Annotated in this window: 49 protein-coding genes, 7 tRNA genes and 1 pseudogene (1 of these 57 only partly in view); 39 read left to right on the forward strand and 18 right to left on the reverse strand. The window is 36.4% G+C overall.

Going from position 1 to position 57671, the window contains the following annotated elements:
- The first annotated feature begins 440 nt into the window (after positions 1–440).
- From ACFIMW_RS04005 to ACFIMW_RS04015, 3 genes are all read left to right on the forward strand, one after another.
- Positions 441–517, forward strand: a tRNA-Pro gene (locus tag ACFIMW_RS04005).
- 89 nt (positions 518–606) lie between these two features.
- On the forward strand, positions 607–912 hold the full coding sequence (locus tag ACFIMW_RS04010) for an ETC complex I subunit (RefSeq protein ID WP_375606624.1): 306 nt from the start codon (positions 607–609) through the stop codon (positions 910–912).
- 39 nt (positions 913–951) lie between these two features.
- Positions 952–1028: transfer RNA gene (locus ACFIMW_RS04015), tRNA-Arg, on the forward strand.
- A 1784-nt stretch (positions 1029–2812) separates the two neighbouring features.
- On the opposite strand, the gene ACFIMW_RS04020 is transcribed toward ACFIMW_RS04015, so the two are convergent.
- The 3 genes from ACFIMW_RS04020 to ACFIMW_RS04030 form a co-directional block, all read right to left on the reverse strand.
- Positions 2813–2887, reverse strand: a tRNA-Val gene (locus ACFIMW_RS04020).
- A gap of 97 nt (positions 2888–2984) precedes the next feature.
- A complete protein-coding gene (gene cpdR, locus ACFIMW_RS04025; protein WP_005773448.1) occupies positions 2985–3347 on the reverse strand; it encodes a cell cycle two-component system response regulator CpdR in 363 nt (120 codons plus the stop codon).
- 832 nt (positions 3348–4179) lie between these two features.
- On the reverse strand, positions 4180–5097 hold the full coding sequence (locus tag ACFIMW_RS04030) for a serine aminopeptidase domain-containing protein (RefSeq protein ID WP_375608308.1): 918 nt from the start codon (positions 5095–5097) through the stop codon (positions 4180–4182).
- Between the two features lie 258 nt (positions 5098–5355).
- On the opposite strand from ACFIMW_RS04030, the gene ACFIMW_RS04035 reads away from it, so the two are divergent.
- Positions 5356–5823 carry an Hsp20 family protein gene (locus ACFIMW_RS04035; protein WP_375607095.1) on the forward strand — a complete coding sequence of 156 codons (468 nt, stop codon included), beginning with the start codon at positions 5356–5358 and terminating at the stop codon, positions 5821–5823.
- A 252-nt stretch (positions 5824–6075) separates the two neighbouring features.
- Here the strand turns inward: ACFIMW_RS04035 and ACFIMW_RS04040 are convergent.
- Positions 6076–6152, reverse strand: a tRNA-Pro gene (locus ACFIMW_RS04040).
- 605 nt (positions 6153–6757) lie between these two features.
- On the opposite strand from ACFIMW_RS04040, the gene ACFIMW_RS04045 reads away from it, so the two are divergent.
- On the forward strand, positions 6758–7123 hold the full coding sequence (locus ACFIMW_RS04045) for an iron-sulfur cluster assembly accessory protein (RefSeq protein WP_375607096.1): 366 nt from the start codon (positions 6758–6760) through the stop codon (positions 7121–7123).
- Between the two features lie 70 nt (positions 7124–7193).
- Here the strand turns inward: ACFIMW_RS04045 and mazG are convergent, their stop codons facing one another.
- The 8 genes from mazG to ACFIMW_RS04085 all read right to left on the reverse strand — a co-directional run bounded on the left by mazG (position 7194) and on the right by ACFIMW_RS04085 (position 20962).
- Complete coding sequence (gene mazG, locus ACFIMW_RS04050; protein WP_375607097.1) at positions 7194–8009, reverse strand: nucleoside triphosphate pyrophosphohydrolase; 816 nt, start codon at positions 8007–8009, stop codon at positions 7194–7196.
- A 33-nt stretch (positions 8010–8042) separates the two neighbouring features.
- Positions 8043–8972 (reverse strand): lipid A biosynthesis lauroyl acyltransferase, encoded by a 930-nt coding sequence (locus ACFIMW_RS04055; protein ID WP_375608336.1) that lies wholly within the window; start codon positions 8970–8972, stop codon positions 8043–8045.
- Positions 8973–8978: 6 nt separating this feature from the next.
- The gene (locus ACFIMW_RS04060; protein ID WP_375608307.1) at positions 8979–10007 is read right to left on the reverse strand and encodes a zinc-binding dehydrogenase; all 1029 of its coding nucleotides are present in this window, start codon (positions 10005–10007) and stop codon (positions 8979–8981) included.
- A 61-nt stretch (positions 10008–10068) separates the two neighbouring features.
- Positions 10069–11343 carry a beta-ketoacyl-ACP synthase gene (locus tag ACFIMW_RS04065; protein WP_375607099.1) on the reverse strand — a complete coding sequence of 425 codons (1275 nt, stop codon included), beginning with the start codon at positions 11341–11343 and terminating at the stop codon, positions 10069–10071.
- 15 nt (positions 11344–11358) lie between these two features.
- Positions 11359–12534 carry a beta-ketoacyl-ACP synthase gene (locus tag ACFIMW_RS04070; RefSeq protein ID WP_375608306.1) on the reverse strand — a complete coding sequence of 392 codons (1176 nt, stop codon included), beginning with the start codon at positions 12532–12534 and terminating at the stop codon, positions 11359–11361.
- 11 nt (positions 12535–12545) lie between these two features.
- Positions 12546–12830: an acyl carrier protein gene (locus tag ACFIMW_RS04075; RefSeq protein WP_005773457.1), complete on the reverse strand. Its 285-nt coding sequence runs from the start codon at positions 12828–12830 to the stop codon at positions 12546–12548.
- 188 nt (positions 12831–13018) lie between these two features.
- Entirely contained in the window at positions 13019–15337 is a 2319-nt protein-coding gene (locus ACFIMW_RS04080) for an NADP-dependent malic enzyme (RefSeq protein WP_375608305.1), read from the reverse strand.
- A gap of 1065 nt (positions 15338–16402) precedes the next feature.
- Positions 16403–20962 carry a hypothetical protein gene (locus ACFIMW_RS04085; RefSeq protein WP_375608304.1) on the reverse strand — a complete coding sequence of 1520 codons (4560 nt, stop codon included), beginning with the start codon at positions 20960–20962 and terminating at the stop codon, positions 16403–16405.
- Between the two features lie 653 nt (positions 20963–21615).
- Here ACFIMW_RS04085 and hfq point away from each other — a divergent pair.
- The 4 genes from hfq (at position 21616) to ACFIMW_RS04105 (ending at position 26444) form a co-directional block, all read left to right on the forward strand.
- On the forward strand, positions 21616–21855 hold the full coding sequence (gene hfq / locus ACFIMW_RS04090; RefSeq protein WP_005773461.1) for an RNA chaperone Hfq: 240 nt from the start codon (positions 21616–21618) through the stop codon (positions 21853–21855).
- 54 nt (positions 21856–21909) lie between these two features.
- The gene (gene hflX, locus ACFIMW_RS04095) at positions 21910–23253 is read left to right on the forward strand and encodes a GTPase HflX (protein WP_375608303.1); all 1344 of its coding nucleotides are present in this window, start codon (positions 21910–21912) and stop codon (positions 23251–23253) included.
- Between the two features lie 144 nt (positions 23254–23397).
- Complete coding sequence (locus ACFIMW_RS04100; RefSeq protein WP_375608302.1) at positions 23398–25221, forward strand: hypothetical protein; 1824 nt, start codon at positions 23398–23400, stop codon at positions 25219–25221.
- A 131-nt stretch (positions 25222–25352) separates the two neighbouring features.
- Positions 25353–26444, forward strand: coding sequence for a COX15/CtaA family protein (locus tag ACFIMW_RS04105; RefSeq protein ID WP_375607105.1), 1092 nt, complete (start codon positions 25353–25355; stop codon positions 26442–26444).
- Between the two features lie 20 nt (positions 26445–26464).
- Here ACFIMW_RS04105 and argC read toward each other — a convergent pair whose 3' ends face one another.
- Complete coding sequence (gene argC / locus ACFIMW_RS04110; protein ID WP_375608301.1) at positions 26465–27397, reverse strand: N-acetyl-gamma-glutamyl-phosphate reductase; 933 nt, start codon at positions 27395–27397, stop codon at positions 26465–26467.
- A gap of 326 nt (positions 27398–27723) precedes the next feature.
- Here argC and glyA point away from each other — a divergent pair, with 326 nt between their 5' ends.
- From glyA to nusB, 6 genes are all read left to right on the forward strand, one after another.
- Entirely contained in the window at positions 27724–29037 is a 1314-nt protein-coding gene (gene glyA / locus ACFIMW_RS04115) for a serine hydroxymethyltransferase (RefSeq protein ID WP_375607107.1), read from the forward strand.
- Between the two features lie 13 nt (positions 29038–29050).
- Positions 29051–29533 (forward strand): transcriptional regulator NrdR, encoded by a 483-nt coding sequence (gene nrdR, locus ACFIMW_RS04120; RefSeq protein WP_375607108.1) that lies wholly within the window; start codon positions 29051–29053, stop codon positions 29531–29533.
- Positions 29526–30653, forward strand: a complete 1128-nt coding sequence (ribD, locus tag ACFIMW_RS04125; protein ID WP_375607109.1) for a bifunctional diaminohydroxyphosphoribosylaminopyrimidine deaminase/5-amino-6-(5-phosphoribosylamino)uracil reductase RibD — start codon at positions 29526–29528, stop codon at positions 30651–30653. The genes nrdR and ribD overlap by 8 nt, the downstream gene beginning before the upstream one ends.
- Entirely contained in the window at positions 30635–31252 is a 618-nt protein-coding gene (locus tag ACFIMW_RS04130) for a riboflavin synthase (protein ID WP_375607110.1), read from the forward strand. Before ribD ends, ACFIMW_RS04130 begins: the two co-directional genes overlap by 19 nt.
- A gap of 81 nt (positions 31253–31333) precedes the next feature.
- Positions 31334–31789 (forward strand): 6,7-dimethyl-8-ribityllumazine synthase, encoded by a 456-nt coding sequence (locus tag ACFIMW_RS04135; protein ID WP_375608300.1) that lies wholly within the window; start codon positions 31334–31336, stop codon positions 31787–31789.
- Positions 31790–31791: 2 nt separating this feature from the next.
- Entirely contained in the window at positions 31792–32262 is a 471-nt protein-coding gene (nusB, locus tag ACFIMW_RS04140; protein ID WP_375607112.1) for a transcription antitermination factor NusB, read from the forward strand.
- 76 nt (positions 32263–32338) lie between these two features.
- Here the strand turns inward: nusB and ACFIMW_RS04145 are convergent, their stop codons facing one another.
- The gene (locus ACFIMW_RS04145) at positions 32339–32818 is read right to left on the reverse strand and encodes an outer membrane protein assembly factor BamE (protein ID WP_375608335.1); all 480 of its coding nucleotides are present in this window, start codon (positions 32816–32818) and stop codon (positions 32339–32341) included.
- Positions 32819–33039: 221 nt separating this feature from the next.
- Between ACFIMW_RS04145 and ACFIMW_RS04150 the strand changes: the two genes are divergently transcribed.
- From ACFIMW_RS04150 to ACFIMW_RS04170, 5 genes are all read left to right on the forward strand, one after another.
- The gene (locus ACFIMW_RS04150) at positions 33040–33597 is read left to right on the forward strand and encodes a DUF177 domain-containing protein (protein WP_375608299.1); all 558 of its coding nucleotides are present in this window, start codon (positions 33040–33042) and stop codon (positions 33595–33597) included.
- 155 nt (positions 33598–33752) lie between these two features.
- Positions 33753–34823 (forward strand): phosphate acyltransferase PlsX, encoded by a 1071-nt coding sequence (gene plsX / locus ACFIMW_RS04155; protein WP_375608298.1) that lies wholly within the window; start codon positions 33753–33755, stop codon positions 34821–34823.
- A gap of 48 nt (positions 34824–34871) precedes the next feature.
- Positions 34872–35846, forward strand: coding sequence for a beta-ketoacyl-ACP synthase III (locus ACFIMW_RS04160; protein ID WP_375608297.1), 975 nt, complete (start codon positions 34872–34874; stop codon positions 35844–35846).
- A 77-nt stretch (positions 35847–35923) separates the two neighbouring features.
- The gene (locus ACFIMW_RS04165; protein WP_375608296.1) at positions 35924–36247 is read left to right on the forward strand and encodes an integration host factor subunit alpha; all 324 of its coding nucleotides are present in this window, start codon (positions 35924–35926) and stop codon (positions 36245–36247) included.
- Positions 36248–36437: 190 nt separating this feature from the next.
- Complete coding sequence (locus ACFIMW_RS04170) at positions 36438–36941, forward strand: MerR family transcriptional regulator (protein WP_375608295.1); 504 nt, start codon at positions 36438–36440, stop codon at positions 36939–36941.
- Between the two features lie 1086 nt (positions 36942–38027).
- Here the strand turns inward: ACFIMW_RS04170 and thrS are convergent.
- From thrS to ACFIMW_RS04185, 3 genes are all read right to left on the reverse strand, one after another.
- Entirely contained in the window at positions 38028–40004 is a 1977-nt protein-coding gene (thrS, locus tag ACFIMW_RS04175) for a threonine--tRNA ligase (RefSeq protein WP_375608294.1), read from the reverse strand.
- Positions 40005–40118: 114 nt separating this feature from the next.
- Complete coding sequence (gene yidD / locus ACFIMW_RS04180; RefSeq protein WP_375608293.1) at positions 40119–40469, reverse strand: membrane protein insertion efficiency factor YidD; 351 nt, start codon at positions 40467–40469, stop codon at positions 40119–40121.
- On the reverse strand, positions 40470–40898 hold the full coding sequence (locus ACFIMW_RS04185) for an iron-sulfur cluster assembly scaffold protein (protein WP_375608292.1): 429 nt from the start codon (positions 40896–40898) through the stop codon (positions 40470–40472).
- A 125-nt stretch (positions 40899–41023) separates the two neighbouring features.
- Between ACFIMW_RS04185 and folE the strand changes: the two genes are divergently transcribed.
- The 5 genes and pseudogenes from folE to ACFIMW_RS04210 form a co-directional block, all read left to right on the forward strand.
- The gene (folE, locus tag ACFIMW_RS04190; RefSeq protein ID WP_375608291.1) at positions 41024–41644 is read left to right on the forward strand and encodes a GTP cyclohydrolase I FolE; all 621 of its coding nucleotides are present in this window, start codon (positions 41024–41026) and stop codon (positions 41642–41644) included.
- A 139-nt stretch (positions 41645–41783) separates the two neighbouring features.
- A tRNA-Leu gene (locus tag ACFIMW_RS04195) sits at positions 41784–41868 on the forward strand.
- Positions 41869–42056: 188 nt separating this feature from the next.
- Positions 42057–43241 carry an alpha/beta hydrolase gene (locus ACFIMW_RS04200; protein ID WP_375608290.1) on the forward strand — a complete coding sequence of 395 codons (1185 nt, stop codon included), beginning with the start codon at positions 42057–42059 and terminating at the stop codon, positions 43239–43241.
- A gap of 136 nt (positions 43242–43377) precedes the next feature.
- Positions 43378–43884: a hypothetical protein gene (locus ACFIMW_RS04205; protein ID WP_375608289.1), complete on the forward strand. Its 507-nt coding sequence runs from the start codon at positions 43378–43380 to the stop codon at positions 43882–43884.
- A gap of 677 nt (positions 43885–44561) precedes the next feature.
- Positions 44562–44855: pseudogene (locus tag ACFIMW_RS04210) on the forward strand (XRE family transcriptional regulator); the annotation flags it as partial.
- A gap of 99 nt (positions 44856–44954) precedes the next feature.
- Here the strand turns inward: ACFIMW_RS04210 and ACFIMW_RS04215 are convergent.
- Positions 44955–45030, reverse strand: a tRNA-Val gene (locus ACFIMW_RS04215).
- A 174-nt stretch (positions 45031–45204) separates the two neighbouring features.
- Here ACFIMW_RS04215 and ACFIMW_RS04220 point away from each other — a divergent pair.
- From ACFIMW_RS04220 to ACFIMW_RS04285, 14 genes are all read left to right on the forward strand, one after another.
- A tRNA-Asp gene (locus ACFIMW_RS04220) sits at positions 45205–45281 on the forward strand.
- A 299-nt stretch (positions 45282–45580) separates the two neighbouring features.
- Complete coding sequence (locus ACFIMW_RS04225) at positions 45581–45946, forward strand: NADH-quinone oxidoreductase subunit A (RefSeq protein WP_375608288.1); 366 nt, start codon at positions 45581–45583, stop codon at positions 45944–45946.
- On the forward strand, positions 45937–46518 hold the full coding sequence (locus ACFIMW_RS04230; RefSeq protein ID WP_375608287.1) for a NuoB/complex I 20 kDa subunit family protein: 582 nt from the start codon (positions 45937–45939) through the stop codon (positions 46516–46518). The genes ACFIMW_RS04225 and ACFIMW_RS04230 overlap by 10 nt, the downstream gene beginning before the upstream one ends.
- A 17-nt stretch (positions 46519–46535) precedes the next feature.
- Positions 46536–47144: an NADH-quinone oxidoreductase subunit C gene (locus tag ACFIMW_RS04235; protein WP_375608334.1), complete on the forward strand. Its 609-nt coding sequence runs from the start codon at positions 46536–46538 to the stop codon at positions 47142–47144.
- A 119-nt stretch (positions 47145–47263) separates the two neighbouring features.
- A complete protein-coding gene (locus ACFIMW_RS04240) occupies positions 47264–48454 on the forward strand; it encodes an NADH-quinone oxidoreductase subunit D (RefSeq protein WP_375608286.1) in 1191 nt (396 codons plus the stop codon).
- Positions 48454–49125, forward strand: coding sequence for an NADH-quinone oxidoreductase subunit NuoE (gene nuoE, locus ACFIMW_RS04245; protein ID WP_375606833.1), 672 nt, complete (start codon positions 48454–48456; stop codon positions 49123–49125). The genes ACFIMW_RS04240 and nuoE overlap by 1 nt, the downstream gene beginning before the upstream one ends.
- A gap of 143 nt (positions 49126–49268) precedes the next feature.
- Positions 49269–50576 (forward strand): NADH-quinone oxidoreductase subunit NuoF, encoded by a 1308-nt coding sequence (nuoF, locus tag ACFIMW_RS04250; RefSeq protein WP_375606834.1) that lies wholly within the window; start codon positions 49269–49271, stop codon positions 50574–50576.
- Positions 50577–50639: 63 nt separating this feature from the next.
- On the forward strand, positions 50640–52709 hold the full coding sequence (nuoG, locus tag ACFIMW_RS04255) for an NADH-quinone oxidoreductase subunit NuoG (RefSeq protein WP_375606835.1): 2070 nt from the start codon (positions 50640–50642) through the stop codon (positions 52707–52709).
- Positions 52710–52731: 22 nt separating this feature from the next.
- Positions 52732–53778, forward strand: a complete 1047-nt coding sequence (gene nuoH / locus ACFIMW_RS04260) for an NADH-quinone oxidoreductase subunit NuoH (RefSeq protein WP_375606922.1) — start codon at positions 52732–52734, stop codon at positions 53776–53778.
- A gap of 14 nt (positions 53779–53792) precedes the next feature.
- On the forward strand, positions 53793–54284 hold the full coding sequence (gene nuoI, locus ACFIMW_RS04265) for an NADH-quinone oxidoreductase subunit NuoI (protein ID WP_375606836.1): 492 nt from the start codon (positions 53793–53795) through the stop codon (positions 54282–54284).
- Positions 54285–54378: 94 nt separating this feature from the next.
- A complete protein-coding gene (locus ACFIMW_RS04270; protein ID WP_375608285.1) occupies positions 54379–54999 on the forward strand; it encodes an NADH-quinone oxidoreductase subunit J in 621 nt (206 codons plus the stop codon).
- Between the two features lie 14 nt (positions 55000–55013).
- On the forward strand, positions 55014–55322 hold the full coding sequence (nuoK, locus tag ACFIMW_RS04275; RefSeq protein ID WP_015856359.1) for an NADH-quinone oxidoreductase subunit NuoK: 309 nt from the start codon (positions 55014–55016) through the stop codon (positions 55320–55322).
- Positions 55323–55328: 6 nt separating this feature from the next.
- Entirely contained in the window at positions 55329–57293 is a 1965-nt protein-coding gene (gene nuoL / locus ACFIMW_RS04280) for an NADH-quinone oxidoreductase subunit L (RefSeq protein WP_375608333.1), read from the forward strand.
- Positions 57293–57671, forward strand: partial view of an NADH-quinone oxidoreductase subunit M gene (locus ACFIMW_RS04285; RefSeq protein WP_375606838.1) — the beginning only. It continues 1091 nt past the right edge of the window; the window shows 379 of its 1470 coding nt (coding positions 1–379); it begins with the start codon at positions 57293–57295; its stop codon lies off the right edge, out of view. The genes nuoL and ACFIMW_RS04285 overlap by 1 nt, the downstream gene beginning before the upstream one ends.

The following is a 57671-nucleotide window of genomic DNA, read 5'->3' on the forward strand; positions in this document are numbered from 1 at the left end:
TTATGAATATGAATTGTCGCAGATTCTAGAGTTTTTAATAAAAGAGTCCTTGGGAAGATAGAAAAAGAGGAGAAAAAAGCTTAATACAGCTGAATTCTTTGGCTTATGTTCTCTTTGGGAAAATTTTTCTATGATATTTAAGTTGTTTTTTTCTAAAACTGTATCTGTGAAATGCGTTTTGATACAGTGAGAGCTTGCTTAAAACAGGATAAAAATTATGAAGTCTTTATAGAGAAATTCATTCTTTTTTAATATAGATTGGATTTTTTACGGAGGTTATTTTCTACTATTTGTCAATAAATTTGTTATTGAGTAGGGGAAAAAATTAAAAAATGTGCTTTTTTGTAAAGAAATGCAACAAAATTTAAAAAAAGTGTGTTTTTCTCTTGCACTTCTGTTGTGAAAATTTTAGGAAATGTGCATCAAGTAAATGTAAATGGCGGAGCGTAGCGCAGCCTGGTAGCGCACCTGATTTGGGATCAGGGGGTCGTAGGTTCGAATCCTATCGCTCCGACCATATTTGATTGAGTGTGTGAAAATGACCAAATTGGGTACGTGTGATGAGAAACTATCATTCAAGCGTTGTTTAATCTGAAGGAAAAAGACATGATCGCACGTATTTATAGTCCTGCTAAGACAGCTATGCAGTCAGGTAAGGGGAATACAAGTTTTTGGGTTCTAGAGTATGAGCCGATGAAAGAAAAAATGCTTGAACCTCTTATGGGATACACGGCAACGTCTGATATGAATAATCAGGTAAGGATCCGATTTAATAGGAAAGAAGAAGCGATTGCTTTTGCACGTAAGAATGCTATCTCTTACCGTGTAGAAAAGAAACATACATCGATTCGACGTGCTATTTCTTATTCTGATAATTTTCGCAGTGATCGGCAGCAACCTTGGACACATTGAATTAAAAATGCTATTTTGAATTGAGAAAATAATCAGTTGGGTCCCGTAGCTCAGCTGGATAGAGCAACGGCCTTCTAAGCCGTGGGTCACAGGTTCGAATCCTGTCGGGATCACCATGTTTAAATAATATCAATAGGCTATAAAGAGAGTTTTCCTCTTATTGTATTAGCTTATTTTTCTGTATAATCCCGAACCTTTTTGATGTTTTTTGGTTGATTTTGTTGCTAAACGTTTTTCTATTGACTGTTTTAGTATAAAATAATGCTGTTTTACCTTTTTTCAGTAAAAATTCTTTTTTAAGAGCTTCTTTTCATCTTTCTGAAAATGAATATTTTATTTCTTAGATTAGATTTAAGCATTGCTGCTAATGCTGGTGAAATTGCAAAAAAAAACATCTATTGTAATTTTTTTATTTTTTATGAATAATATTATTATATTTTTCAGCATGACCTTTAGTAAGATCGACTTTGATTATATACAAGGCATGATGGATGTGATTTAGAACAGTTTATGAAACATTGAAGAATAAAAACGATATCTGTTTATGATGAGAATTTACAGGCGGCACAAGAGGTGGAGAATATCTTCTTGTCTTGGAAGCAGTGGATTCATAACGAATTGCTTTTTTATAGTTTTTTCGTATAAGAAGATGTTATATGTGCCGCCCAGATAAGATATTGTTTTTTTCAATGAGAGGCATTTGCGGACAATTTGATTTAACGTGATTATCACTGTTTCTCAGGTATGGTTATAGATATTCATCAATATTTAGGTTTTCTTAGTCTTATCGGTTTAAGAATATATGCTGTGTATTTATATGAATGGAGATAGATTGTATCTCAGAATTAAGTTTTTAGATTTCATATTTAAATTTTCAAATGTTTTTTCTTATTTCTTTATAGTTTGTACATCATATTAGAGGTATTTTAATATTGGATAACAATCACATTAAAATGTTATGCAGATGAGATCTGAAGATCTAAATTCACACGATTCAAGGTGATCATTATTTCAATAGAAATACAGTGTGAGGAGAATGCCATTTTATGCGCTTGTTTTAAGAGATATCTCTTAAAGCTCACTTCACGCTAGCGCTCGTGAATAGTACAATGATAAATCCATTGAGCTCCATCATCTTTACACTTATGAAGAAATAAGCTGACACTATCATACACTTTGCCTATTTTTTAGCCCCCGATGTTGCGATAAATCTTAGCATTTGAGGTAGTTATCGGCATTTTTGTGCTTTTTTATACAATTTTTACTTAATATTAATTCCTCTTATGACGTGTAAAAGAGACGGTTTTGATTAATTCAATATAAATAGGTTTGAAATGAGAAAACATTACGATATCTAGATTTCTCATTTAACATGGCAAACAATAAAACATGATTATGAATCAATATATTTTTAGAATGAAAAAATTTGCTTTTATCGTATTTTTTTACTCTTTTTAATATTTTATTATAATCTGTAATTGGTAAATTCAAAATACAGCTCTAAGGCTAAGTGTTTTATATCTATCGAAGTGACTGTTGTTATATCTAACTGTTTGGACAACAAGTGTATACCAATAGACATGAAAGAATTAAGAAAAACAGGGGATAGATCAGGAAATAAACAATGTTTTTTTGAACAGAAGTCTATGCTTGTGGAAAGAGTTTTAAAATCAAACTTTTAATCTGTTGCAAAATGAGGCTGTTATTACGTTTTTGATATTTTTTAGATGGCTTCCCCAAAGAGGCGCTATCAGAACGTAAAAAAATATTAGAAACACTCTGTAAAGTATGTCCTTTGTAGAGGCATGTTGCAAAATCTTATTTCCGAATCTTTATTTACGCATCCCGTACCTTGGAAGAATACGATAATTCAATAATTTATTTATACTATAAAATTGAATGGTGGGCGTGACAGGGATTGAACCTGTGACCCCTACGATGTCAACGTAGTGCTCTCCCGCTGAGCTACACGCCCATTCATTGATGTTGCATACACCATATAGAATGCCAAACGTCAATGCCTAATTTTATTTTCTCTTTCAACAGATGCAAATAACTTTAAAAAATACTTTTTAAGCAGCGATAAGGATCTTTTCAACTTCATTGACGAGTTCACGTAAGTGAAATGGCTTAGAGAGAACCTTTGCATCAGGAGGGGCATCACTATTTGAATTGAGTGCTACCGCTGCAAAACCTGTAATGAACATTACTCGTAAATCAGGGTCAATTTCAGTAGCACGTCGTGCAAGTTCGATTCCGTCCATCTCTGGCATCACAATATCAGTCAGGAGAAGGGAAAATGGCTCTTCTTGTAAACGTTCATATGCGCTAATACCATTATCGAAATCGGCGACTTCGTAGCCTGCACGTTCTAAGGCTTTTACGAGAAAGCGACGCATATCGTTATCATCTTCTGCGAGCAGGATTCGTTTCATGATTATGTTCCAATGGCTCCATTTGTCAGAGTTTTGCCGCACCAATTATACAATATAGAGTATTTAGAAAAAAGATGGTAAAATGCTCATAATTGAAATGAATGGCAAAATGGTTAATTCTTACATTCTGATTTACAATACAGCATATTCGTTGTGAGTTGGTTAAATTCGAAATATATGTGATTTTGAAAAAAGAAGGGGGCTCTAAAACTTCTAGGATGATTCATTGCTATCTTTTCTTTTAAATTTGCTGATTATTATCAGAATTCCATTAAAAAAATTATGAAAACCATTATTGTAGGGACTTCCTATATCGAGAAATTAAAAGAATATTATGTTAATTTATTGTTTTTAAAAAGTTCTCCTAAGAAATAGAAATTTTATAGTTATTTGTTTTTATAGAGATTTGTAATAAATATTATAAATGCGCTTTATTTCCAGTTTTTTCCTTAAATAGATGAAAAGTATTATTTTCTAGATATAATATTAAATGAGTATTTTATAACAAATAAAAAATAGTATTTTGATGCTTTATTTGTAAATATGTATCATGTTATATTAAGATATATTTATTATTTATATAAATAGTTTTTTTATTAAGTTATTTTTTATGATGTAAAATAATATTTTTTAATGTAATGATATACTTTGTATATGAGTTTTTTATTAGAATGCGTGGTGAATATTTAGGTCATGGTTTGCCTGTAAAGGCTAGAAAACAAATCATATGAGTGGTTGGAAAGAAAAATCTATTATATTTAAAAGTGTTTGTAGATCCAATGCTCGTAGAAATTTTCTTTTTTGATGGGGCGGAGTGGAAATTAAGGTTTAGTTATTTTACAGATACATTATCGGGAATAAAGGCATCAAATGCAGCCAAAAATTGTTTTTTATAATCTTCGTTAACCATAATTGTATCCAGTTCAGCGCCTGTAATAGTAATACTTTCTGTTAGACGTGTGTGTTGGCATAATTGCCGCACTTCAATGTTGTTTGCAATATTGTTTTGATTGGCAAGAATAAAGAGTGTTGGGATTCGTAAATTTCCATGAAGTACATTTCTCTTCATAGAATCAATCGTATTAAATACTGAAGCCATCCATTGGGATGTTGGGGGCTTAATGGAAGGGAGCGGCACTTTATGTATGTGTCCCAATTGTATATTTTTTTGTTTTGTCTTGTTTAATTTTTTCCTATTTTTCACTGGTATAAAGCCAAGACCTATATCAGAAAGAAATTGTGTTAATTTATGTTGAAAACTATTCGTTTTATTGCCGAATGGAGCAAAAAGGGGAGAAACACAGAGCAATCTATTAAACTGATGATTAATGAGATCTAATCCGCTAAGTGCTATCAATCCACCTATGCCATAGGTGAGCATAGAGTAAGGCGGCGGACAATTAGGATAAACAATATTTTTAAGAAATTTATATAAGTCATTAATATCATTATTTATATCAAAACAATGATGTCGGCTTTGTTTTCTTATCTTGAAGGATGTTTTTTCTTGATCAAAGCAGTCAAATATTGCTGTATGAAAACCGCGTTTAGAAATTTCATTTATTAATAAAAAATATTTTTCTAAAGTATTTGCGTAGCTTTTGAGAATAACAATTGTTCCCTTAGATTTTTCCACCTCAGGATATGTTATAGCAAAACGAATTTCATGATCTATTGCTATTTTAAGAGTATCATGATGGATATTAAGAGAAGTGGAACCCCAGTCTATGGGATAAAGAGGTGTTTCCAATTGAAATCCTTTACAGTGTATTTGTCGCTTAGTGCTTTGACATTTATGTAATGAAGAAAGAGGATTTAAAAAGGGGTATATTGCTTTTTAGATAGTTTTTATCAATTTAGGTCCCAAAGAGTTGAAATAAAGAAAAACGATTACTAGATAATATAGTGTGGTTGCCATGATGGGGCCGCAGGTTCACAAGTAAGTTTGCCATTTGGGAACTTTGTGAATCAATTATAAATTATAGTCGCTCTAGAGGAGGGCAATATTATGCGTCAAGTAGACTTTTCACCATTTTATCGTTCCACAGTAGGTTTTGATCATCTTTTTAATTGGTTTGATTCTAGAACCCAACCAGATGAAGTTTCTTCTTATCCCCCTTATAATATTGAACGTTTAACTGAAGATTCTTATAGAATTTCTATGGCTGTTGCTGGTTTTTCTCAAGATGAAATTGATATTGAAACACATTGTAACCAGCTGATCGTTAAAGGAGACAGAAAGCCTGAAAATGATGCTGAAGAACGAGAGTTTCTTTATCGAGGTATTGCTTCGCGTGCTTTTGAACGGCGTTTTCATTTGGCTGATCATGTTAAGGTTATTGGGGCAGAACTTGGAGATGGGCTTCTTCATATTCAGCTTAAAAGGGAAATGCCAGCTGAATTAAAACCAAAAAAGATAACCGTACAGATGTCACCATCCATTACAAAAAATGATAACAGCGACGTTATCGTGTAAAGAAAATTTAGAAAATATGAGATCGGATAATTATAAATTTTTCTGAAGAATAAAAAACGCGAGGCAAAAGGTCTCGCGTTTCGTATGTGTTTTCCTAAGAACGAAGCGCATTTTAATAAAACAGCTTATCTCAAATTTATGATAAAATACCACTGCACATTATTTTACGTTGAAGAAAAAGTTCATGTGTGTGCAATTAAAATGCGTAATAATCCACTTTTTAAGTAAGCTTATTTTATAGCATTTTAAAAATGGTCGGAGCGGCGGGATTTGAACCCACGACCCCTTGACCCCCAGTCAAGTGCGCTACCAAGCTGCGCTACGCTCCGAGTTCGTGTAAAACGATTAAATGACTGTTTCTTTAAAGGCAAGAGAAAAAATAAACAGAATAAAATCTAAAATGCTCTTGCACTTAGAGCTTTTGAAAGTAAAAATTTTGGACATCAATATTTTGTTGTTAATTCAAGATAAATAACGAATTTGTAAAATTCTTTGTGATCATTAAATTTTTAGCTCTATAGTTAATAGATGTATGCATTTAATTACTTTTGAGATTGTGAGGAGGGGGTAAGATTGGTGACTTTAGGGGTATGAATTGGAGCAAATGAGTGCGGAAGGTATATTTTTTCTTACCTAATCGTTACTTTTCTAAAAAGATAAAGATTTTCAAAAGAAGAGGAGTGAATGTATGGTTTTGAAAAGTTTTCGTTTTTTTAGAGTTTTATAGACGAGGTATTTTCATTTTATGTGGATAAAAAATTGTAAGTTCTGGATTGTATAATCACAAATCTCATTTTACGGGTATGTATTTTTATCCAAATAAACAAGATCAGAATGCTTTAATTTATATTTCGTTTTTTTTCTAAAATATCAGATAAAATATTATAGAGGAAAAACTTTCAAAGTGTCTATTGGACTAAGAAAAGAGTAAAGGATGAGCCGTTTTTCGGTAATAAATTTGACGCAAGCAGCAGTGGATCGTGTTAAAGCGATTATGGATGAAAAAGATGCACAGGGTATTCTTGTTGGTATCAAAAAAGGTGGTTGTGCAGGGATGGAGTATACAATTACTCTTGTCAAAGAAAAGGGGATAGATGCGGATGTTGTTGAAGTGAATGGTGCCCGTGTTTTTGTAGCACATGATGCGGTATTATTTTTATTAGGGACGCAGATGGATTATGAAGTGACAACGCTGCGGTCTGGTTTTGTCTTTAAAAATCCTAATCAAGTTTCAGCATGCGGGTGTGGAGAATCGGTGGAACTTCGTCCTGCTACGCAGGATCAATATAAAACAAATTGAACTAAGCTAAATTATAATTTAGTAATTTTAGAGGCGCTTGTTCTTTTAGGTAGAAGAAATCTACTATTTTTTATCGTTCATTTTTAGCTTGCTTCCAAAGTGCTTCCATTTCATTCAAGGATGCGTCAGTAAGTGTTTTAGATTGAGTGGATAGCTTTTCTTCAATATAGGCGAAACGATTTCGAAATTTTATATTCGTTTTTTTTAATGCTTTTTGTGAATCAATCGCTAAGTGGCGCGCGAGATTAAGGAGTATAAAGTAGAGATCTCCAAACTCTGCTTCTATCTCTGAGTTTTGTTTATTTTTGATGGCTTCTTTGAGCTCTTCCAGTTCTTCTTCTATTTTTTCAAAAACTTTATCACTTTTTTGCCAATCAAAACCTACTTTAGCTGCTGCTTCTTGTAAAGCAAGTGCCTCTTGGTTTGCTGGCTGGATTTGTTTTACTGTTGCGAGTATGCTTGTGGAGGAATTGTTGTTTTTTTCTTCGCACATTCTTTTTTGTTCAGCCTGTTCTCTGATTTTTATATATTCCCACTCCTCTTTTATAATCCCCCGTTCTTTTTGCACAGCATTTCCAAAAACATGAGGATGGCGCCGAATCATTTTTTCCGTAATTGCATAAACAACATCTTCAAAAGTAAAACTGCCTTCTTCCTGTGCAATAGTAGCATGATAGACAACTTGTAAAAGAAGATCACCAAGTTCTTCACAGAGATTCCTTCGGTTTTTTTGTTCAATGGCATTGATGACTTCGTAAACTTCTTCAAGCATATAGGGTATGAGAGATTCAAAAGTTTGTTTTTTATGCCATATACAACCACTATCAGGATTGCGTAATGCAGTGATAATTGCGGTGAGATCTTTGATATCTTTTGAGGCTAACATTTTGCACTTCCTTTGTAAGCAATAGAGCTTATGTTAGATGTCCCAACGTCTATGTAACCACATCCATTGTCCAGGATATTCACGGACCCAAGTTTCAACAATATCATTTAATTTTTGCGTAGAAGCCGCTATATCGATATCATTTTTTTCATCACGTGGAAGTTCTACATGTTCATATAACTCTAAACGATGACGTCCTCCAGGTAGACGAATACAACGTGCTGGATAAATATCACAGTCATATTGTCGAGCAAGTTTTATAATTAAGGGGTTTGTTTTAAGAGGTCTGTTAAAAAATGTTCCCATGATACCGCGGCGAAATTTTTGATCAACGAGCATACCAACATTTTCACCTTCTTCTAATTTGGCTGCTAATGCCCATGCGGCACCGGCCTTGGAGGGAACAAGATGTCCCATAGAAGTTTGTCGTGCTTTAAGGATTCGTTTGGCAACATAGGGATTATTGGGTGGTCTAAATAATACCGTAACATTAAGATCAAAACTTTGTGCACAAATAGGCAGAAGTTCAAAATTGCCAGTATGTGCGGTGAAAAAAATATGTGGTTTTTTTTCATTTTTTAATCGCTCAAATATTTCAATGCCTTTAACCTCAATGAAACCTGGCTTGTCTGCATGAGGATCAAAATCAAAAATTTTATCAAGAAAAATATATTCAGCGAGGAAACGTCCTATATTTTCCCACATTTCTATTGCAATCGCACGGAGTTCTTGCTCTGTTTTTTCTGGATATGCACTCCTAAGGTTTGCAAGTGTGATTTGATGACGATGGATAAGGGGACCAATTTTTTTTGCTAACCAAGCAAAAAAAGAAATTCCCATTTTGGCTGGAAAACACTTTAGAATAAATAAAGAACCAAAGAGTAGATATGCCCATAACAAATAGGATATTTTTTTAGCTATAATTTTAATATGATATATGAGATTTTTAAGAGAAAGCTTCATCATGATTTAATCGATTTTAAGGATAATTTTACCAAAAACATCACGACTTTCCATTCGTTTTAAAGCTGTATCAATTTCATCCAGTCCAACAATTGTATCAATGACAGGATGTACAGCTTTTTGTGCCATTTTTTGCATGGCATTTTTCATATTTTCCATACGGCAGCCAAATGAACCGAATATCTTAAGCTGTTGCTGGAATAATTGCATGAGATTTATTGGTGCTGAAACACCAGAGGTAGAACCGCAAGTCACTAAGCGTGCTCCTTTTTTCATACATAACAGAGAACCGTTCCATGTATCGACACCAACATGTTCAAAAACAACGTCAACACCTTTTTTTTGGGTTAATTTCCGCACCACACCTTCAAAACGATCTTTACGATAATTAATCACATGATCTGCTCCAAGAGCGTGTGCTTTTGCAATTTTTTCATCTGAACCTACGGTGGTGATAACTGTACAGCCCATGTGTTTTGCAAGTTGAATAGCTGCAGAGCCAATACCGGAACCACCTGCTTGTATCAGGATTGTTTCTCCTTCTTGTAGTTTTGCGTTATCGAAAAGCATATGTTCTACAGTACCAAAAGTAATTGGAGCAACAGCTGCTTGCAATTCATTACATTGGGGTGGTGCTGGAACCAATAAACGTGCTGGCAGATTAACAAACTCACACGCAAATCCATCAAGATGAAAACCGTAGACTCCCTTTACATTACTGCAAAGATTATCCCGTCCTTCATGACAAGCTTTGCATACTCCGCAGGTTTGTGCACCATAAATTGAGACAATCTGTCCAAGTTGGAGATGTTCAACGCCATCTCCTATTTGTATAACCTCGCCAGAGGCTTCTGCACCAATGATGAGAGGCATTTTTCTTTTCGCAAAGGCCATGCCACGCCATCCCCATACATCAATATGATTAAGGGCAACGGCTTTTATCCGCACAGTTACTTCACCTAGACTAGGTGAAGATGGCGAGGGAATATTGGTGATTTCAAGTCGACGTTCATTAAAGAGTTGCAGTGCACGCATTATCAGCCCCCTTAAAAGACGTTATTAGGTTAGCGTTACAAAATTTTTATTATATAAAGGATTATCCTTTATAGGCTGTGATAACAAGACTCATATTTTGACCACCAAATCCAAAAGAGTTTGACAAAACCGCATTAACACAGGCTTTACGGCTATGATGAGGAACAACATCTAAAGGGATGGAAGGGTCAGGATTATCGTAATTTATTGTCGGTGGAAGTACCCCTGATTGAATGGTTAAAAGAGAAAAAACGGCTTCTATTGCACCAGCAGCAGTTAATGTATGCCCAATCATTGATTTATTAGAAGAGACTGGAATATGCTCTAACAGATCACTAAAGACAGTTGATAATGCAAGATATTCCATTTTTTCATTTTCAGGTGTTGAAGTTCCGTGGGCATTAATATAGTCAATTTCATTGATGGTTATTTGTGCATCGTCTAAGGCTTTACGAACGGATTCAATTGCTGGTGATGCATCGGGTTTTGAACGTGTACGGTGAAAGTCATCGGCGGTTTCTCCACAGCCAGCTAAAATTCCTAAAACTGTAGCATTACGGTTTAATGCGCTTTGAAGAGATTCAAGAACAAGAGCGCCTGATCCTTCTGCCATAACAAAACCATCTCTATCACGGCTAAAGGGCTTTGCTGCTTTTTCTGGAGGCTCATTTTGAGTTGAAAGAGCAGATAGTAACGAAAAACGAATAAGAGATTCTGCTGAAACTGATCCATCTGTCGCAATTATGAGCGCTCTATTTGTCTCTCTCCGTCTAATAGACTCAACACCTAATTGAATTGCTGTTGCACCAGATGCACAGGCAGTGGAAAGTGTAACAGGAAGTCCTTTTGTGCCAAATGTTTTTTGAAGTTTTTCTGCAATTGCACCAAATTGTGTGGTTTCAAAAAGTGCCTCATGGAGTTTATGCTTACAGACTTTAAGAAGATCTGCATAAGAAGGCTCATTATTGAATTTTTCCTCTTGATCAAGACTAAAACGTGCTTTCCATTCAAGCTCAACAGGAGGAGCAGCTAGAAAAAGTGGTCCATTAAAATTTGTTTTATCAACAGCTGCTTGTTCTAACGCTTCTTCAGCAGCAAGATGTGCAAGCTTTTCAGAAAGAGCTGAAGCACCAAACGTACTTTCTTTGAGGAAATCAATCGTTCCAGCAATATATGTGTTTAATCCCTCAATGGGAAAACGTGTTATTTTGTGGATTCCGCTTACACCGCTTGTTAATTTTTGCCAATTTTCATGTTTTCCTCGTCCTAGTGATGTGACAACGCCTACACCAGTTATTGCTACAAGTGGACGTCCAAAATGATCATGATATTTCACGATAGAAATTCCCCTTCAAACAGCTGTAAGACGCACGATACCTTCAGCTCTTTTTATACCAATAGTTGTAATAAATATTTCACGCACTTCTTTAGGAAAAGGTTTTTCATGAGGACTTAATGCTGGAAAACAGTGTTTTTTTTCAATTGCAAGTGCTGCCAGAGCAAGCGCTAGAGGAAATTGTGCTTCCCGCATATAACCAAATAATGTTGTAATACCGCGATAAGATAGATCAGCATCGTCAAGAGCATATTGTTCTGCTTTTGTTGCTTCGTGAGCACCTGAGGCTGCTGAAATGACTAAGGCAGATTTAGCGCCCACAGTTTTCAACATTGTTGCAATTGACTCTCTCAGTGAAGTTTTGGTTCTATCTGTTTGGTCTGTAACAATTTGACTAATTTCAGCATAAGCACGCGCGTTACGTTTTTTCGCATGCTCTCCACTTTCAAGAACTAGAAAGATACCACCAGAACCGGTTATAATACCGCCGCCGGGGTGAATTTCACGATTCCACACTGGGCTCCATCCATTATGGGTTAAAAGACCACCAAGTTCATGCGCCAACAACATATCATAACTTTGTGCATTATAAGAACTTCCTACAAGAGCATGGGTGCTTTGTCCTGATTTAATACGGGCTACAGCAATTTGAAGTGCAGAAAGCCCACTGCCTTCTTCTCCCATAAATGTACGAGAAGATCCAGTGACTTTATGAACGATTGAAATGTTTCCTGCCAGAAGGTTTGAAAGTTGTGCTAAAAATAATGTTGGACGAAGTTCGGTTGAAAGAGCAACATTTAACATAGAAGCATGATCGGCGATTGTGCGCGCTTTAGAAAGAATTTGTGTATCAACAGTAATATCACGCTCTCCTCCACTTGCCGCTACGATCATATCCATTGTTGAAGTGAGTTGTTCATTATTTTTCATGCCGGCATCATCAAGAGCAAGACCAGCCGCATAGGTACCAAGACGCTGCCATGTTCCCATTTGTCGTTGATCGCTTTTTTTAGGAATCTGTGAACCCCAATCAATTTCGGGCGCTTTATGAACCGTGTAGGGCGAAAAAGTTGTACAATCTAGATTTGGTGTACGGGCTTGATCATTTAAGAGATTCCAATGTTGATCAGTTCCTTCTCCCAGAGAGCTTATGAGGCCGATACCAGTGATGAATACAGATTGATCATGCATGGTGAAAAAAATTACTCCGCCTGTTTTAAGGCAACGAGATCATCAATTTTTGCACAAAGATTTTTAAGAACAAAGTACTCTTCCGTTGCAACTGTGCCTTCATTGACTTCTTGCGTCCATTGTTCTAGTGGAACCTTTATTCCGAAAGCTTTATCAATAGCGAAAACAATATCAAGAAAATCAAGACTATCGATTCCCAAATCGTCAATTGTATGACTTTCAGGCGTAATTGTATTGCGATCAATTTCACTGATTTCTGCAATAATATCAGCAACTTTATCAAACGTGGAAGGCAATGTACGGATTCCTTATTATAGAGTTAGTAAATTCAAAATATATTTAATACTATTCTTCTAGCTTTTTTTCTCTTTAAAAAAAAGAATTAATCCAGAATATAGCTGTCTTTTCTATAGAGAAAAGAGGTTTACAGTATATGAAGTACTATACCTCAATATTTAAAAAACTTTGAAATTTTATTGCACATTTATTTTACGAGACTATTTTTTCTATTTGCCGCAAGGACGGCAAGGGCTGTTATATTAACAACTCCCCGTGAAGTTACCGAAGGTGTTAAGATATGCGCGGGACGTGCTGCCCCGATCAAGATAGGACCAACATGAAGTGCATTTGTAAGGCTTCTAACAGTGTTGAGCGTGATATTGGCTGAATCAAGTGTTGGAAAAATAAGCAGATTGGCTTCACTTTTAAGACGAGAATCAGGAAAAACACGATCACGAAAAACTTTAGAAAGGGCAGCATCACCGTGCATTTCACCATCTGCTTCTAAATCAGGGTGTAATTGGGCAAGAATTTCTGTTGCACGTCGCATTTTACGCGCACTTTCTGTGTTTTTAGAACCAAAGTTTGAGTGTGATAATAAGGCTGCTTTTGGTGTTATTCCAAATGCTTCAACTTCTTTAGCGGCCAATACAGTCATTTCAGCGATTTCTTCTGCAGAAGGATTTTCATTGACGTAAGTATCTGTGAGAAAAAGAGTACGCTGTTGAGAGATAAGTAAACTCATAGCAGAAAAACGGTGAACATTAGGATCAAGTCCGATAATTTGTTCAATCAATTCAAGTTGACGTTCAAAACGTCCCTCTAAGCCACAAATCATTGCATCTGCTTCTTCTCGCATAACGGCGAGGGCAGCAATAGCCGTTGTTGATGTTCTTACTATTGTTTTTGCCATTTCAGGCGTAACGCCACGTCTTCCTGTATAATGAAAAAATAAATTAACATAATCACGAAAACGTGGGTCATCTTCAGGGTTTGTTAATTCAAAATCTATACCAGGACGAATTCTTAAACCAAAGCGTTTTAATCTAGCTTCTACGACATGTGGACGGCCGATAAGGAGCGGTGTTGCTGTTTGTTCTTCAATGACAACTTGTGCTGCTCGAAGGACGCGTTCATCTTCACCATTCGCATAAATGACGCGTTTACGTTTTGCTGTTTTTGCTGCTGCAAAAACAGGTTTCATCGTTAAACCAGAAAGAAAGACAAATCGATTGAGGATATCATAGTAGGCTTCCATATCTTCAATAGGACGAATAGCGACACCTGTTGCCATTGCTGCTTTAGCAACAGCGGGAGCAATACGCAGTATTAAACGTGGATCAAAAGGAGAGGGAATCAAATAGTCTGGACCAAAACTGGGAGGTTCTTTTGAGTATGCACGTGCTACAACATCTGAAGTTTCTTCACGTGCAAGAGCAGCAATCGCATGAACAGCGGCCATTTTCATTTCTTCATTAATTGCCGTAGCACCTACGTCTAATGCACCACGGAAGATATAGGGAAAACAAAGTACATTATTAACTTGATTGGGATAATCAGAGCGTCCTGTGCAGATCATTGCATCTGGTCGTATAGACTGTGCTTCTTCAGGCATAATTTCTGGTACTGGATTAGCCAGCGCTAAAATTAATGGGTTTGGAGCCATTCTTTTAAGATGTTCAGGCTTTAAAACACCACCCGCAGATAAACCTAGAAAAATATCTGCATTATCAATAATATCAGATAGAGTTCGTGCGTCAGTTTTTTGTGCGTAATTAACTTTCCAACGATCCATAAGGGTCTTGCGACCTTCATAAACAACGCCTTCCAAGTCACTAAGCCAAATATTTTCAACTTTTGCCCCAAGACGAACCAAAAGATTAAGGCAAGCGAGGGCAGCAGCACCTGCACCTGAGGTAACTATTTTTGCATTTTCAATTTTTTTTCCTGAAAGATTTAAGGCATTTAATACAGCAGCAGAAACAATAATGGCAGTTCCATGTTGGTCATCATGAAAAACTGGAATATTCATCTTAGCACGCAGCTTTTCTTCGATTTCAAAACATTCAGGGGCCTTAATGTCTTCAAGGTTAATACCACCAAATGTAGGTTCTAAGGTCGATACCGTTTGTACCATTTGTTCTACATTGGATGCATCAATTTCAATATCAAAAACATCAATATTCGCAAATTTTTTGAATAAAACAGCTTTGCCTTCCATAACTGGTTTTGAAGCAAGTGGGCCAATATTTCCTAAACCAAGAACAGCAGTTCCATTTGATATAACGGCAACTAAATTAGAACGGGAGGTATATAGAGCAGCAAGATTAGGATCTTCATGAATTGCAAGACATGGTGCTGCAACACCTGGAGAATAAGCAAGAGCTAAATCACGTTGATTATCAAGAGGTTTTGTTGCTTGTATTTCCAATTTTCCAGGTTTAGGGTATTGGTGATAAAAAAGCGCGGCACTGTCAAGTTCAGCTTTTGGTGACCTTAAATCACTATTTCGTTCTCTAGACATTTTTATGATATCCAAGTTAGTGTGTATTTATATGAGTGTTCTATCTACGATAAGGTTTTGTCCACTAATAGATCCTCATTTCTCTGAATATCAAAATGCGTGAGCATGAGCAAATTCTTCTGGATCATAAAACCAGTTTGGTAATTCTTTTTGTTTGTGCGCATGAATAATTTCATGGTTAGTCGCACGTTTGTTTTTCTTTCCTTAATAAAATGCATAAAAATTGATTAGTTTACAAAAGAATAAAATATTTTCTAACGACTATATTACCAAGTCATTATTTTTTTTGCAATGCTTAGAAAATAAGGAAAGAACAGAAGAAATTTTCTTATTCATTTCATTCGTTTTTTATAAAATATATATTTTATTTAAAGTTTTATACGGAGGTAGAAAGAAATTAAACAACAATTTGACAGTTATAAATTGTTTATTCAGCTATTTTAAAGGAGTTTGGAACATTGAGAATGACAAATATGTTGTTTTAAGCAATGAATATGTCACTAAAACAGCTGTAATTGTGCACTCTATACATAAAGTCCATTCCATTAACGCTTTGCTTTATAATTTATAATGAATCATCTCGTATATTGAATGGGAAAGTTGAGTACAATAAGATACATTCATTTCAAATTCACCTAATGTAATAAAAATATTTACTTAGATATTTCAAGTGCGCTTAATATGTGGATAAAAACATGTAAGAAAGGAATAGAAATCTCTCTTATGAGCCATTTTAATAATAACGCATGAAAAAATATTAAAGGCTAGCAAATAAAATAATTTTATTAAATCTTTGTGTTTTTATGAAAATATGAAAAATAAAGGAGTTAAGAAAAAAATAAGGAAATAGAAAACATGCTTTATCATTCTTAGAATGATATGTTGTTTGATAAGCCATTACGCTTCTTTAGGATTATTGCTTAGGATATCAAAGAAAACCGCATGCCAATTATCCCAACCTTTGAAGTACAAAGCTACAGTTGAAAGAAAAGCATTCTATGATGAACCATTAAAACGACTAGAGAGAGAAAGTGGAAAAAATATCTTTTTCCACTTTCTTATTTGTTATTGGATTCGACCACTTGCATGAGCAAGCATAGTATAAACTTTTCCGGTATCTGATATCAAGTACTTGCGAACTGAGTTGGAAGAGCCAGAACTGCGCGATATATCACGTAAGAGCTTTTCGAAATCTGTAACATATTGATTCACTGAACGTTTAAACCCAAAATCGCTCATATATTTTTTCTTAATCATTTCAAATATTTTTTGTCCATTTAAGGTATAAAGGCGTTCTGTTACGATGTTTTTTTGTCCACGTTGATAATGATCCCATAGCTCAACAATGGCATTGTGATTAATCGCTTGCACTATACCAGCAGCTAATGAATTAAGAGAGCAGTTTGCAGGAGATGGTTTTGTTTGCACTGATGTTAAAACAGCCTCACTAGGGGGAGCATCATAAAATGTTTCTTCACGTGAAGCTCTTTCTAAGAGATTTGATACCCATTTATTTGGTCTTTTTTTGCTTTGATCTTGTTGCAAAATAGGCTTAGGTGGCACAATCTTTTTAACAGACTCAGTGGAACTGTCACTTTTTTGATTAAACATTGATGATGTAGGAAATGCTGATATTAGCTGTTTTTGTGCGCTCTTTTGATCATTTTGTATAACACTGACTAAATCTTGTAACGCTGTAATCTGTTCATTCAAAGCTGTGCGAATTGTTTGCGTTGTTTCTTTTGTTTTTTCTGGAAGTTTTTTTACATTTTCATTGATATCATTATTAATCTTTGAAAGCTCTAAACGAACTTCATCAGCGGAGCGACGTATATCTTCTGCTGCTTCTGAAAAACGCGTTGATGCTTCACTAACAAGCTTATTAAGTGATTGTTGGAATGAATTTGTGGAGTTACGCGCATTCTTATCAGAGCGTTCAAGTGCTAAGTTGAAGATTTTTTCATAATGCCCAATCATTTGATTAATTTCATGAGACTTTGAAACAAGAGCATCGCTTAATACAGAAAGCGTATTATGTTTTTCTTCAAGTGTTGCACTAAGTGAATTTTCAGACTGTTCAAGAACATGAATAGTTTGGGAAAGTGTCTTTGCATGTTCACCAAAACTGCTCGTTATATGATTAATTTGTTCAAAGGTATTCTTTGAAAGTCCTTGCAGAATTTCAACATTAGTATTGAGCGCTTGATTTGAGGCTGACAAACGCTCTGCTACTTGGTCCGTGTTGCGGAAAAAATTATTCGTACTCTCATTAAACTGCCCATCAATATTTTGAACAGCCGATAATAAAACATTACTATTTTCGTGAAAATTGTAAATTGATTGATTCAACTGTGTTAAGATGGATGAGACATTATTAACAAGCTCTTCCTTCATAATCGTTATTGTTTGAAGTGTTTCAGAGTTAGCTTTGGTTAAGCTATTCACTAGAGATTCATTATGTGCATAAATTCTTTGTTCAGCATCTTGTGTGGAGAGAGAGAGTTGTTCACCGATATGCTGTGTTAAAGAATCAATTGATTCTGTCGTACTTTGCGCTGCTTGATTTAAGTGATTTGTTAGCTCTGTTATTTTTCCAACATGTTCTGAAATTTGTGTGGCTGTTTGATTTCTTGCATCTTCCAGACGGCTCGTTACATCAGAGAGCTGATGTCCTAAATTATTTTTAAGATTTTGCATAGAGTGATGAAGAACATCACAGCGTTCATTAAGGACTTGTTCTATTGCTGTTGTTGATGTGTGAATAGTTTCATTCAATAATGCTTGTGCATTATGACTGGCTGTTGTGAAAGCTTCGACAGTATGTGCTGTTTGTTCAGACAAAACGGACAGAACTTTTTCACTGGTATCATAAACTGTTTTTTTAACGTTTGATACAATGCGATTTCCTGATTCTGAAAGAATATTTTCTGCTTGTGCAGTAACATTTGTAACAGAAGAAAGAATTTGTTCACTTGTAGAAGAAAGAATGTCAGAGGCCTTTATAATCTGACTGTGCAGGTTATCTGTCACTGTATTAACAGAATCTTCTAAGGTGACACGCATATTGTCAACACTGCTTTCCAGCGCTTGTTGAATTATCTGACTTTGTTCATTATTAAGCATGAGAGATGTTTTTAAAGTGTCAGAACGTTCCTCAATAACAGATGTTTGTGCATCAATAGCTTCACATACTTGGCTAATTTTTTCAGATAATGTTTCTTCTAGCGTTGTTGTACGTTCAAAAATTTTGTGTGCACGAACTTCTAGATTTGTATCAAATGATTCCATACGCGTCTCAAGAGTTTCAAAGAAAACACCACTCGATTGAGAGAGAGTATTCTTTAAAGTTTCGGCCTGACTTTCAAGATTTTTGATATGATCTTGAACCGTTTCAGTAATATTTTTATTGTTGGCAACAATTGCGCTCTCAACTAAATCTATCTGTTGTTTCAATGCAACATCAACACGTATATCACTTTTTGCAATGAGATTATGGATTGTTTCCATGCGTTGCTCGAGTGTGCGTGCTTGATCGGCAAGAACTTCATTGAGAGAAAAACTATTAATCGCTAAAGAGTCACGTAGAGCATCAGCACGTATATCAATATTTCTCGCTTGTGCTTCTAAAGCATCTTGGGTTGTATTACAACTTTGTACAATGACATCTTGTAACTTTTCAGTGCATTGAATGATGTTCGTAATATGATTTTCAGCTTGTTTATCAACGACTTGAACATTATCAGCCAAAACTTTTTCAATATGAGAAGTATTTTGGGATAAAACATCAATTTGATTTCTTAATGTATCCGCAATTTTATTCTTCTCGTTATCGAGCATATCTGCCATAAGAGCTCGTTGATCAGAAAGTTGTACTTTAAAATCTTGTGAACGTTCTTGTATGATATCAACAATGGCATTGTCGACATATTGAATTTCTTCTCTCAGACTTTCTTTACTTTTATCAATTGCAGAAAGAATAGCTTCACGTCCATTTGTAAATGCATGGGTAATGTCTGCTGTTTTTTCTTGGAGGTTCTCATTTATTTTCAAGACATGAGCTTCCAAGAAGTTACCAAGTTTTTCAGCATTATCCTCTAAAGCCTGACTTCGTTCTATAAAGGAATCAATAATGGAATCACTATGTTTTTTAAGAGAATGATCAACAGTTGCTAAACGTTGTTCAAAGGCTCCAATCGCTTGCGAGGTTACGTTATCAAATTTAGAAGAGAGTTTATGTGCTTGGTCGTCGAGCTTTAAGATCTTCTCATCAAAATTCTGTATAGATTGATTATTACGATCAATAAGAGCTTTATCTAAGGCTTTAAACTTTTCATCGACAGCGTGCAAAGTTTGATCTGTTACTGTTTGTATATGTGTTGCAATTTTAGCAACATGTACTTCCGCTTTTTCAGCTGTTTCATTAAAAGTTTTTTCTATTTGTTTTTCATTATGATCAAATCGTTTTGCAAAGCCATCGAAGTTTTTTCCTAATTCATGAAAAAATTCCGTGTTTTTTTGCTGAATTTGTGTTGTTGTTTTGTTAAATTTTTCAACAAGTTGATTTGTTACGCCATCACCGGCACAGGAAAGTTTTTCAACAAGGTCTTCACCTTGTTTTTGTAAAGTTTGAGAAAGGGTTTGTGCAAGCTTTTCAACATTGGTGACAATGTTAGAGGTAACCAACCCAAATTCATCACTCAGTTGTTCTTGGGTTCCTTTAATTGTTGATTGTACGCGATCTGCATGATTCAAAATGGCTATGCGTTCATTACTCAATTCTTTGATTAATGTGTGAATGCGTGATTCATTCTCAGCATAGGCTTGTTCTAGATTGTGAACTTCACCTTGTATGATTGCTTCAAGTTCAACAGCACGTCCGAGGGTACGCTCAATACCTTCGTTCATTGCCGCTACTTCTTCACGAATGGTTTGCCCTATAGCAATAGCTTGTTTTTCGGATAGATGTTGTGGTTCACTAAGGCGCTGTGCAGCATTGGTCATAAGAAGAGCAATATTATGCAAGTCGTTTGAGCGTTTTGTTAATTGGGCAACGCCCCAAGATATAAGGATAGGAATTGCTGTTCCGGCTGCTACAGCGAGTCCTGTTGGGGATGTAACAAAAGTGCTGATATTGGATAAGGAGCTGAGTCCGGTAGGTGCGAGCTTATGCGCAATAAAAGCTCCTCCCGTTGCCCATAAAGCACTAAGCGCTGTTGTATACCAGTAGACTCGAGAGGAAGAACGCTGCTTTAATGGTCCAAAATTTACAGGGGTTGTTATATCATCATTTGCAGGAAGAAGTTTTGTAGACAACAATGTATTATGAACAGTTCCACCTGAAATATCAGGTGAAGGTTTTGGAGCAAAAAGCTGTTCAACAACGGATTTATCAATAACAGCTTCATCATGAATATTAGAAACAAAAGTTGATGTACCGTTTTCAGCAAAAAATTCTTCTTCTGCCATTGCAATTTTTTGAATCAGATCATCGACATTAACAACATTTTCAGAATTATTGGATGATATCGTTTCAAATCCTGTGTTATCGAAATCAAAGTTCATAGCTTTTGTGAGGGCTTCTTCAACTTCAACTTCAAATGTTTGCAATTTTGTTCTGCGTGCCATACTCGCCTCGTACTCTTACAGCCGGAAAAGGGATACGTCCTCTTCCACATAATTTCTATATACTAGCTGTTAATTATTTAGAAAGGAATATGCTTAGGGAAAAATTTTAAAAACTTATCAAGATAAAGTTAACGCAGTTTCTTGTATCCTGTTTTAAAATATTATAAAATATAGTAAAAACAATTTATTATTTAAATCTAACTAAAACAAAAACACTGTTTACAACTTGTGTTTATAAAAAGCTTTATAAGCCGGCAATCTTTGAAATAAGGATAATTTAATAGCGGTTATATATACAGTAAGGTGCGAATGCCTCTCTTTAATATCGATAATCGTTAATAAATGTTGTTGTCCGCTTGCTTTTATTGATTCTAAACGAAGCAGATTCATCATCACATATAGTCTGTAATAGCTTAGGATGTATAAAGTATGCCTTTGAATTGTAAGCTCATAAAAAAGTAAACGTGGAAAAATTTCTAATTTAATATAGATTTTCGTAAGTTGTACTTTATTATTGCCTTAAAGAGCTGTTTTTTCTCTGATTTCAGTTGTTTGTTTCTGAATTTTGAAGCTTCTACGTTGACAATTGGATATTTTTCAGTCGATATGCATGCACGAATATTTTATGCAATCTAGATAAAGGTGTAAGAATAATGGCAGAGCGATCACAACACCTGCAAGATGTGTTTTTAAATACGGTGCGTAAGCAAAAAATTTCCCTTACAATTTTTCTTGTCAATGGCGTTAAACTCACGGGTATTGTAACTTCATTTGATAATTTTTGTGTTCTTTTGCGCCGAGATGGACACGCGCAATTGGTTTATAAGCATGCTATTTCTACGATTATGCCTGGACAGCCTGTACAGATGTTTGAGGGTGAAAGTCCTGAGTAAGCACGTCATTTTAAGATAGACCTCTTATCCCATTTTAAAAGTACTTAGATTGCTATGATAAATGAAAATGAGAGATTAGGAGGGGTGTTTTCGCAGAATACAGAACAGGTGCGTGCACTTGTTTTGATACCGATTTTTCAAGAAAATAGAAGTGAAAGCTCTTTGAGAGAGTGTTCTATATCTTCTCGTGTTAAAGAATCATTGGGGTTAGCGCGTGCTATAAGGTTAGAAGTTGTTAATTATGAAACGATTAATATTGCAACGCTTCGCTCTGCGACACTCTTTGGAAAAGGTAAAGTAGATGCGTTAACCTGTTATATAGATGAATATTCTATTGAGCTTGCGATTGTAGATCACTTTTTAACGCCAGTACAGCAGCGTAATTTAGAAAAATTATGGAATTGCAAAGTTATCGATAGAACAGCTTTGATTCTTGAAATTTTTGGGGATCGTGCACGAACAAAAGAAGGAGTTTTGCAAGTAGAGTTAGCGCGTTTGTCCTATCAAAAAGGGAGGCTTGTGCGGAGTTGGACGCACTTGGAAAGGCAACGGGGGGGGCGTGGCTTCCTAGGGGGACCTGGTGAGACGCAAATTGAAGCAGATAGGCGTCTTTTACAAGAAAAAATTATTCGTATTCGCCGCGAATTGCAAACGGTTATTAAAACACGTGCACTTCATAGAGCAAAAAGGAAAAAAACATCTTATCCTGTTGTAGCAATGGTAGGATATACGAATACAGGAAAGTCAACTCTCTTTAACCGTTTAAGCGGTGCAGATGTTTTAGCAAAGAATATGTTATTTGCAACGCTTGATCCGACTTTGCGCAAAGTTGTTCTTCCCCATGGAAAAACTGTTCTTTTGTCTGATACTGTAGGGTTTATTTCTAACTTGCCAACGAATTTGATTGCAGCTTTTAGAGCAACCCTTGAAGAAGTGGTTGAAGCGGATCTCATTCTTCATGTAAGAGATATGTCAGATCTTGATCATCGAGCACATGCCCAAGATGTTTTAGAAGTGCTTTCAAGTCTTGATATCGATATTGATGATATGGAGCACATCATAGAAGTTTGGAATAAGATTGATATGTTAGATGAGCAAGCATTGAATGTTTTACAAACAAGCGCAAAGACGCGATTAAATCCTGCTCTCATGGTATCAGCACTTAAGGGGGATGGACTCGATCAATTATTAAGAGCCATTGAAAAGCGAATTTTTGGAGACGTGCAAAGCATTGAATATCTTTTACAACCTCATGAAATGTCGCTTATTGATTGGTTTTATGAAAACTCTGCGGAAATAGTGCAAGAAGGGCATGATGATGGGTCTATTACCATTAGAGCGGTTGTTACTTCTGAAGCAAAAAAACAACTAGAGAGCCTCAAAAAAAATATGAATTAAGTTCTTTAAAGCTATTGTTGAACATTTTTGCTTAAATTTTATATTTTTATTATCTCAAAATAATATGACAGCAAGTTAAGAGGATAGTTACTACTTTCTCTTAATAAAACAATATGAAGAAGTATTTTGCTGGTTAAAATAAAGATGAGTCTTACATGTAATAAAAGACTATTCGTACGTACCGTATGGCGAAGCATTTTGATTGTTTTGCTATTACAAATGCTATGTGTATCTTTGATTTGGTTGTATTATTTTGTCCAGCCCCGTGGTTACCAAGCAACTTTAATATTTTCATTATCTGATTCTGTTGGAAAGCCATTACCAATTAAAAAGCAAGACAATGTTATCGCCTTTTTGTTTTCACAGCCTATAATTTCAAATGATTCTCCTTTTTCTTTAAGGGTTTCTTATAAGAAAAAAAATCAGGAAAATATCCGTTTATCGCGTCATGGTGAACTTATCAACCTTACTTTTGAAGCTGAGACACAGGAAGCAGCACAACGTGGGTTGGAAACTTGGTTTTCCGTATTTTCACAAGCAATCATAAAACAAAAACAATTCTTGTTAAATGATAAATCTGAAGACAAACAATATGATAACACTGCGATTATTAATATCGTGCAGGAATTTCGGTCCTCTGTTGATTCTTTTATTCAGCATGGTGTCAAACAAACAGAGCTTCATGATCTTTCGATGCAATTAATGCAAGCAACTTTAAAGCGTATTCATTTAACAAGTTTGAATTCAACGATTAACATGATACGTGAAAATGGACAGTCTTTACTGTCTTTATCGTTTATTGCAGATAATTCAGCAATTGTTTCTCTGGAATCTAAACGTGATCTCTTGGAAACGCAAAGAGCACATATGGCGGCGCAATTGGGGTGGACACATCCTCAAATTAAGGCAATGACTGCGGAGTTAGAAGCGGTTTCCCATCAATTAAACAATAAAATTTTACAGATCGTTTATCAAGTTCATTCAGATATAATTATTGCAACGGAGTTGGAAAAACAGCTCCAAAAAAGGGTGAGTTTTTTTGTAAAAGATCAATCCCAATCTTTGAATGAAATATTTAACGAGTTTGAAAATAAAATAAAAGCAGCGGTCGATGCACAAAATAAAGTGATGAGCAAATCTGCTCAAAGAGAAAAAGTTATTGGTTCATATTGGGGATTGAGTGATAACCCTCTTCTCTTACAAAATACAAAGATCAATGTGGTAATGCCAACAACTTTAGCCCCCATTTCTTTTATGGCTCTTTATGGAAAAAATGTTCTTGTGGGTGCATTGGCCAGCTTCCTTACTCTTTTGCTAGGAATAATGTTATTTTATCCGTTCTTTAAAAGCAAAAAAGACCAACTTTCAGAAGAGGATGTGAGATTAAAAGAAAATGCTCTCAAGAAGAATGAGAGTCTTTTAGTTTCTCAAGAAATAAAAAATCTTGAAGCTTTTATTACGATAGAGGGATTATCTGATGTTTTAAAATGGCATGCTTCAACAGTTATTTCAATTATTGGACCAGAGGCTGCACGGACAGCGGCAAAGCTTTCACTTCATCTCACAAAAGAGAACAAAACAATTTTATTGATCGATATCTCTGGTCAACAAATAGAGAAAGTCATTGGCCCACATCGCGGACTGAGTGATGTTTTAACCGGCCATGCTCAGATGCATGATGTTATTTACCGCGATTACGATACGGGCGTTGATATTCTTCCTCAGGGATTAACAAGTGCTGTTTCTGCACAAGATTTTTCAAATAATATTTCTCATATATTACAAGAATTTAAAAAAGAATATGATTTTATCATTTTAGAGATGGCAAGCAAACCAAAATATGGTTTTGAACAATTTGCAGAGCTAACAGACTATTATATTTGTAATACTGTTCTTAATGAACAAGATTGGATGATGTGGATGGTAAGCAGCTTTCCAAAGACTGTTTATCGTGTTGTTGCATCATAAACTTCGTAAAAGAGAAAAGAAATATGTATCATATGCTATAGTGGTACGCTTGTTTTTTGCTGAAGTTATAGTACATACTAAAATTAAAGATTTAATGTTAATTTTAAAATGCATTTTAGTTGGAGAGAAGCGTGGGGCAATCAGAGATGGCAGTAAAGAGATTAAACGATAACTTTTTAACACCTGTGCAAAAGGAAAATAGAAAACATATACAGGTGTGGCTTTACTCTATTTTACTGCTTTGTTTGGCAATTGTCTTAGTGGGTGGTGCTACTCGTTTGACGGGATCAGGATTATCTATAACGGAATGGAAGCCAATACACGGTGTTATTCCACCGATTGGTGAGGATCAATGGCAAGAGGAATTTTTAAAATATCAACAAATAGCACAATATAAGCTTCTTAATCGTGATATGACCTTAAGTGCTTTTAAGGTCATTTTTTGGTGGGAATGGGCGCATCGTGTTCTTGGGCGTCTTGTTGGTCTTGTTGCTTTATTAGGGCTCATTTGGTTTTGGGCAACTAAACGTATTGAAAAAAATATCTTACTTCCGCTTATTGTCGTACCTATTCTTATCGCCTTTCAGGGTTTTATTGGTTGGTGGATGGTCGCTTCAGGGATTGGGCAGAGTAATTTAACAAGTGTGAGCCAATATCGTTTGGCATTTCATCTTATAACGGCATGTTTTGTTATTGTTTTTGTTACTTATTTATCTCGAGGACTTGCAGAATACTCAGAAAAGCCAGCAAATCAAAAGGTGCAATATTTTGCGTCTTGGCTTGTTATTCTCGTTTTGATAGAGATTTATTTCGGAGCTTTGGTTGCAGGGCTTCATGCAGGAAAAGTCTATAATACATGGCCGCTTATGGATGGGCAGATTATTCCTGATGGATTGTTGCAGCATCGTCCTGTTTGGCTCAATTTATTCGAAAATTCCTTAATGGTTCAATTTATTCATCGGTTTTTTGCTTATTTTTTATTTATTGTCTCAGTTGTTCATGCTTTCTATGTACAAAAAAATGCTCCACATTCAACCCATTCTCGTCGTGCATTTCTTATCTGTGTTATGATTATTATCCAAGCAGTCTTGGGTATCTTAACACTGTTACATGAGGTTCCGATAAGTTTAGGGCTCATTCATCAAAGTATGGCACTAGCTGTGTTATGTTTTGCGGTTGCGCACTGGCGAGCAACGAAAGGGGCATATCGCGTTGTGGAATAAAAGTTTGTGGGTAGGGAGGTTTAGTCGCTTGAAAGCATTAAATCGAGGTTCTGGATAGCTGCAGCTGATGCGCCTTTTCCTAAATTATCGAATATGGCGCTGAGATTAAAAATGCCTTCGCGATCATTGCCAAATACGAACAGTTTCATACCGTCTTTATTGGCTAAACACTCTGGATTAAGTCTTTCAAGTGAAACAGTTTCTTCTTGTGATGCAACTAAAATGGTATTTTGTCCATCGTAATGGTTTGCGAGAATTTCGCGCAAATCAGAACAGTTTGCTGATTTTGTGAATAAATGGCGATGCAGAGGAAGATTCACAATCATTCCTTGGGGAAAACGACCAACACTTGGTATAAAAACTGGGGTTTGATTGATTTGTCCATAGATTTTAATTTCTGGCACATGTTTGTGTGCAAGATTAAGACCATAAATAAAATAATTTTCCTTAATATTTTGTTGAGATTGATTTTCCATTTGTAAAATCAACTGTTTTCCACCACCGGTATAGCCGGAGATTGCATTAATCGAGATGGGATAATCGGCGTCTAGCAGTCCTGCTTCACGGAGTGGGCGAATCAAACTAATGGCACCAGTAGGATAGCATCCGGGATTGGTTACATAATGTGCTGCTTGGATGCGCTTTCTTTGTCCTGCTGTCATTTCAGGAAAACCGTAAACCCAGTCTGGTGTAACACGGTGTGCTGTCGAGCTATCAATAATCCTAATGTTTTTATTTTTTTTAAGCCAATGAACGGTTTCGCGTGCAGCATCATCTGGAAGACACAAAATAGCAATATCAGCTTGATTAAGATAGTCTTGTCGTAGATGAACATTATGGCGATCTTTATGAGAAAGAGAGAGTAGTTTTAAATCTGTACGCCTTTCTAAGCGTTTTTGTATTTGTAGTCCGGTTGTGCCATGTTCACCATCAATAAAAACTTTGGTTGCCATTCTTTTCTCTACTATATTCAGCTTTTCATATTATAAATTATTTTAAATCATTACCAACTTAAATAATAATTATTAAATTATTGAATTTATTTAGATTATAAATATTTTTTTGTAAAAGGTGTAAACAAATAAGAGCGTAAAAGAAGAAATTTAACCTCATTTTTCACCATTTTTATGAGAGACGTTTTTTGCTGTCTCTATGACAAGGAACAGGATAATTATTTGTATCATTATTTTTGAGTGTAAGTAGTTTAAAATGTTTGGTTTGCATGGTTTGCTGTGTTATCGTTTAATGACTTTATTTTTTAATGTTAGGAACGTATTTTATGACTCAGCAAAAAAATGACGCACAAGAGCGCTTTTTTAATGATAATTTACAAACTGTTGATGATGCAATCTTTGATGCAATTATGGAAGAATTTGAGCGTCAACAACATGAAATTGAATTGATTGCTTCAGAGAATATTGTTTCAAGAGCGGTCCTTGAAGCGCAGGGGTCTGTTTTAACCAATAAATATGCAGAAGGTTATCCAAGAAAGCGCTACTATGGCGGATGTCAATTTGTTGATGTCGTTGAAGATTTAGCCATTGAAAGGGCAAAACAGCTTTTTGGTGCTGCGTTTGCAAATGTACAGCCTAATTCTGGTAGCCAAATGAATCAAGCTGTCTTTTTAGCTTTACTTCAGCCTGGTGACACATTTATGGGGTTGGATTTAAATGCTGGTGGTCACCTTACGCATGGTTCACCTGTTAATATGTCAGGAAAATGGTTTAATGTTGTTTCCTATGGTGTACGTCAAGAAGATCAGATTATTGATATGGATGAGGTTGAGCGACTTGCAAAAGAACATAAGCCAAAACTTATTATAGCAGGGGGCTCATCTTATTCTCGATTCTGGAATTGGGAAAGATTCCGTGAAATTGCAGATGAAATCGGTGCTCATTTACTCGTTGATATGTCTCATATTGCTGGTCTTGTTGCTGGTGGCGTACATCCTTCACCTGTTCCACATGCGCATATTGTAACGACAACAACACATAAATCGCTTCGAGGTCCCCGGGGTGGTTTGATATTGACAAATGATGAGGCTTTATCCAAAAAAATTAATTCTGCTATTTTTCCTGGTCTTCAAGGGGGGCCTTTAATGCATGTGATTGCGGCAAAGGCTGTTGCATTTGGGGAGGCTTTGCATCCTTCTTTCAAGAATTATACTGCCAAGGTGGTCACACATGCGAAAACTTTAGCAAAAACATTACAGAATAATGGTTTTAATATTGTTTCTGGCGGTACAGATAATCATTTATTGTTGGTTGATTTACGTTCCAAAAATCTAACAGGTAAACGTGCTGAATTGGCTTTAGGACGCGCTCATATTACCTGCAATAAAAATGGTATTCCTTTTGACCCTGAAACGCCATCTATAACATCGGGAATTCGTTTGGGCTCACCTGCTGCTACAACGCGTGGTTTTTTAGAAAAAGAATTTATTCAAGTTGGTCATTTGATTTCAGAAGTTCTTGATGGTCTTCGGAACGCAAAAAGTGATGAAGATAATCATGCTGTTGAAATGGCTGTTAAGAAAAAGGTGGAAGATATAACGAATCAATTTCCTCTTTACTCTTATCTCAGCGCTTGTTAAGGATATAAAAGAGATGCGCTGTCCTTATTGTCAATATGAGGATACACAGGTTAGAGACTCGCGTCCTGCAGAAGAGGGGGCAGTGATTCGACGCCGCCGTGTTTGTTCTGTTTGTGCTGGTCGCTTTACAACTTTTGAACGTGTTCAGTTGCGTGAGCTTTTAGTCGCTAAAAAAAGTGGACGATGTGAACCTTTCGATCGTGATAAGTTAATGCGATCAGTTGATGTGGCTGTACGTAAGCGCAATATTGATCCTGATCATATTGAACGAGCAATTTCTGGCATTGTACGCCAGCTTGAAAGTTTGGGAGAACCAGAGATTTCTTCAGAAAAAATTGGGCATCTTGTGATGGAAGCATTGAAAAGAATTGATGATATTGCTTATATTCGTTTTGCTTCTGTGTATCGAGATTTCCGTAATGCAAGCGATTTTCACGATGTTATAGATGAATTGTCAAAGGGTATCGCGGATACAGAATCTCGTTTTGATGAATAAAAAATTGCAAGATGAACGGTTTATGGCTGCAGCTATTCGTTTAGCAGAACGTCATGTCGGTCTTACAGGTGAGAATCCTTCAGTTGGTACATTAATTGTGCGAAACGATAATGGTGGAGGGGCTTTTATTGTTGGCTATGGCGTAACAGCTATTCATGGGAGTCCTCATGCGGAAGTGCAAGCTTTACACATGGCAGGTTCTTTGGCTCAAGGAGCTACTGCTTATGTTACATTAGAACCTTGTGCGCATTATGGAAAAACTTCGCCGTGTGTGAATGCACTTATTGATTCAGGTGTTTCTCGAGTTGTTGTTGCGCTGACTGATTGTGACAAGCGTGTTGATGGTCATGGTATTGCTCTTTTGCGAGCGGCGGGTATTGAAGTGGTTGAGGGCATTTTAGCTGAAGAGGCTTTTGAATCCTTATGGACGCATTGGTGCATAAGAAAGATACAACGCTGTGCGGTCACTTTTAAAATGGCAATTTCTGCAGATAATGGTGTTGGAAAAAAAGAGAAGGGCAGCGTAAAAATTAGTGGAACACTTTCTCATGCCCATACGCATATTTTACGTGCTCAAAATAATGCTATCCTCGTTGGTATTGGAACTATACTCGCAGATGATCCACAACTCAATTGCCGCTTGCCAGGGATGGAAATGCGCTCACCAATTCGTATTATTTTGGATGCAGATTTATCTATCCCCCTTGATGCAAAAGTTGTCCAAACAGCAATAAAAATCCCTACATGGGTTATTTGTGATGTAGATCTTTCAAAGAAAAGCAAAAAAAATGCATTGGAGCAATATGGTGTGTCTGTTTATTCGGTCGAGATGAACAATGGTTGTGTAGAACCCTTTGCTCTTTTACAGATGCTTTATAAACATGGGATTAATAGTGTTTTATTGGAAGGGGGCGTCAAGACGGGGGAAAAATTTTTGAATGCTGGTTGTGTTGATTATTTGATATGTTTTCATACCCCCATTGTTTTAGGCAAAAATCGTATTGAAGCCCCTCATTTTGGAAATTATCTTTCGCAGTTTCATGAGATTGAGACAAGAATGTTTGGAAATGACCGTTTTTATAAGTGGAGACGTAAGACATTATGTTCACAGGAATTATAACGGATATTGGTTGTGTTGAAGATGTTCAACCTTTAAAGCAGGGGATGCGTTTAAAGATTTCCACACGCTATGCTATAGAAAGTTTAGCAATTGGCGCATCAATTGCTTGTTCGGGAATTTGTCTGACAATTGTAGAGCGAGGATTAAAGCAAGAAGATTCCAATTGGTTTGTTGTTGAAGCGTGGGAAGAAACATTACGTTTAACGAATCTTGCACAATGGATAAAAGGAACTTTTGTTAATTTGGAACGTTCGCTTCGATTGGGTGATGAAATGGGGGGACATTTGGTTTCTGGTCATATTGATGGTTTGGCTGAAATCATTGATCAAAAAAAGGAAGGGGATGCAATTCGCTTTTATTTAAAAGTTTCAAGACAATTTATGCCTTTTATTGTTAATAAGGGATCTATTGCACTTAATGGGACATCTTTGACTGTTAATGGTGTTGAGGATTGTGTTTTTGATGTTCTTATTATTCGCCATACACTCGAAATGACAACGTGGGGACAAGCTAAAATTGGAGATCGGGTAAATTTGGAAATTGATCAACTTGCTCGTTATGCTGCAAAACTTTTTACTTTAAAAAGAGAAGATGAATAAGCCAACACTCTATTGATCGTTTTCAGAATTTTATGCTTTATAACTTTGATTTTTTTGATTCGTTTTTTGTGGAATTTCATTATGATGAAAGAGATAGGTAAAAAGCCTCACGTATTGATTGTTGAGGCACGTTTTTATGAGGGGATTTCTGATGCGCTTTTGAGAGGTGCAGTGAATACTTTGCAAAAAGCTGAAGCAAGTTATGATGTTGTAACGGTTCCTGGAGCATTAGAAATACCAAGTGCAATAGCTTTTTCTGAACAAAACAAGATATCGTATGATGGTTATGTTGCTCTTGGTTGTGTTATTCGGGGTGAAACATATCACTTTGAAATTGTTGCTAATGGTTCTTGTCGTGCATTGATGGATTTAACTGTTCATCAACACTTGGCTATTGGAAATGGTATTTTGACTGTTGAAAACGAAGAACAAGCATGGGTGCGTGCAAAACAAGATAACAAAAATAAAGGTGGTTTTGCGGCTGAAGCTGCTTTATGTATGATCGCTCTAAAAAAGAGATTTGGAGATAATCGTTAAATATGGCTGATATAAAAAGCAGACATTTTCCGCGTTCAGCCAATAAACGTGGAGCAGCAAGACTTGCTGCAGTTCAAGCACTCTATCAAATGGATATCGTGGGTTCGGGGGTGATGGAAACTGCAGCTGAGTATGAGGCTTATCGTTTGGGAAAAGATATTGATGGAGACCAATATCTTGAAGCTGATTTTCAATGGTTTTTGGCTATTATAACGGGTGTTGTAAAAGATCAAAAGCAGCTTGATCCGCTGCTTCATCAACAGCTTTCCGCAGAGTGGTCTCTTTCACGTCTTGATTCTATCTTACGCGCAATTTTACGAGCAGGTTTATGGGAGTTGATCAACCGTAAAGATGTCCCTATTGCAGTTGTTATGAATGAATATGTTGATATAGCAAAGGCGTTTTTTGAGGGTGAAGAGCCCAAACTTGTTAACGCAGTTCTCGATAGTATGGCAAAAAAAGTCCGACTCTAAGAGTTACAATCTTTTATATTATGAGACCTGACAATAATCAAATCTCATAATATTAAAACGATATGTAAACTATATTTTAGTTATTGGTTGGTAGATTCGTAGGACCTTTTATAATTTGAATTAAGAAAGGGTGTTCTTTTGTTACGGTTGGTGTTGTTTTCGTAATGAAATCAAAAACTTGACCGTCTTTTAGACCGTAGTTAGAAACTTTTACAACTTGATTCTTTGTATTGAAGTAAATGGCTAAAACTTTGCGATCAATGATCTTTGTTTTCATAAACTGCATCCCACGGTATCGTGTCTGTGAGATATAATAAAAAACTTCATTATCATATTTTGTTTTTAATGAAGGAGTTCCTAAAGTTAAAAGAACTTGCTCTTGACTTGAGCCAATAGAGATAGAACTTAGAGCATTTTTATCAAGAACATAGCCTTCTCTATAAATTTGGCTCGAACCTGAAGAATCAAAAAGACTACACCCAGCAAGCATTCCTATGCTTGCTATTGATAGACCAATCAATAATTTACGTTTGATTAAGGCTATTATGTGAGGCATTTGAAACAATGACATCTCCTTTTTATACTTAGATGTAACACAAGAAGGCAACCTCAAGTTTTTTCTAATTTTAACTTAATCTACCGTAGCTTACACTGAGTTTCCCTGTTATAAAGCAAATTATGCCATATAGAATTTCTTTAGAAAAGAAAAAAATGCATAAATACTTGAGATAAATAAAAACATGGTGCTTTACGCGTTTTTATGTTTGGGAGTTGTCTATGAATGTTCAAAATGTTCCTCAAATGACATTTGCTTTGGCTTATCCAATATCTGTACGTTCTCTCCCTGCTAAAGGTATAAGGGTTCATTTTTGTGCAAACAAAAAAGAATGTACACATTTAGCCCAGAACCATGATTTAATTGAAGTAAAATCTTGTGAGGGAAAATTTCATATTTTCCCGTGGAAAAAACGCGGAGTGCGTATAAAAGGTCTGTTACAAGCACGTATACTACAGTTATGTATTGTTACATTAGAACCTTTAGAAAATATTCTCTGTGAAAATATTGACGTTGTTTTTGTTCCTGAAGATTCAAATTTGATAAAACCCAAAATATCAGAAGGGACTGGAGAATTATTTTTAGATGTGGAGGGGCTTGATACTCCGGAAGTATTTTATAATGATAAAATTGATATTGGTGCAATCATGGAAGAGTTTTTTGAGTTGTCTATTAATCATTATCCACGTAAAGAGGGGATAAATATGCATGTGGTTAAAAATTTAGAAGAAGCAGAGCAAAAACTCTCGCCATTTTCTGTTTTGAAAAATTGGAAGTAATTGTAAAAACATAAAAAAATTATCTATTGTATGCTATGATAAAAACGATATTTTCCGCGGAGCTATTTTCGCAAGATATGTTTTGTGAGTATTCAGAAGCCAAAAATCATAATATACATTTAAAAATGTAAATAAAAGATGTGGGATATGCAAGCGTGATTAGAATTTCTGTGGATGTTATGGGTGGTGATTACGGTCCAGAAGCAGCTATTGCAGGAGCAGCAATTGTACAAAAATATTTGTCAAATATTTATTTTCTGTTTTATGGGATAGAAGAGATCGTTAAGCCAGTTTTAAAAAAATATCCCTGTTTAGATTCTGTCTCGCGCTTTTATCCCACAGAAAGTTATACGCGCATGGATGAAAAGCCAAGCCAAGCACTTCGTAATGGACGTGGTAAATCATCAATGTGGTATGCCATTGAAGCGATAAAAAATGGTGAAGCTGATGCCTGCGTTTCTGCTGGTAATACGGGAGCGCTGATGGCTATGTCTTATTTTTGTTTAAAAATGCTAGCAGAAGCTGAACGTCCTGGAATTGCGGGTATCTGGCCAACACTTCGCAGTGAGAGTATCGTTTTAGATATTGGGGCAACAATTGGTGCGTCTGCTCGTCAGTTGGTGGATTTGGCGGTTATGGGAGCGGGTATGTTTCGCGCTTTGTATCACACTGAAAAACCAAGCGTTGGGCTTTTAAATGTGGGGGTGGAAGAGGTTAAAGGACTATACGAAATAAAAAAAGCAGGAATGATATTACGTGAAGTACAATTAGAAGGATTGGAATATAAAGGATTTGTTGAGGGCAATGACATTGGGAAAGGAACAGTAGATGTTGTTGTAACAGAAGGGTTTTCTGGTAATATTGCTTTAAAAACCGCAGAAGGGACCGCGCGACAGATAGGAGAGATTTTAAATTCTGCGTTGCGCAGTTCTTTTTTAACATCTCTTGGTTATTTTTTATCGCGGGGAGCTTTTCGTACACTGAAACATAAAATGGATCCCGATAGGGTGAATGGAGGAGTACTTTTAGGCTTGAATGGTGTTGTCATCAAAAGTCATGGCAGTGCTAATGCTAATGGTTTTGCTTCTGCTATCCGAGTTGGTTATGAGATGGTTAATAACGGACTTTTACAAAAAATAACTGCTGATTTACGGCGATTTCATGAAAATAAAGGAACACTTTTTGATCAGGAAGAAGAAGCAGTGATGAATGGAGAGTCCTTATGATAAGCTCTTATAATAGAAATGAAAAGTCTGAAAAAAGGTGAGAGCTGAATGATTCGATCAATTATACGTGGTGTAGGAAGCGCTTTGCCAAAAAGAAGTTTGTCAAATGATGAGATTGCAAAGTTTGTTGAAACATCGGATTCATGGATTGTTCAGCGTACAGGAATACATCAACGTTATATTGCCAATAAAAATGAAACAACCGTTTCTTTAGGAGTCGAAGCTGCGCAAGAAGCTCTTATAAATGCTGGTCTTACAATAAAGGATATTGATTGTATTATTTTAGCAACCTCAACACCAAATCGTACTTTTCCTGCTTCTGCTGTTGAAATTCAGTATGCTTTGGGAATGAGCCATGGATTTGCTTTTGATATTCAAGCTGTTTGCTCTGGTTTTATTTTTGCTTTAACAACAGGAGATGCTTATATACAGTGTGGAGCAGCTAAAAGAATTTTAGTTATTGGATCCGATACATTTTCTCGGATTTTAGATTGGGAAGATCGTACGACGTGCGTTTTGTTTGGTGATGGTGCGGGAGCTGCTATTTTGGAAGCGCAAGAAGTTGAAGGGGGGATTGCTTTTGAGCGTGGTATATTATCTGCAAAACTACGTTCTGATGGTGCTTATATAGATAAGCTGTATGTTGATGGTGGACCTTCAACAACACAAACAACAGGCTATTTGCGTATGGAAGGACGAGAAGTCTTTAAATATGCTGTTGGTATGATAACGGATGTGGTTGATGATTGTTTTGCAGATGCAGGTATGAATTCTTCACAACTAGATTGGTTTGTACCTCACCAAGCTAATAAGCGCATTATTGAAGCATCTGCTAAAAAACTGGGAATTTCACCAGATAAAGTTGTAATTACCGTTGATCAACATGGTAATACGTCTGCTGCATCAGTTCCGTTGGCTTTAACAACAGCTGTTTGCGATGGAAAAATAAAAGAAGGAGATCTTATCATGTTAGAAGCTATGGGAGGTGGATTTACATGGGGAGCAATTCTTATTCGTTGGTAAATTATGGCTACTTGACCATATTTCAAGTAAACGTATAAGTCATTTTGTAATTTTTAATATTTAAATAGGTGGTTATAATGACAAGTAAGACAGTAACGCGTGCAGATTTAGCGAGCGTAGTTTGCAAAAAAGTGGGCTTGTCACATACTGAATCAGCAGCTTTGGTCGAATTGGTTTTGGATGAGATTTGCAACTCACTTGTAAGAGGTGAGGCTGTTAAACTCTCTTCTTTTGCAACTTTTCAGGTGCGCAGTAAAAATGAACGTGTTGGGCGCAATCCAAAAACAGGTGTTGAAGCGCCTATTCCACCACGACGTGTTGTAACATTTAAGGCTGCAAATGTACTTAAGCAGAGAGTTTTAGATTCGCATCGTGCAAGACAAAAAAATAGTATATCATAAATAAACGCGTGATAATGTTTGGTGTTTATTTAAAAATGTATAAATATAAGATAAAGTCCTGTATTTTGAGAAAAAAACTGTTTAGTAAGTAGTCAATTATGGTCCTATTTTTGACTAATCTTGTTGAGAAATTGAAACGTAATGAATCATTGTCAAATCATTTTTCGTGTTTTAGATAAGGTGTTGAAAAATGGATAAAAGCTCTGATGCTTTTCGCACAATTAGCGAAGTAGCCGAGTTGTTGGAGCTTCCGCAGCATGTCTTGAGATTTTGGGAAACACGTTTTAGGCAGATTAAACCAATGAAACGTGGAGGAGGAAGACGCTATTATCGTCCGGTCGATGTTGATTTACTCAATGGTATTAAGCAGTTATTATATGATCAAGGTTATACAATAAAAGGTGTGCAGCGTCTTTTGAAAGAAAATGGGGTTGCTTTTGTAACTGCTTTTGGGAATGGCGATCTTGATACCATGAATATTGTCATAGAGAAAAATCAAGTAGGACAAACTTTCGAAAATACCAGCAATAAGCCTAAAAAATCTTCTTTTGGGCTTTTGAGTTTCATAAAGAATGAGGGAGAAGCATCTGTTGGTTCTGTGAATCTTTACAAAGATAAAACCGATAAAGCATTGTTGCAAGAAATACTGTTTGAACTCATTGAATGTAAGCGTGTTCTTGATAGAGCACGATAATGTTTTTTTATTTATGTTCTCTTATTTTTTGGGTAAAACATGCGTTTGGAGGTTTCTTTATAAATCAGTATAGCGTCTAGCGCAGTCATGTGTCGTAGATATTAAACATTTTATAATGTGTGCCCCGAGCTTTATATGTTAAACAAGCATAATGTACCATATGTATCTATTTGACGAATTTTTTTTATAAGAATTTTAGATTTGGTATAATATGAAGAGGGGAAAGAATTAACGTTGAATTTTGCAATTTTTCTTTGATTTAGCTGTATAACTCTTAGGGAAGTTAAAATAACATTTAGTCAGTGGAAGTCGCGAAATTTATAACGCTATTGTGTTTCCAATTCACACACTTGTTTTAAAGAGATATCTTTGAAAGCATCTAAGCCCATTTTGCTACGGTGCTTGTGAATAGTATAACGGTAAATCCATTGAGCACCAACATTTTTACGCTTGTAAAAGAGTAAGCTGGTATCATCATTATATTTAGCTCGCCTTCAATGTTTGCAAAAAACTTAGCTCTTGAGACTTTTTAGTCCTTTTTTAAATAGTTGCCACACACTCATCCCGCTTGTCACGTACAAGCGAATAATTTTGGTTGATTCAACACAAAAAGATTTGAAATGAGAGTATCCTATGATAGTCGAGATTCTTATTTAATATGAATAATAGTATATATTATTATAAATCAATATGTTGTCTTTTTTTGATAATACTATACTTTATGAATAAGATACATTATCATTCAGCTAGTTTACATATTTATTAATAAATATAATCTTGTTTCCAGTTTTATTTCTTGATGTTGCTATAATTCGTAATGATTTATCTATGATAATAGCACCATCTTTCTATTATAAAGCTAATAGATTAATGCTAGAAATTGGTATTTATTAATATTCAATTGTCTAAGATTTTTGCATTTAAACGGCTTATAACTCTTACATTCAATTTTTACTCATCCGCTTTGTAGAGTGTGATCAGATGATCCTTTCTTGTGATAGGTAATTATGTATAAAACCCCAAAACACGACAGTATCAAATCGTTTTATTTTGTATAAAAATTGATATCTTACCATCTTCTGTGATTTATATATTTATTACACGTTGCAAATCTGGAGGTGTTGCCTCATTTGAGAGTTGTTTAATCACATCTTTTATAGATAAAAAGGTTTGATTCGTACTTCCTAAGCGGCGCATATTTACGCTGTTTGTTTCAGCTTCACGTTTGCCGCATACCAAAATTACGGGAACTTTTTGTAAAGAATGTTCTCGTATTTTATAGTTAATTTTTTCATTGCGGAGATCTGTTGTTGCTGAAAGCCCAATAGCTTTAAGTTTTGCTGTTATTTTTTTGGCATATTCATTTGCTTCAGATGTAATTGTTGCAACAACAACTTGTTCAGGAGCAAGCCAAAGTGGCATATGTCCAGCAAAGTTTTCGATTAATATACCAAGGAAACGCTCCATTGATCCAAAAATAGCACGGTGGATCATAACAGGTTGACGTTTTTCTGAATCTTTATCAATATAGAATGCACCAAAACGTTCAGGGAGATTAAAGTCTATTTGTGTTGTTCCACATTGCCATTCACGACCGATAGCATCCTTTAATGTATATTCAAATTTTGGACCATAAAATGCTCCTTCACCTGGAAAGATGCTTGTTTTGATTTGTCCTGCAAATTTTGTTTCAATCGTTTTAAGGACAGATTCCATGATACTTTCTGCATGATCCCATAATGCATCAGATCCAACTCGTTTTTCTGGACGTGTTGAAAGCTTAAGACTGATTTCTTTAAAACCAAAATCAGCATAAGTTGATAAAATAAGATCATTAATACTGAGACATTCATCGGCTAATTGTTCATCAGTACAAAAAATATGCGCATCATCTTGTGTAAAACCACGCACACGCATAAGACCATGTAAAGAACCTGAAGGCTCATAACGGTGCACAAGACCAAACTCAGCAAGTCTAATAGGCAAATCACGATAAGATTTTAAACCATGTTTAAAAATTTGCACATGACCAGGGCAATTCATTGGTTTAAGAGCATAAACATTCCCATGATCTGAATCTTCTGCTGCTGGAATTGCTTTGAACATGTTCTCCTTATACCAGCCCCAATGGCCAGATATTTCCCAAAGTGACCTATCGAGAACTTGTGGCGCATTAACTTCAGCATATTGATGATCATCAAGGCGTCTACGCATATAGTTGATCAAATTTTGGAACATTTTCCAGCCTTTTTTGTGCCAAAAAATCATTCCTGGTCCTTCTTCTTGAAAATGAAATAAGTCCATTTCACGTCCCAAGCGGCGATGATCACGCTTTTCAGCTTCTTCTAACATATGGAGGTAGGCTTTTAAGTCATTTTCATTTGCAAATGCTGTTCCATAAATTCTCGTAAGCATCCGATTATTGGCATCGCCACGCCAATAAGCACCTGCGACTTTCATTAATTTGAAAGCATTTCCAATTTGGCCTGTAGATTGCATGTGCGGTCCGCGGCAAAGATCAAACCACTCTCCTTGATAATAGATTTTTAAATCTTGATTTTCAGGAACGCTATCAATAAGTTCAACTTTATAAAATTCCTTTTTCTCAGAAAAAATTTTTCTTGCTTTTTCACGAGACCAAATTTCTTTCCTAAAAGGTTTATTGCGTTGAATAATTTCACGCATTTTTTTTTCAATGACGGTAAGATCATCTAATGTAAAAGGTTGTTGGCGTGCAAAATCATAATAGAATCCATTCTCAATAACAGGACCTATTGTCACTTGCGTTTCAGGAAAGAGTTCTTGCACTGCTTCAGCAAGAACATGGGCGCAATCATGTCTTATAAGTTCAAGAGCACGTGAATCTTCTCGGGTAATAATCTCTACTTGACCAGATTGTCCCAATGAATCCGATAGATCTCGCATAATGCCATTAAGACTATAGGCGACTGCTTTTTTTGCTAATGATTTAGAAATGGATTCTGCTAATTCCAAACCTGTCATTTCGGCGGGGTAATTACGTTTTGAACCATCTGGAAAAGAAAGAGAAATAGAGCAAGACATAAAAACACCCTTTAAATCCAATTCCGCTAACGATTGCGGATGGTTTTTCGTGAAAACTAAGTAAAAAGCTTATAGACTAATTTTTCTATCAGTACATATAAAAAAAGAAAAGGATTATTTATTGTGTTTGTCAGAAATTTTCCAGTAACGCCAAGGTTTATAAAAACAGCAAGAATTTCCCAGTAATGGAGGGACTGGATCAAAGCCAGCTGTTCCAAAGGGTCCACAACGCATGATACGAAAAAATCCCATCCATGCACCAGCCCAAAGCCCATGGCGTGCAATCGCTTCATATGTATATTCTGAACAAGTTGGGGCATGGCGACACTGATTGCCTATAAGACTCGAAAGTGTTATTTGATAGAGACGTATTAAGCAAATGCCCAATAATCGTCCGGGTGTTTTTTGCCAAGTGCCAGTGTAATTTCGAGTCAATTTTTTTTGTCGAGATTGCGATTTGAACATTTATTTTTCTTCAATTTTTTGAATACAATCTATCGTTGCCTCAAAGGGCAGTAGTGTTGCTGCATGGCGCACTTTATAGTCTTTAATGGGCTGTAAGCAAGAAAAATCCTCAAATGGAGCTTGAGGAGAAGGACCATCTTGCGTTAGCATTTGATAGATAATTTCACGCAATATTTTAAGATCTTGTGTTGTTTTTCCGATGATATGAGATGCTAAAAGTGAAGCCGAAGCTTGCCCTAGCACGCATGCGTGTATTTCATGGGCAAAATCCGTAATAATATCATTTTTTACTTTTAAATCTACGATAATTGTTGAACCGCAAAGGTGTGTATGTTTCCTTGATGTTGCATCAGGATTATTAAGGCGCCCAATTTTGCTTATATGTGCTGCATATTCAATTATTTTATCATTATAGATATTATCAATCATGCGCTATTGCCTGAAATTTTGAGAGCTGTGATTGTTTAAACTTTTAATTCGCTTATATAGAGATTATACAAAATGAAATAGATATTTAGCAAATGCTTTGTAGAGAGTAGGGTTGGAGTTTTTGAATGCGTAATGTTGTTAAAGAAGGTTCAAAGGATTCTTTTTTATCTGAAGAAAAGCGTCCTAATATTGAAGAGGTAGAAGAAGCGATTCGTACATTACTCTTATGGGTAGGGGAAAATCCAAGTAGAGAAGGGCTTTTAGATACACCAAGACGTATGGCTAAGGCATATCGCGAGCTTTTTAATGGTTATAGTCAATCGGTTGAAGAAACTTTAGGCACGGTTTTTGAAGAGGTTTCAGGATACAATGAATCGGTAATCGTAAAAAATATACCTTTTTATTCACACTGTGAACATCATATGATCCCAATTATCGGGAAAGCGCACATAGCCTATCTTCCTAATACAAAAGTCGTTGGCCTTTCAAAAATTGCACGTGTTGTAGATATTTTTTCTCGTCGTTTACAAACACAAGAAGCTATGACAGCGCAGGTAGCTCACGCTTTAAAAACATATCTAAAACCCCTTGGTGTCGCAGTACTGATTGAGGCTGAGCACATGTGTATGACTATGAGAGGAATTCAAAAACAGGGTTCTACAACAATTACCAAAAACTTTCATGGTTCTTATGAAAAAGATCAAGCTGCACAAGCATATTTTATGATGATGGTTCAAAGATCATAGGAAAGCCCATATTTCTCGTAATCTTTATTAAGTTATAAATTATCTGGATAAAATAAATTATGAGAAACAGAAAATTGGCTTGTACCTTTCTTGATGATTTGTTAAAGGCTGGAATCCAAAGTTTTTTGTTTCACCACGTGCGGTCGTGGCGGAATTGGTAGACGCGCAGCGTTGAGGTCGCTGTGGGGCAACCCGTGGAAGTTCGAGTCTTCTCGACCGCACCATTTGGCAATTAATCTCTGTAATGAGAGGAAGTTGTGTAAAAAGAGAATGTATCATTATAAAGAAATCTTTCTTTTTTTATTATTTGTTGGTGTATTTCCAATAATGTTTCATTAATTTTTCATTTTTTATTACTTTAATTCTGTGCATTTGAAATGTTATATTTTTTATAGGGTGGGATGGTGTTGCAGTGAAAAGTATAGTGGTTTTAAGATATTTAACACTTCTTATTTGTATTTCTTTATTATCAGCATGTAGCGATTCGCGTGCTGTACTTTGGCATGGGGTGCATGCAACTCCTTCTATGATTGCAGTAGAAAGGGAAGTTGAAGGAAAACCAATTTCTCCAAAAGCCATTGTTCCAGTGTATGTTGCAACAAGTCGTATGATGCAAAATAATTACTCTCAACCTTATGGCATAGAGCGATCAAATAAAGTGCATTATAATCGTGTTGATGTAGGAATCCCCCAGCAACATGTAAAGGGAGTTGTTGAAATAAATGCGTATAAACCTACGCATGATAAATATTTTGCAGCAGTAGCATTACAAAAATACGATAATAAAGAACAGTTTAAGCAGCAATTAAATGCTGCTTTAGCAAAAAAGCCAAAAGGAAAAAGAGAAATTTTTCTTTTTATCCATGGATATAATAATAATTTTGCAGATGGTACATTTCGTACGGCGCAGTTTACACACGATTATTCTTTAAATGTTGTCGCTGTGCATTATTCTTGGCCTTCTGCTGGATCAGTTCCTCTTTATATTTATGATCGTGACAGTGCTAATTTTGCCCGTGACGGATTAATAGAGCTTTTGACACTTATTAGTGAAACCAATGCTGATCAGATTTCGGTCATTGCACATTCTATGGGCAATTTTGTTATAATGGAGGCATTTAGAACTTTAGCCCTACAGGGAAAATATAAGCCTATTCATCGTATTACAAGTTTATTAATGGCTGCACCAGACATTGATGTTGATGTATTTGAGCGCCAACTTAATGATATAAAAAAACTCCCACAGCCAACAGCTATTTTAGTATCCAGAGCGGATAAAGCTCTTGCTGTTTCAGGACGTCTTACGGGTGGACATCATCGTGTGGGTGATGGCTCAGATATTGAAATGTTGCGTAAAAACGGAATAGCTGTTCTTGATTTCTCTCATGTAGATGGAGGGGCCCATAATGTCTTTGCATCTTCGCCAACATTGATGGCTCTTTCTCGAGAAGGTTCTTTGGCTTCAACAATTATGCAAGGTACAGAATTGTCACCTAGTCAAGCTCTTCTTGCTGATGGTAGTAGTGTGTTGGAGAAAACAACACATCTTATCCTTTATACACCTGTACGTTTTCTCTCTCCACGAATTCCACGTTGATAGTGAAAAGAGAAAAAAGGTTTCATCGAATAATGCATTAGAATAATATTTTTTAGCACTTTCTTTAGAATGCCTTTGTAAAATAAAAATAAATAGCGGAATGAATGTAAAAAAACAGTCATTAGGTAAGTTTGTGATGAATGCACGAAAACGCTATGTCAATACCCCTACAGTTGTTGATTATTTATCTCATTCCGCAATTAAGTTGTTAGACATTCATACTATGCTTGTGAAGGTGAGAAAAGGTGATATGGGGGAAAAACCAAATTTATTGCGTCAAATTGATTCTACGAAACAACAATTAGATGAGATAAGCCATGCTCTTATTTTAGAATATCGTAAACGTCAAGAAAATGAACGCTTTTTAAAACAAATTCTGCTATCCATTTCCGATCAACTTTTTTCACTTAATAATGGTTTTAAGGAAACTGGGCGTCTTTTCTTTCAAGAAGTTAGAATACTTCAATCCCAGATGCAATGTTTATATGAGGGGAAGGAGAGGTTGCATTTATTGAATAGCCAAGAAGCTTTTTGTTCTCCATCAAAAATTGATGAAATCATTAAACAGTTACAAAAAGCGCGAGAAAAGCTTATTATTGAAAGCCCTCATCTCTTTGAGAAAAAAACAAAAGCTAAACAATAAAAGTTTTTTTAATTGAAAAGATAGATAATTTCACACAAAAAACGCTGTTAGAAGACTATAGTCTTTTTAAAGAAAAGAATTTGCAATAATAAACAAGTCGCGTGTATTTGATAATCACACTTTTTATTGCATTAAAGCTTTAAGAGACTTTGGTTGTATCTTTGGTAAAGTTAAGCAGGGAAGACTTTATTAGCAAGAATCAGATTGTGTAAAGAAGCGCAAGGACATATGATGTTTATATTTTTTATGTTCCGATAAAAATAAAGAAAAAATCTCAAATTAGAAATTAAAGGTGGATGAAAAGGCAAGTTAAGTAAAAGCAATACAAGGTTATCAGCATCACTTGTAATGTCATCTCCTCAGGGTAAATATGCCATAAAAAAGTTGGAACAAAATATCAGTTTTTTTTGCATGAGCTTGTATAAAGTTAACGATATCTTCCTTAAAAACTATAATGATATTCGTTTTTGAAGAGAGATCAAAAATTATCGCATTAAGATTAACAAACGTGAGTACACCAATATTTTTAATTTATATATCCTATTGTAGGATTTAAATTTTACGATGATATTAAACGTACTATATAATAGATATTGTATATGCTTGATAAGGTTTTTTTATATAGAGATAGTGTACAATATCTTCACACGTTTAAAATAATGACCAATAAAATCTAAAAATTAGCTGTATCTTTAGCATTTTTATTTTCTATAGAGATTGGCAAAAAATCTGTTCCTGTAGGACTGGAGGAAAAGATCATAGAGCTTTATGGTTTAGATAAAGAGAAGGCTTTACTCCTAAGGAAAGCAGCTTATGCTTGTCGCAAAAGTTTTACAATCAAGACTTCTGATCCGTTGAGGCATGAGGCGGTTGGTGAGTTTGTTAGAAGTTTAGAGAATTTTTCACAACAAAACTTAGCAGAATTAAAAGACCTTCTTGAGAAAGTTTGCAAAAAAAGAGGCATCCTATAGAGATAGGTTGAAAAATCCTATTCCCTAACTTTTATCCACGTATCCCGTACTTTAAAAAAAATAATAAAATCAATAAGTCACTTGCAGTATAAAATTGAATGGTGGGCGATGAGAGACTCGAACTCCCGACATCCTCGGTGTAAACGAGGCGCTCTACCAGCTGAGCTAATCGCCCAATGCAATAATCAGCAACTGAATGAACCCTCTTTAAGGAAATTTTTTTCTAAACGCAAGAATAAAGATAGTATTTGATAATTTTTTTAAAAAATGCATAATCCTTCTTGACATAAACGAATGAACCCCTTACACGACCGCTTGTACCAAATAAATTAATTGGTTCAAAAAATGCGCGGGTGTAGCTCAGTTGGTTAGAGTGCTGGCCTGTCACGCCGGAGGTCGCGGGTTCGAGCCCCGTCACCCGCGCCATTTTCTATTTCCTCATAGGACTTTCTTTTTAAGATGTCCTTGTACTGTAGGTTAGGTGGTAGAGTATTTGATTTAGGGGGGGAAGTAAGTATATTTTTTCTTTTTATATGATTATAAGAATAGGACTTGCGTCTTTTTTTTCTCTGCGTTACCTATGCCGATGAGAAAAGTATCGCTCTGTATATCTTTGAAGCTGTATAAGCAGAGTCAATGAAGCGGTTATTAAGTTTGCCTGTTTGATTTCGCAATATTGAATAATTGTGTTAAGCTTAGGCATTTCGTTACGATGGAAGAGGGTTATGGCTTATTTATTGAGCTCTTATTTACCGGTTTTGATCTTTATTATTGTTTCGGCAGTTATTGCTGGAGCTTTGTTGATTATACCTTACATTGTAGCATATCGTTCCCCCGATCCTGAAAAGTTATCGGCTTATGAATGTGGGTTTAATTCATTTAGTGATGCTCGCATGAAGTTTGATATTCGTTTCTATTTGGTATCAATTTTATTTATTATTTTTGATCTTGAAGTTGCTTTTCTTTTTCCTTGGGCTGTTTCATTCAAATCGATAGGTGTGTTTGGCTTTTGGTCGATGATTGTGTTTTTAGCGATTTTGACTATTGGATTCATATATGAATGGAAAAAAGGAGCTCTTGAATGGAATTAAAATCTAATCATTCAACAATTACAGCTCCGAAACCAAAAGGAATCATTGATCCCAATACTGGTGAATTGATAGGATCTAACGATAAGTTTTTTCGTGATATTAATGCTGAATTATCAGATAAGGGTTTTTTAGTTACCTCGGCAGATGCTTTGATTACTTGGGCACGTACCGGTTCTTTAATGTGGATGAGTTTTGGTTTGGCTTGTTGTGCTGTCGAAATGATGCAATGTTCAATGCCTCATTATGATAATGAGCGTTTTGGATATGCACCACGAGCTTCTCCCCGTCAATCAGATGTGATGGTGGTGGCAGGTACTCTAACAAATAAGATGGCTCCTGCTTTAAGAAAAGTGTATGATCAGATGCCAGAGCCGCGTTATGTGATTTCTATGGGATCATGTGCAAATGGCGGGGGATATTATCATTATTCCTATTCAGTGGTGCGTGGCTGTGATCGTATTGTGCCTGTCGATATTTATGTTCCAGGATGTCCACCGACAGCAGAGGCATTATTATACGGCATATTATTGTTACAGAAAAAAATCCGTCGTACCGGATCCATAGAGCGATAGAGAGTTTTCTTGTCATGATGAATGAATCATTGGTTGAACTTGCGGCTTATTTGGAAAATAAGTTAGGAAATAAGCTTGAAGAGACTGTTCTTGCTTTTGGTGAATTGACTATTGTGGCACGTCTTGATGCAATTATCGATGTCTTAATGTTTGTTCGTGATGATTCTCACTGTCAATTTATTAATCTTACAGACATTAGTGGTGTGGATTATCCTTCTCGCGATAAGCGCTTTGATGTTTCTTACCAATTATTATCCCCTCGTGAAAATTTACGCTTACGTGTAAAAGTTCGTACGGATGAAAATACTCCCGTTGCTTCAGCTTGTACGGTTTATCCTGGCGCAGAATGGTATGAACGTGAAACGTATGATATGTATGGGATTTTATTTTCAGGACATCCGGATTTAAGACGGATTTTAACAGATTATGGTTTTGAAGGATATCCTTTACGTAAAGACTTTCCCGTGACAGGATTTGTTGAATGCCGTTATGATAATGAAGCAAAGAGAGTGATTTATGAACCTGTTGTTTTACGCCAAGAGATGCGTAATTTTGATTTTCTTTCTCCTTGGGAAGGAGGACAATATATTTTACCATGTGATGAAAAAGCAGAGGGTAAAAAATGATATTGGTTTTGATAAGGCGTTCTATTAGAATAGCGCATTTTTTTAATAATTAATGTTTTTAATATGATAGATTTTTTTAATATTTGATATGAAGTTTTTAAAAAAGCAAGGGGTTGATTGTGGCTGAGGTCAATGTTCGAAACTTTAATATCAATTTTGGTCCGCAACATCCTGCAGCGCATGGCGTTTTGCGCATGGTTCTAGAGTTGGACGGTGAAGTTGTTGAGCGTGTAGATCCACATATTGGATTATTGCATCGTGGTACCGAAAAATTAATGGAAACAAAGACCTATCTTCAAGCGGGTCCTTATCTAGATCGTTTAGATTATGTTGCTCCTATGAATCAGGAACACGCTTTTGTTCTTGCTATTGAAAAATTATTGGATATTGAAGTTCCTAAAAGGGGGCAATTAATACGTGTTTTATTTTGTGAAATTGGGCGTATTCTGAACCATTTGCTTAATGTAACGACACAGGCAATGGATGTTGGTGCTTTGACACCTCCTCTTTGGGGGTTTGAGCAACGTGAAAGATTGATGATTTTTTATGAACGTGCCTGTGGCGCTCGTCTTCATGCAAATTATTTTCGCCCCGGTGGTGTGCATCAGGATTTACCAGAATCTTTAGTTGAGGATATTGGTAATTTTATTGATTCATTTCTTGTTTCTCTTGGTAAACTTGATGCGCTTGTGACACCAAATCGGATTTTCAAGCAGCGTAATGTAGATATTGGTGTCGTAAGTATTGATGAAGCTTGGGCACGTGGTTTTTCTGGAGTTATGATCCGTGGGGCTGGTGTGCCATGGGATTTGCGTAAAAGTCAGCCTTATGAATGTTACGATGAAATGGAATTCGATATTCCTATAGGTAAAAATGGTGATTGTTATGATCGCTATCTTATTCGTATGGAAGAAATGCGTCAATCAGCGAAAATTATGCGTCAATGCGTAGAACGGTTACTGGGGACTGAAAAGAAGGGACCAGTTTCGAGTTTGGATCGCAAAATTGTACCACCAAAGCGGAACGAAATGAAAAGTTCAATGGAAGCATTGATTCATCACTTTAAACTTTATACGGAGGGTTTTCACACACCTCCTGGAGAAGTGTATGTTGCTGTAGAGGCTCCAAAGGGTGAGTTTGGTGTTTATCTTGTTTCTGATGGAACCAATAAGCCTTATCGTGTCAAGTTGCGTGCTCCTGGATTTGCTCATCTCCAAGCTATGGATTTTTTAACCCGAGGCCATATGTTGGCGGATGCTACAGCTATTTTGGGTTCGATTGATATTGTTTTTGGGGAGGTTGATCGCTAATGTCCGTACGCCGTCTTGCAGATGATATCTATCAGCCCGCAGAGTTTTCTTTTACAAAAGAAAATCAAATATGGGTAAAAAATACTATAGAAAAGTATCCTGTCGGGCGTGAGCAATCAGCTGTCATTCCGTTATTAATGCGTGCACAAGAGCAAGATGGTTGGGTGACACGTGCTGCAATTGAACATATCGCTCAAATTCTTTCTATGGCATATATCCGTGTCTTAGAAGTTGCTACTTTTTATACTCAGTTTCAGCTTAAGCCTGTTGGAACAAAAGCGCATATTCAAGTTTGTGGGACAACGCCTTGTATGTTACGTGGTTCTGATGAATTGATTAAAGTTTGTCAGAAAAAAATTCATCATGAGCCTTTTACAACCAATCAGGATGGAACATTGTCATGGGAAGAGGTGGAGTGTCTTGGTGCTTGTGTTAATGCTCCCATGGTTATGATTTTTAAAGATACTTACGAAGATCTTACAGCGGAACGCCTTGAAGAGATTATCGATGCATTTGAGGCGGGAAAGGGTCCTGAGATAGCTGTTGGTCCGCAAAATAGTCGTAAATCGTCGGAGCCAATTAGTGGTTTAACATCTCTTCTTGATGATGAAGAAAAAAGTAAATCTCTCAAGGGATCAAAGAAAAAGGATAATAAGGGAATGGAATCTTAGTAAAAATTTTTTTGAAAAGATATTCCATTATGTCACTCATTTATAACAACATTTGATTAAAAGTAGAAAGTTTCAAGATTTTTTTTAAATTGCATTTGAGGAAAAGCTAAAAATGCTACGGGCAATAGAAAAAAAGGTGGGGTATGCTAGCTGATAAAGATCGTATCTTCACCAATATTTATGGTTTAAAAGACAAATCATTAAAGGCTGCGATGTCGCGTGGACATTGGAATGGTCTGAAAGGGATTATTGACAAAGGTCGTGACTGGATTATTGATGAGGTGAAGGCGTCGGGTTTACGCGGTCGTGGTGGTGCTGGTTTTCCTACCGGAATGAAATGGTCTTTTATGCCAAAGCAGAGTGATGGGCGTCCTCATTATTTGGTTGTCAATGCTGATGAATCAGAGCCTGGGACATGTAAAGACCGTGATATTTTACGGCATGATCCCCATACTTTGATTGAAGGATGTGCAATCGCTACTTTTGCTATGGGAGCCAATGTTGCTTTTATTTATATTCGTGGTGAATATATTCGTGAGCGTGAAGCGCTACAAGCTGCCGTTGATGAATGTTATGATGCAGGTTTGCTTGGCAAAAAAACAAAATATGGGCATGCTTGCGATATTATCATTCATCATGGAGCCGGTGCTTATATTTGTGGTGAAGAAACGGCCCTTCTTGAAAGTCTTGAGGGAAAAAAGGGACAACCTCGGCTTAAACCACCATTTCCTGCTAATATGGGGATTTATGGCTGTCCAACAACAGTCAACAATGTAGAGTCCATTGCCGTTGTTCCAACAATTTTGCGGCGAGGAGCTTCGTGGTTTTCATCAATTGGGCGGGCGAATAATGTTGGCACAAAATTATTTATGGTTTCAGGGCATGTTAACGCCCCTTGTACATTTGAAGACGCTCTTGGTGTTTCATTCCGTGAATTAATTGAAAAACATACGGGTGGTATTCGTGGTGGATGGAATAATCTTTTAGCAGTTATTCCAGGGGGGGCTTCTTGTCCAGTCGTCCGTGGTGAGGATATGATCGATGCGATTATGGATTTTGATGGGATGCGAGATGTCGGGTCTTCTTTTGGCACAGGGGGAATGATTGTTATGGATAAATCAACCGATATTATCAAAGCAATTTGGCGTATAGCTGTTTTTTTTAAGCACGAGAGTTGTGGTCAGTGTACACCGTGTCGTGAGGGGACGGGTTGGATGATGCGTCTTTTAGGACGTATGGTTGAGGGAAGAGCGCAAAAACGCGAGATTGATCTTTTATTTGAGGTTTCTCAACAAGTTGAAGGGCATACTATCTGTGCTCTTGGCGATGCTGCAGCGTGGCCTGTACAAGGGCTGATTCGTAATTTCCGTCCAGAAATTGAACGTAGAATTGATGAATATACGCGAAATGTCGTCCAAAGAAAAAATATTGCTTTGGAAGTCGTGGGATAGAAAATTTTTTAAAGAGCAACCGAATGCAAATTTTAAGTGGATTATCCGCAGGTTGGATGGGTGATGATAAATATCAAAGTTGATGGCAAAGAGATTGAAGTTCCTGATTACTACACGCTGCTTCAGGCTGCCGAGGCAGCTGGGGCAGAAATACCACGTTTTTGTTTTCATGAATCTTTGTCAATTGCTGGAAATTGTCGCATGTGTTTGGTTGAGGTTAAGGGTGGTCCTCCAAAACCTCAGGCTTCTTGTGCTATGGGGGTTCGTGATTTACGGTTAGGACCTAACGGTGAAGCGCCTGAGATTTTTACCAATACGGAGATGGTAAAAAAAGCACGTGAAGGTGTTATGGAATTTCTTCTCATTAATCATCCTTTGGATTGTCCAGTATGTGATCAAGGGGGAGAATGTGATCTTCAAGATCAAGCAATGCTTTATGGGCGAGATTGTTCTCGTTATACAGAAAATAAACGTGCTGTAGAAGATAAATATATTGGACCTCTTGTCAAAACTGTTATGACACGGTGTATTCATTGTACACGGTGTGTTCGTTTTACAACGGAAGTTGCAGGTATTTCTGAGCTTGGTTTGATCGGTCGTGGTGAAGATGCTGAAATTACGACGTATCTTGAAAAAGCTATGACATCTGAATTACAGGGAAATGTTATTGATCTTTGTCCAGTGGGGGCTTTAACCTCAAAACCTTATGCATTTCATGCCCGTCCGTGGGAATTGGTCAAAACGGAATCGATTGATGTGATGGATGCGCTTGGTAGTGCTATCCGTATTGATAGCCGCGGTCGTGAAGTTATGCGGATTATGCCGCGCACGAATGAAGATGTAAATGAGGAATGGATCTCTGATAAAACGCGTTTTATTTGGGATGGATTACGGACTCAGCGGCTTGATAGGCCATATGTACGCAAAGATGGAAAGCTTCAACCTGTCAGTTGGACAGAAGCTTTTGCAAAAATTAAAATGGTGATCTCTAAAATCTTTCCAGAAAAAATTGGAGCCATTGCTGGAGATCTTGCTTCTGTTGAAGAAATGTATGCCCTTAAGGCATTATTGAGTTCGTTGGGCTCAACGCTCTTTGATTGTCGCCAAAGAGGAGTTGCTTTATCGCCTGAGTTTGGGCGTTCGAGTTATATTTTTAATCCTACAATTGCAGGTATTGAACAGGCTGATGCTCTGCTTATTGTGGGATCTAATCCACGTCATGAAGCGGCTGTTTTAAATGCACGCATTTTAAAGCGCCAACGAATAGGAAATTTTCCTATTGCATTAATTGGAGAGAAAGTTGATTTACGTTATCCTTATTCTTACCTTGGATCTGGAAGTGATACATTAACGACACTTATTCGGGGAGAGGATGCTTTTTTAAATGTCTTAAGAGAAGCAAAGAGGCCCCTTATTCTTATTGGAGAGGGAGCAATTTCAGGAAATGAAGGTTTACCTGTTTTAAAAAATCTTGCTAAATTAGCGGATGATATAGGTGCTCTTAGTGAGACATGGAATGGATTTGGAGTTCTTCATAATGCAGCATCAACTGTTGGAGGGTTGGATATAGGCTTTACTTCTAAGCTTGGGGTTGCCAATATTCTAAAAACCTGTGAAATTTTATTTCTACTTGGTGCTGATGAAGTAGAATTAGCTGATACAAAAGCTTTTATAGTTTATATTGGTAGCCATGGTGACAATGGTGCGCATGCTGCTGATGTTATTTTGCCTGCATCTGCTTATACTGAAAAATCAGGGCTTTATGTAAATACAGAAGGGCGTGTTCAAATGACAAATCGGGCTGGTTTTGCTCCAGGTGAAGCAAAAGAAGATTGGGCTATTTTACGTGCTTTATCGGATGTTTTAGGACAAAGGCTTCCTTTTGATTCTCTTTCTCAATTAAGACAATGTTTGTTTAATGATTATCCACATCTTTGTGCCGTTGATGATATAGTGCCTTCTGATATAAGTAATCTTAAGGTGCTTGGTTCAAAAATGGTTTCTCTAGAGAGTCAAACATTTACTTCTATGATTAAAGACTTTTATTTGACAAATCCGATAGCACGTGCTTCTGCCGTTATGGCTGAATGTTCATCTCTTGCAAAAAACCGTGTTACGCAAACTGTAGAGTAAAGGCAAAGGAAAAGGAATAATGATGTATGATTTCTTTATGACTTGGCTGTTGCCATTACTTATTATCGTTGGAAAAACACTGCTTCTTTTAGTCGTTCTTTTGATCTTAGTTGCTTATCTTCTTTACGCAGATAGAAAAATTTGGGCAGCGGTACAATTGCGTCGTGGACCAAACGTTGTTGGCCCATGGGGTTTGTTACAGTCTTTTGCAGATTTAATTAAATTTGTTGTTAAGGAGCCTATTATCCCTGCAGGTGCAAATAAGGGTGTTTTTCTTTTAGCTCCTTTTGTTTCAGCGACACTTGCTTTATCAACTTGGGCTGTTATTCCTGTCAATGAGGGCTGGGAGGTTGCAAAGATTAATGTTGGCTTGCTTTATATTTTAGCCATTTCATCTCTTGAAGTTTATGGTGTTATTATGGGGGGATGGGCATCAAATTCAAAATATCCTTTCTTAGGAGCTCTTCGTTCGGCGGCACAAATGGTTTCTTATGAAGTTTCCATTGGTTTTGTGCTTGTGAGTGTCATTTTAATAAGTGGTTCGTTAGATCTCACAACAATTGTTTTTAAACAAACGCACGGGCTTGGTACAACTCTTGGTCTTCCTTTTAACAGTTTTCTCGATTGGAATTGGTTGGTCCTTTTTCCAATGTTTATTATATTTTTTATTTCTGCGCTTGCAGAGACAAACCGTCCTCCGTTCGATTTGGTGGAAGCAGAATCTGAACTTGTTGCTGGTCATATGGTTGAATATTCTTCAACGCCTTACATGCTCTTCTTTCTAGGTGAATATGTTGCGATTGTTTTAATGTGCGCATTAACAACCATTCTATTTCTGGGCGGTTGGCTGCCTCCTTTAGATGTTTGGTGGCTTAATTGGGTTCCTGGTATCATTTGGTTTGTTTTAAAAGTCTGTTTTGTATTTTTTTGGTTTGCTATGGTTAAAGCTTTTGTTCCACGTTATCGCTATGATCAGCTCATGCGGCTTGGTTGGAAGGTTTTTCTTCCTCTCTCACTAGCAATGGTTGTGATAACTGCTTCTTTTTTAAAATTTACGGATTTCGTTTAAGAGGAGATTTTACGATGTCAGGTTTCATTCAGGCGGCAAAGTCACTTCTTCTATTGGAATTCGTGAGTGCTTTTTTCTTAGCTATGCGTCAATTTTTTTCACCAAAGCCCACAATTAATTATCCTTATGAAAAAGGTTTTGTATCTGGCCGTTTCCGTGGTGAGCATGCATTGCGTCGCTATCCAAATGGTGAAGAACGGTGTATTGCTTGTAAATTATGTGAAGCAATTTGCCCTGCACAAGCGATTACAATTGAGGCAGGTCCGCGACGTAATGATGGTACACGGAGAACTGTCCGTTATGATATCGATATGGTTAAGTGTATCTACTGCGGTTTTTGTCAAGAAGCGTGTCCGGTAGAAGCTATTGTTGAGGGACCAAATTTTGAATTTGCAACAGAAACACGTGAAGAACTCTATTATGATAAAGAAAAACTTTTAATGAATGGAGATCGTTGGGAGCGAGAAATTGCTCGAAATATATTGATGGATGCACCTTATCGTTAAGTGTATCATTAAATGAGGTGTCGGATAGTTTTCCGATAAATTGTAATCTGGTATGAAGTTTATACCAATTGTTTGAATAATTAAGGAGAAGCCTATGCTAACAGATCTAGCGGCGGCATTTTTCTATTTGTTTGCTTTTATTATGCTAACAAGTGCAGTTATTGTTATTACAGCACGCAATCCAGTGCATTCTGTTTTGTTTTTAATCCTCGCATTTTTTAATGCTGCGGCTTTATTTTTACTTGCAGGAGCAGAGTTTTTAGGACTTATTCTGCTTGTTGTTTATGTTGGAGCTGTCGCTGTTTTATTTTTATTTGTCGTTATGATGCTTGATGTCGATTTTGCTGAGTTAAAGAGTGGAACTCTTCGGTATGCTCCTATTGGAGCTCTTATTGGCGTTATTATCGCTGTAGAATTGATTGTTGTTTTTGTAAGTAGCTATTTTTCTCCAGTCTTGAGAGCGCATGTTACGCAACCAATGCCTGATTTAGCGCAGCGAACAAATACACAGGCATTAGGAGATATTCTCTATACGGATTATGTTTTCTATTTTCAAATTGCTGGAATAATTTTATTGGTTGCAATGATTGGTGCTATTGTTTTAACACTTCGTCATAAACTAGGAGTAAAGAGGCAATCTATTGCAGAGCAAGTTTCTAGAACGGTAGAAAGTGCCATTGAAATCAAGCAAGTTGAATCAGGAAAAGGTATTTAAGGGGGGCTATATAGATGTATATTGATATTACGCATTATCTCACAGTTTCTGCTTTGATGTTTACAATTGGTATTGCTGGAATTTTTCTCAACAGAAAAAATGTGATTATTATCTTGATGTCTATTGAGCTTATATTACTCTCAGTTAATCTTAATTTTGTTGCATTTTCAGCGTTTCTTCATGATCTCGTTGGGCAGATATTTGCTCTATTTGTCTTAACCGTAGCAGCTGCTGAAGCTGCCATTGGTTTAGCAATTCTTGTCGTTTTTTTCCGTAATCGTGGTTCCATTGCGGTTGAAGATGTTAATGTAATGAAAGGCTAACCAGTGATGTATTATACGATTGTCTTTCTTCCGCTTTTGGGTTTTCTCATTGCTGCACTAGGTGGGAAAACGATAGGAGATCGTGCGAGTGAATTAATAACATGTAGCTTTATGGTGATTGTTGCCATATTGTCGTGGGTGGCTTTTTTTAGTATTGCACTTGGTCATACTCCAGTGATTGATGTATTGGTACTACATTGGATGACTGTTGGTGACTTAAGCTTTAACTGGGCTTTACATATTGATACATTAACAGCAGTCATGCTTATTGTTGTAAACAGTGTTTCGGCATTAGTGCATATTTATTCAATTGGTTATATGCATCATGACCCCTCAAGGTCACGTTTTTTTTCTTATCTTTCTTTGTTTACATTTATGATGCTTATGTTAGTGACCTCCAATAATTTGATCCAAATGTTTTTTGGATGGGAAGGTGTAGGACTTGCTTCTTATCTGTTAATTGGTTTTTGGTTTCAACGCGATTCTGCTAATAAGGCTGCAATGAAAGCTTTTGTCGTCAATCGTGTTGGAGACTTTGGTTTTCTTTTAGGAATATTTAGTATTTTTGTTTTATTTCAATCGGTTGATTTTAGCTCTATTTTTGCAAAAGCTGCAAACAATAGCTTTATACAAAATATGACATTTTTAGGTTGGCAGTTTGATGGACAGATGGCAATTACCATTACATGTCTTTTATTATTTATTGGTGCGATGGGAAAATCCGCACAATTTCTTTTACATACTTGGCTTCCTGATGCAATGGAAGGGCCAACCCCTGTATCAGCACTTATTCATGCAGCGACAATGGTAACGGCTGGTGTTTTTATGGTTGCGCGTATGTCGCCAATTTTTGAACTTTCTTCAACTGCTTTGACAGTGATTATTATTGTTGGAGCAACAACGGCATTTTTTGCAGCAACTGTGGGGTTAGTGCAGAATGATATTAAGCGTGTTATTGCTTATTCTACATGTTCTCAACTTGGTTATATGTTTGTTGCATTAGGTGTTGGAGCTTATGGAGCTGCTGTCTTTCATCTTTTTACGCATGCTTTTTTTAAAGCCTTATTGTTTCTTGGGGCGGGCTCTGTCATTCATGCTGTATCTGATGAACAAGATATGCGAAAAATGGGCGGGTTACGCAAACATATAAAGGTCACCTATTGGATGATGATGGTCGGGACCATTGCATTGACCGGTGTTGGCGTTCCTGGAACACTTTTCGGGACTGCGGGTTTTTTCTCAAAAGATGCGATTATAGAGTCTGCTTTTGCATCCCATAATATTGCTTCAGGGTATGCTTTTTATCTTCTTGTTTTTGCAGCCTTATTAACAAGCTTTTATTCATGGCGGCTTATCTTTATGACGTTCCATGGAAAACCACGAGCAACTGTTGATGTTATGCATCATGTACATGAATCGCCCCCAGTGATGTTGATCCCTCTCTTTATTTTATCTATTGGAGCAATATTTGCTGGTGTTATTTTCCAACCTTATTTTTTTGGTGATTTATACGATACTTTTTGGAAGGGAGCATTGTTTACAAGCAGCCACAATCATATCCTTCATGATGCCCACCATGTTTTTAATTGGGTAAAATGGTCGCCTTTTATAGCAATGATTCTTGGGTTTATGTTGGCTTATTTATTTTATATTGCGGCTCCCTCTCTTCCCAAGAAAATGGCGCGTATTATGCCAGGAGTGTATCACTTTCTTTACCAAAAGTGGTATTTCGATCAATTATATAACTTTTTATTTGTTCGTCCTACCTTTAGAATTGGTTCTTTTCTTTGGAAAGTGGGAGACGGTAAGATTATTGATGGTCTAGGTCCCAATGGTATTGCAGCGCGTGTTGTTGATATTACAAATAGAGTTGTTCGAATGCAAACAGGCTATCTTTACCACTATGCATTTGCAATGCTTATCGGCGTTGCATTGCTCATTACATGGATGATGATCGGGGGCGTAAACTAATGACCGATTGGCCTATTCTTTCTACGGTTACATTTTTGCCGCTTGTTGGTGTTCTTCTGATTTTGTTTATCAAAGATGATAGTGAAGTAGCACGCCATAATATACGTAATGTTGCATTTTTTACGACTCTATTTGTTTTTATTATTTCTTTAATTATTTGGATAGGATTTGATTCTAGCAACCAAAATTTTCAAATGGTTGAAAAATCCAGTTGGTTAGGGGGGGGTATTAGCTATCATATGGGGGTCGATGGTATTTCTATTCTTTTTGTTGTTCTCTCGGCTTTTCTTTTGCCTTTCTGTATTTTAGCAAGTTGGGAGAATGTTAAAGAGAGATTAAAAGCCTATATGATTGCGTTTCTTCTTCTAGAAGTTGCGA

Source organism: Bartonella sp. AC329YNZD (assembly GCF_042196685.1).
Lineage (GTDB): Bacteria > Pseudomonadota > Alphaproteobacteria > Rhizobiales > Rhizobiaceae > Bartonella.

What these genes read in the sequence shown, in the direction of transcription:
- ACFIMW_RS04010 (WP_375606624.1), top strand. Translation starts at nt 607, where the DNA reads ATGATCGCACGTATTTATAGTCCTGCTAAGACAGCTATGCAGTCAGGT.
- cpdR (WP_005773448.1), bottom strand. Translation starts at nt 3,347, where the DNA reads ATGAAACGAATCCTGCTCGCAGAAGATGATAACGATATGCGTCGCTTT.
- ACFIMW_RS04035 (WP_375607095.1), top strand. Translation starts at nt 5,356, where the DNA reads ATGCGTCAAGTAGACTTTTCACCATTTTATCGTTCCACAGTAGGTTTT.
- ACFIMW_RS04045 (WP_375607096.1), top strand. Translation starts at nt 6,758, where the DNA reads ATGAGCCGTTTTTCGGTAATAAATTTGACGCAAGCAGCAGTGGATCGT.
- mazG (WP_375607097.1), bottom strand. Translation starts at nt 8,009, where the DNA reads ATGTTAGCCTCAAAAGATATCAAAGATCTCACCGCAATTATCACTGCA.
- ACFIMW_RS04055 (WP_375608336.1), bottom strand. Translation starts at nt 8,972, where the DNA reads ATGAAGCTTTCTCTTAAAAATCTCATATATCATATTAAAATTATAGCT.
- ACFIMW_RS04060 (WP_375608307.1), bottom strand. Translation starts at nt 10,007, where the DNA reads ATGCGTGCACTGCAACTCTTTAATGAACGTCGACTTGAAATCACCAAT.
- ACFIMW_RS04070 (WP_375608306.1), bottom strand. Translation starts at nt 12,534, where the DNA reads ATGCATGATCAATCTGTATTCATCACTGGTATCGGCCTCATAAGCTCT.
- ACFIMW_RS04080 (WP_375608305.1), bottom strand. Translation starts at nt 15,337, where the DNA reads ATGTCTAGAGAACGAAATAGTGATTTAAGGTCACCAAAAGCTGAACTT.
- ACFIMW_RS04085 (WP_375608304.1), bottom strand. Translation starts at nt 20,962, where the DNA reads ATGGCACGCAGAACAAAATTGCAAACATTTGAAGTTGAAGTTGAAGAA.
- hfq (WP_005773461.1), top strand. Translation starts at nt 21,616, where the DNA reads ATGGCAGAGCGATCACAACACCTGCAAGATGTGTTTTTAAATACGGTG.
- hflX (WP_375608303.1), top strand. Translation starts at nt 21,910, where the DNA reads ATGATAAATGAAAATGAGAGATTAGGAGGGGTGTTTTCGCAGAATACA.
- ACFIMW_RS04100 (WP_375608302.1), top strand. Translation starts at nt 23,398, where the DNA reads ATGAGTCTTACATGTAATAAAAGACTATTCGTACGTACCGTATGGCGA.
- argC (WP_375608301.1), bottom strand. Translation starts at nt 27,397, where the DNA reads ATGGCAACCAAAGTTTTTATTGATGGTGAACATGGCACAACCGGACTA.
- glyA (WP_375607107.1), top strand. Translation starts at nt 27,724, where the DNA reads ATGACTCAGCAAAAAAATGACGCACAAGAGCGCTTTTTTAATGATAAT.
- nrdR (WP_375607108.1), top strand. Translation starts at nt 29,051, where the DNA reads ATGCGCTGTCCTTATTGTCAATATGAGGATACACAGGTTAGAGACTCG.
- ribD (WP_375607109.1), top strand. Translation starts at nt 29,526, where the DNA reads ATGAATAAAAAATTGCAAGATGAACGGTTTATGGCTGCAGCTATTCGT.
- ACFIMW_RS04130 (WP_375607110.1), top strand. Translation starts at nt 30,635, where the DNA reads ATGTTCACAGGAATTATAACGGATATTGGTTGTGTTGAAGATGTTCAA.
- ACFIMW_RS04135 (WP_375608300.1), top strand. Translation starts at nt 31,334, where the DNA reads ATGATGAAAGAGATAGGTAAAAAGCCTCACGTATTGATTGTTGAGGCA.
- nusB (WP_375607112.1), top strand. Translation starts at nt 31,792, where the DNA reads ATGGCTGATATAAAAAGCAGACATTTTCCGCGTTCAGCCAATAAACGT.
- ACFIMW_RS04145 (WP_375608335.1), bottom strand. Translation starts at nt 32,818, where the DNA reads ATGCCTCACATAATAGCCTTAATCAAACGTAAATTATTGATTGGTCTA.
- ACFIMW_RS04150 (WP_375608299.1), top strand. Translation starts at nt 33,040, where the DNA reads ATGAATGTTCAAAATGTTCCTCAAATGACATTTGCTTTGGCTTATCCA.
- ACFIMW_RS04160 (WP_375608297.1), top strand. Translation starts at nt 34,872, where the DNA reads ATGATTCGATCAATTATACGTGGTGTAGGAAGCGCTTTGCCAAAAAGA.
- ACFIMW_RS04165 (WP_375608296.1), top strand. Translation starts at nt 35,924, where the DNA reads ATGACAAGTAAGACAGTAACGCGTGCAGATTTAGCGAGCGTAGTTTGC.
- ACFIMW_RS04170 (WP_375608295.1), top strand. Translation starts at nt 36,438, where the DNA reads ATGGATAAAAGCTCTGATGCTTTTCGCACAATTAGCGAAGTAGCCGAG.
- thrS (WP_375608294.1), bottom strand. Translation starts at nt 40,004, where the DNA reads ATGTCTTGCTCTATTTCTCTTTCTTTTCCAGATGGTTCAAAACGTAAT.
- yidD (WP_375608293.1), bottom strand. Translation starts at nt 40,469, where the DNA reads ATGTTCAAATCGCAATCTCGACAAAAAAAATTGACTCGAAATTACACT.
- ACFIMW_RS04185 (WP_375608292.1), bottom strand. Translation starts at nt 40,898, where the DNA reads ATGATTGATAATATCTATAATGATAAAATAATTGAATATGCAGCACAT.
- folE (WP_375608291.1), top strand. Translation starts at nt 41,024, where the DNA reads ATGCGTAATGTTGTTAAAGAAGGTTCAAAGGATTCTTTTTTATCTGAA.
- ACFIMW_RS04205 (WP_375608289.1), top strand. Translation starts at nt 43,378, where the DNA reads ATGAATGCACGAAAACGCTATGTCAATACCCCTACAGTTGTTGATTAT.
- ACFIMW_RS04225 (WP_375608288.1), top strand. Translation starts at nt 45,581, where the DNA reads ATGGCTTATTTATTGAGCTCTTATTTACCGGTTTTGATCTTTATTATT.
- ACFIMW_RS04230 (WP_375608287.1), top strand. Translation starts at nt 45,937, where the DNA reads ATGGAATTAAAATCTAATCATTCAACAATTACAGCTCCGAAACCAAAA.
- ACFIMW_RS04235 (WP_375608334.1), top strand. Translation starts at nt 46,536, where the DNA reads ATGAATGAATCATTGGTTGAACTTGCGGCTTATTTGGAAAATAAGTTA.
- nuoE (WP_375606833.1), top strand. Translation starts at nt 48,454, where the DNA reads ATGTCCGTACGCCGTCTTGCAGATGATATCTATCAGCCCGCAGAGTTT.
- nuoF (WP_375606834.1), top strand. Translation starts at nt 49,269, where the DNA reads ATGCTAGCTGATAAAGATCGTATCTTCACCAATATTTATGGTTTAAAA.
- nuoG (WP_375606835.1), top strand. Translation starts at nt 50,640, where the DNA reads ATGATAAATATCAAAGTTGATGGCAAAGAGATTGAAGTTCCTGATTAC.
- nuoH (WP_375606922.1), top strand. Translation starts at nt 52,732, where the DNA reads ATGTATGATTTCTTTATGACTTGGCTGTTGCCATTACTTATTATCGTT.
- nuoI (WP_375606836.1), top strand. Translation starts at nt 53,793, where the DNA reads ATGTCAGGTTTCATTCAGGCGGCAAAGTCACTTCTTCTATTGGAATTC.
- ACFIMW_RS04270 (WP_375608285.1), top strand. Translation starts at nt 54,379, where the DNA reads ATGCTAACAGATCTAGCGGCGGCATTTTTCTATTTGTTTGCTTTTATT.
- nuoK (WP_015856359.1), top strand. Translation starts at nt 55,014, where the DNA reads ATGTATATTGATATTACGCATTATCTCACAGTTTCTGCTTTGATGTTT.
- nuoL (WP_375608333.1), top strand. Translation starts at nt 55,329, where the DNA reads ATGTATTATACGATTGTCTTTCTTCCGCTTTTGGGTTTTCTCATTGCT.